Below are 40692 nucleotides of genomic sequence, written 5' to 3'. Positions count from 1 at the left end.
CCCTGGCGATGCCCCCGCGGCCCCCCCCCCCCCCCCCGCCCCCGCGGGGGGGGGGGGGGCGCCGGCCCGCGCCCCCCCCCCCCGGGGCCCCCCGGGGGGGGGGGGGGGGGGGGCCCCACGGCTCTTTCACGCGACCGCCCGCGCCGGCCGTCCGCGCCGGGTTTCCGCGCGGGCCTTCCGCGCGTCGGTCAGGCGACCTCGAAGGTCGACTTCGCCAGCTCGTACGCGGCGACCACGGCGTCCTCCTCGGCGTCGAGGCCGCCGAGCTCCACGATGACGACCGTGCCCTTCGCGGTCTCCACCGCGAAGGACCGTCCGTCCCGCCACTCCTCCTCCAGGGCGCTGTACGCGGAGTAGCGGGCCTCCACGGCGGCCGTGCCGCCCAGCTTCACGTCCTTCAGGACGAGCGCCTTGGTCCTGTCGTCCTTCACGAAGGCCGACAGGGCGGCCCCGGCCGGGCCCTTCGGCGCGGTCCACACCCGCAGGAAGCCGATGTGCGGGGTCCCCTCCGACGTGGCCTCGCACACGATCGTGGCCGGGCCCTGCTCCACCAGCGCGGCGAAGTCGGGGTCCTCGGGCTTCTCGACCGTCTCCGGTTCCCAGCCCTCCGCGAGGGAGAAGGAGACGGGCAGCGCGCAGGCGGTGCCGGGGCCGCCGACGGACGCCGCCGCCTTCGGGGCGGCGGACGCGGTGGGCGCCGGGGACGGCGACGTCGGGGACGGCTTCGCCGCCGCTCCGGACGCCGGGGCGCCCGGCTCCGGGGTCGTACCGCAGGCGGTCAGCAGGGCCGCCGCGAGCAGGGCGGTACGGAGGAAGGGGGCTCTGACGGGCATGGCCCCATCATTCCCGACGGCGTGCGTCCCCCGGACGGCGGTCGCACAATGTGAGGACGGCCCGAAGGGGGAGGACACCCACCCCGCCAGGGAGGCAGTCCATGATCCGGAGCACCAGCCTCAGGAGGCTCGGCGCGCTCGGCGCCGCGACGGCCGCCGCCGTCGCCCTCACCACCACCGCCGCGCCGGCGGCCCCCGCCGCACCCGCGGCCGACGGCTTCGAGTTCACCCTCTACGCCAAGGAGGTCCCGGCGGACGGGGGCGGGGAGAGCGGCTCGGCGCCCGAGGTGGGCGACTCCTTCGCCTTCGCCGACGACCTCTCCCGCACCAAGGGCGGCGAGAAGGTCGGCAGGGACGGAGTCGTCTGCACCGTGGCGCGCGCCGGCAACCCGGCCGACCTCATGTGCGTCGGCACCTTCGTCCTGAACGGCGGCCCGGGCGGCGCGATCGCCGGGCAGACGCTGCTCTCCGCGGACCCCACTGACGACTCCCCGGCCGCGTTCGACATCGCGGTCACCGGCGGCACCGGCGACTTCAAGGACGTCCGCGGCTGGATCCGCTCGACCCCCGACGGCGACTACTCGAAGCTGGAGTTCCACCTCACCCGCTAGCCGGGCGGGCGGGTCACGACAGCTTGCCGTAGTCCGGCAGCTTGAAGGCGCGCTCGGCGTGACCGCCGACGACGTCGGTCGTGTTGTTCCCGATGTTCGCGATGATCGTGTAGCCCTTGGCCTCGATCTCGGCGCGCTTCTCCGTCTTGTACGCGCTCACCTCGGCGAACAGGTCGGGCAGCGAGCGCACGTACAGCCCGTCGACCGGGTAGCCGACCTTCTTGAGGTTCCACTCGGTGAGGGAGTGGACGATCCCCGGGCGCGCGGTCACGAAGAAGACCTTCACCCCGCGCGCGTGGGCGTCCCTCACCAGGGCGTGGACCTCGGGGATCGCCGGCGTCGGCAGCTCCCAGAACGGGTGGAAGTCCGTCTCCAGGGAGCTGTTGTCGATGTCGAGGACGATCGCCTGCCGCTCGGTGCCGGCGTCCTCGGCGCGCGCCTCGACATAGGGGCGGGCCTCGGCGACCACGGCGGCGACGTCGCGGCGCCAGGTCGCGTAGTCCACGCCCTCGACCGCGGCCGCCGAGGCGAGGTGGGTGTCGGGGTCGGCGGCGGAGGCGGCGGGCGCGGGCCCGACGACGAGGAGGGCGGTGAGGCCGAGGAGGCCGGTGGCGGTGGCTGCGGACTTGGCGGAGGGCATGGGGGCTCCCGAGTGGTCGACCGTCTCAGTGGTTGACATGCTCGCGACCCATACTGGCCAGTAGATGTCCTGCTGACTACCGGTCGGTAGCGACTTTCCGTGCGGAAGGTGCCGACCGGGAACGACACCGCCCCCCGGTCCGCGGGGACCGGGGGGCGGTGGTGGTGCTACCGCGGGTTACGAGAGCTGGGAGCCCTGGCGCACCGGGATGTGCGTGAACGTCGGCTCGGGCGCCGGGTTCTGGAAGAAGTCGTTGCCCTTGTCGTCGACGACGACGAAGGCCGGGAAGTCCTCGACCTCGATCTTCCAGACGGCCTCCATGCCGTCCTCCTCGTTGTCCAGGACCTCGATCTTCTTGATGCAGTCCTGGGCGAGGCGGGCGGCCGGGCCGCCGATGGAGCCGAGGTAGAAGCCGCCGTGCGTGCCGCACGCGTCGGTGACCTGCTGCGAGCGGTTGCCCTTGGCGAGCATCACCATCGAGCCGCCCGCCGCCTGGAACTGCTCCACGTAGCTGTCCATCCGGCCGGCCGTGGTCGGACCGAAGGAGCCGGAGGCGTACCCCTCGGGGGTCTTCGCCGGGCCCGCGTAGTAGACCGGGTGGTCCTTCATGTACTGCGGCATCTCCTCGCCGGCGTCGAGCCGCGCCTTGATCTTGGCGTGCGCGATGTCGCGGGCCACGACCAGCGGGCCGGTGAGGGAGAGGCGGGTCTTGACCGGGTACTTGGTCAGCTCGGCCAGGACCTGCTCCATCGGCTGGTTCAGGTCGATCTTCACGACGTCGCCGTCGGCGTCGAGGTGCTCGTCGGTGGTCTCCGGCAGGAAGCGCGCCGGGTCGGTCTCCAGCTGCTCCAGGAAGACGCCCTCGGCGGTGATCTTCGCGACGGCCTGGCGGTCGGCCGAGCAGGAGACGGCGATCGCGACGGGCAGCGAGGCGCCGTGCCGGGGGAGGCGGACCACGCGCACGTCGTGGCAGAAGTACTTGCCGCCGAACTGCGCGCCGATGCCGATCCTCTGCGTCAGCTCGAAGACCTTCTCCTCCAGCTCCTTGTCCCGGAAGCCGTGGCCGGTGGCGGCGTCGCCCTCGGTCGGCAGCTCGTCCAGGTAGTGCGCGGAGGCGTACTTCGCGGTCTTGAGCGCGAACTCGGCGGAGGTGCCGCCGACGACGATCGCCAGGTGGTACGGCGGGCAGGCGGCCGTGCCGAGCGAGCGGATCTTCTCCTCCAGGAACTTCATCATGGACGCCTCGTTGAGGACGGCCTTCGTCTCCTGGTAGAGGAAGGACTTGTTGGCGGAGCCGCCGCCCTTGGCCATGAAGAGGAACTTGTAGGCGCCGCCGTCGGTCGCGTACAGCTCGATCTGCGCGGGCAGGTTCGAGCCGGTGTTCTTCTCCTCCCACATGGTCACCGGGGCCATCTGCGAGTAGCGCAGGTTCAGCTTGGTGTACGCGTCGTAGACGCCCTTCGACAGGGCCTCCTCGTCGCGGCCGGAGGTCAGCACGTTCTGCCCGCGCTTGCCCATGACGATCGCGGTGCCGGTGTCCTGGCACATCGGGAGCACGCCGGCGGCGGCGATGTTGGCGTTCTTCAGCAGGTCGAGCGCGACGAACTTGTCGTTGCCCGACGCCTCCGGGTCGTCGATGATCTTCCGCAGCTGGGCCAGGTGGGCCGGGCGCAGGTAGTGCTGGATGTCGTGGATCGCCTCGGCGGCCAGCTTGCGCAGCGCCTCCGGCTCGACCTTGAGGAACGTACGGCCGTCGGCCTCGAAGGTGGAGACGCCCTCGGCGGTCACCAGCCGGTAGGGCGTGGTGTCCTCTCCCAGGGGCAGCAGATCGGAGTACGCAAACTCGGGCATGACGGCGGCCATTCCTCACTCGGCAGACAGCGGCGCGCCGCCTCCGTTGGCGGGCGCGCCCTCCAGCGTAGAACGCCGGCGCGGCCCCGATCCTGTGAGGTAAGGCTCACCGGGGACCGGGACCGCGCCGAAGTGGAGTGTTCCGGTCGGTCCGCCGTCCGGCGTTCCGCCCGGTGGGCCGCTAGGAGACGGTCGCCGTCAGCGCGTACGGGTTCGCCCACAGCGGGGACGTGCGGCGGGCCTCCACGACCAGCTCCCACACGCCGGCGGCGGGAGCCGCGTAGGTCCGGGTCCGGGGGTCGCAGCCGTAGCCGTCGAGGTAGTTGTTGTAGCAGTAGATCGTTCCGGCGGCGGAGGCCTCGCCGGAGACGCCGGTCGGCCGGAAGGCCCACCAGCGGGTCTGGCTGCCCTCGTCCAGACCGTCCATCGACACGGTCAGCGCCTTCGCCCCGGCGGGCACGGCCACCGTGTAGTGGACGGTGCCGTTGCGGTGCGCGACGCCGGTGACGGTCAGCGGGGCGCCGCCGGCGGTCAGCGGCACGGCGGCCTCGACGGCCAGCATCGCGTGCTGCTCGACGGCCCGGGTGGCCGGGTCGTCCAGGGTGAGGACGGCGGAGTGGACGCCCTGGGCGCCCGGCTTCGCGGTGACCGCCAGGGTGGTCGGGACGCCCTTGGCGAGGACCACGGAGGACGGCACGGAGAAGGTCCCGCCGCCGCCCTTCAGCCCGGTCTCGTACGCCACGGGCGCGTCCGGGCCGGTGGTGCGGGTCACCGTCAGCTCGTACGTCCGCTCCTCGCCGACCGCCTGGCCGCCGGCGCCGGGGGCGCAGCTGTTGAAGAGGCCGCTGCCCCGGTGCGGGGTGACGAGCCTGCCGGAGAGCGGGGTGCAGACGGGCGCGGAGACGGTGACGGCGTCGGCCGTGTCCGCCTTCCCCTTCCCGAGGACGGACCACGCCTTCGGCACGTCGAACTGGCCCCGGCCCTGTGCGACGGCGTCGGCCGTGCCGTTCCAGCGGGCCGTCGAGTAGATCGCGGCGCGCAGCTCGGCCGGGGTGGCGGACACCCCGGTCTGCTTCGCCGCCGAGAGCAGCAGCGCGCCGGCGCCGGCGGCCTGCGGGGACGCCATCGAGGTGCCGTTCATCATCGAGTAGCCGGGCGGCAGCGCGTAGCCGGTCTCCGGCACCGAGGCGGGCGCGATCCAGTCCGGGGTGGTGGAGACGGCCGAGCCGGGGGCGGTGACGTCCGGCTTGAAGCCGCCGTCCTCACGCGGCCCGCGCGAGGAGAACGGGAACACGGCCCGCGCGTCCTTCGTCACCGAGCCGTAGTTCGCCCACCACGTGGCGGAGGAGACCGCGGCACCGACGCTGACCGCCTTGTCGGCCCCGGTCGGGTCGCCGACGGTGTTCGTCCCGGCGCCGGAGTTGCCCGCCGAGATGAAGAGCTGGACCCCGGTGGAGTCGATCAGCCGGTTGTAGACGAGCGCGCGGGCGCTCTGGCCGTCGTTGAACTCGGGGCTGGAGCCGATCGACATGTTGATCACGTCCACGCCGTACTTCGTGGCGAGGTCGATCATGCCGTCGGTCAGCGCGGCCGAGGAGCAGCCGAGGGAGTGGCACGCCTTCATCGAGACCAGCTTCGCGCCGGGCGCCTGCCCGTCCATGGCGCCGCCGTACATGCCGTGGGCGGCGGTGATGCCGGCGACGTGGGTGCCGTGCGCCTCGGTGATCACGTTGACGTTCACGCCCGTCGTGGTGGCGTTGATCCTCTTCGCCTCCACGGTGAAGGGAACGCGCTCGTTGAGCGGCGTCGCCGGGTCGTCGGCGCCGAGGTACCCGACCTGGCGGGCCTCGCCGAACCGGCGCATCGCCTCCTCGTCGGTGAAGTCGAAGTCGCCGTCCGTGTCGACCCGGATCGATCCGTCCGAGTCCCGGAAGAGGACGCCGATCTTCCGCTGCCCGCCGCCGGGCATCGCCAGCGCCCGGTTCTGCACCCGCAGGTCGGAGCCGGGCGGCGCGGTCCACGCCTGGCCGTCGGGGGTGTGGACCGTCGGGCCGGACTGCTGCCGGCCCATCAGGAACCAGCTGGAGTCGAAGAGCAGGTCGACGAAGTTGTTCGGGTCGGTGCCGGTGACCGTCTCGACCAGCTTGTGCTCACCGGTCGTCGTCCTCGCCAGCGCCGGATGGGTCGGGTCGATGCCCGTGTCCATGACGCCGATGGTGACCCCGCGCCCGTCGAAGGTTGGGTGGTCCGCCTTGAAGTCCGTCGACCCGGTCTCGCGGGTCGGCATGTACGGGTTGGCGTCCGGGGTCGCGGCGGACGGCGCGGCCGGCGCCCCGGCGCCGGGCTTCGGGCCTCCGGCGGCCCCGGCCCCGCCGTCCGCCCGGGTGTCCTCGACCTCCAGCAGTTCGTCGAGGTCGACGGCGACCACGGGGTCGAGGGCGGCGACCGTCTCGACCAGGTCGAACGGCACGTTGGCCTTCAGGTACCCGACGGAGGCGTCGGTACGGAGCGCCTCGACGCCCAGCGCGGCGAGCGCCGCCTCGGCCTCGGCGGTCCGCCCCTCGCCGACGGCGACGAGCAGCGTCGCGAAGCCGGGAGCGGCCTGCCGCCGCTGCTCGTGCTGTCGCTCGTACTGCGCGAGCAGGGCCCGGTCGTGCGAGCCCAGCCGGTCGGCCGGGACGGGGTCGGCACCGGCCGCGGCGGGGCCCGCGGTGAGGGCGAGCGAGGCGGCGGCGAGGGCGAGGGCGGTGGCGGTGGCGGTGGGTATCGCGGTGGATCTGCGACGGGACATGGATGTCCTTCCGGCGGCGTCCTGGTGTGCGAACGCCGGACACGTTGCCACGCGCCCGGCCCCCCGGCAGTCCCCCGCCCCTGTCGGCTTGCCGCCCTGACGTAAACCCGACAACTCCGCATCCCACCACCCCTGTTACCGCTCCTGTCACCGCTTCCCGCCGGACCGGTGCGGGCAGTCGTTCCGCTGGGACGACGGCCCACAGGGCCGGCGGACCCAGCCCGCACAAGGGGGCGCGGGCGCGGGCCGCCGGAGGGGCGGGGGCGCGGGCCGCACTGGGACGGGCGGGCGCGGGCCGCGCGGGGACGGGGCGGGCGCGGGCCGCGGAGGGGCGCGGGTGCAGCGCGTACCGGCGGCGCGGGCGCGGGTCGTGTGGGGCGCGGGGGTCAGAGCCAGTGGTGGCGGGCGGCGTGCCAGCCGAGCTGGAGCCGACTGCGCACCCCCGCCAGCGCCAGCAACCTCCGCACCCGCCGCTGCACCGTCCGCTCCGACACCCCCACCTGCGCCCCGATCGCCTGGTCCGTGTACCCGTTCAGCAGCAGCGACAGCAGTCGCCGGTCCTCCGCGGTCAGCGGCCCGTCGACCGCCGCCGCGATCGCCACCGGCACCGGCAGCGCACTGTCCCAGACCCGGTCGAAGATCCAGCCGAGCGCGTCGAGCAGCGGGCGCGACCGCAGGACGGTGGCGCGCGGCTCCCCGTCGGGCCCCGCGCCGTCCGGCCCCGTGCCGTCCGCGAGGGGGACGACGAGGGCCCGCGCGCGGTCCACCAGCACCAGCTTCAGCGGCAGTCCGAACGCGACCCGCATCTCCTCGCCGAGCGACGCCCAGTGTTCGAGCAGCGGCGGCGTGTCGGAGTCCGTGAGGGCGAGTGCGTCCCGGTCGTAGACGACCCGGTAGCGCACGCCGGCCCGCATCGCCTCGCGCTGCCCGGAGTTGTCGGCGGCGGGAACGGCGACGACGGGTCCGGCGGAGAGGGCGAGGATCTCGCGGCGGGCGGAGCGCTGGAGCGCCGCGTAGCGTTCGGCGATGGTCCGCGCCCCGACGACGACCTCCACGTCGGGCGGCACCACGGCGGCCGCGTCCGCCGCCGGCACGGACCCGCACCCGGTGTCGGGAGCGGACCCGGATTCGCACCCGGACCCGGACCCGGACCCGAAACCGGAATCGGACCCGGGCCCGGTGACCCGCAGTGCCCGGCGGATCTCGTCGAGCCGTCTCAGGACGAGCCCTTCGAAGGCGTCGGGATCCTGCCGGTGGCCGTTCTGAACGTCCGTCATCTCCCGCACCCTCCCGCCCGCCCGTCCTCCCTGTCCCCTCGTCCTCATCCTGGCGGAGCCGACGGCGGCGGAGGCGCCCGGAACCCGGCGGTTTCCCGCCGCGACGCAACCCGCCACCTCGTCCCCTAGGGGAGAGATGGGGGATCCGCTCCCTGGTCGCGATCTATCGCGTGTGCCAGGGTGGAGACGTGGACCTCGAAAAGCAGCCCGACCCCGCGCAGCCGCCCGCACCCCCGACCGCGCCCACCCCTCCGTCCCCTCCCGCGGTCCCGTCCCCTCCCGCGCCCCCGGTTGCCCCCGCGCCCCCGGCCCCTCCCGCGTACGCCGATCCCCAGGGCGCGCTGCGCGCCTCCGACGCCGACCGGGACCGGGTCGCGGAGATCCTGGCGGAGGCGCTGGCCCAGGGGCGGCTCGACGCGGAGGAGCACGCGGAGCGGGTCGAGGCCGTCTACCGGGCGAAGACGGTGGGCGAGCTGGAGCCGATCGTGCGGGACCTGCCGGCCGCCGACGGCGGACCGGCCACCGCGCGCCCGGCCCCCACACCGGCCCCGGCCGCCTACGGACCCGAGGACGCGGAGGGGAACGCGGACCAGTTGGTCGCGGTGTTCTCCAGCACCACCCGCAAGGGCCGCTGGCGGGTCGCCCGCCGCACCAACGCCTTCGCGATCTTCGGGAACGTGGAGATCGACCTGACGGAGGCGATCTTCGCCCAGCCGCTCACCACCATCAACGCCACCTCGATCTTCGGGAACGTCGAGGTCCGCGTCCCGGAGAACATCAGCCTGCGCGGCTCCGGCACCGGCATCCTCGGGAACTTCGAGGTCACGAACCTGGAGGGGGTCGACCCCCAGGCCCCGCTGGTGGTCGTCAACGGCTACGCGGTGCTGGGGAACGTGGAGGCGAGACCCAAGCGCGGCAAGTGGGTCACGGACCTCCAGAAGAGGGTCCGCAAGCACCTGGGCCATTGATCGCCCCGCCGGTGCCTTCGACTCCCACCCGCCGGTCCCTCCGGATCACCCACCGGGTATCGGCCAGGAGATGACCGGAATGCGTCGCCGGGGCTCCGGAGTCCGGATGGGGAGGACACGCGGTGCATAGGCGCGCGCACAGCGGGTAGGGCTGGTGCATCGCTGCTCGCTCGCGAAGCCGTCGTCAGGAGTAGACCGTGCTGCAACTGCCGCATCAGCCCCTCCAGGTAGCCCCCGTGCCGCCCCAGCGTGCTCCCGCGCGGCAGGACGAGGACGGCCCCTGGCACGCGGAGGCGGTGTGCCGCCGGGACGAGGCAGGACTCTTCTTCGCCCCCTCCAAGGAGCCGACCGCCGCCCGGCTGTCCCGCGAGGAGGCGGCCAAGCGGGTCTGCGCCCGCTGTCCCGTCATGGTCGACTGCCGCGAGCACGCGCTGCTCCAGCCCGAGCCGTACGGCGTGTGGGGCGGTCTCACCGCCGCCGAGCGCCGCGTGGTGCTGGCCCGCCGCCGGCGCCGCGAGGTCGAGCTGCGCAAGGCGGCCGCGACCGAGCGCGTCGCCCAGGCCGGCTGACGGACCGCGCGCCCGGGCCCCGTACCGGCGGGCCCGTACTCACTCGTCCCGTACCGGCGGGCCCGTACTCACTCGTCCCGCACTCATCGTCCCGTACGGGGAGGGGCGCCCCCACCGCACATGGGGGCGCCCCTCTTCGCTGCCGTCGTCGGACCGGTTCCGGTGTCAGTTGGCCCGGTCGAAGTCGATCTGACTGTAGGCGCGCAGCTTCGCGAGCCGGTGCGTGGAGTCGATCTGGCGGATCGTGCCGGACTTCGAGCGCATGACCAGCGACTGGGTCGTCGCGGTCTCGGAGCGGTAGCGCACCCCGCGCAGCAGCTCGCCGTCGGTGATGCCGGTGGCGACGAAGAAGACGTTCTCGCCGCTCACCAGGTCGGTCGTGGTGAGGACCCGGTCCAGGTCGTGGCCCGCGTCGAGGGCCTTCTGGCGCTCGGCCTCGTCCTTCGGCCACAGCTTGCCCTGGATGACGCCGCCCAGGCACTTGATGGCACAGGCCGAGATGATGCCCTCGGGGGTGCCGCCGATGCCCATGAGCAGGTCGACGCCGGTGCCCTCGCGGGCGGCCATGATCGAGCCGGCCACGTCGCCGTCGGAGATGAACTTGATCCGGGCGCCGGTCTCGCGGATCTCCTTGACCATGGCCTCGTGGCGCGGGCGGTCGAGGATGACCACGGTGACGTCCTCGGCGTTCATGCCCTTGGCCTTGGCGACCCGGCGGATGTTGACCGAGACGGGGGCGTTGATGTCGACGAAGTCCGCGGCCTCGGGGCCGGTGACCAGCTTGTCCATGTAGAAGACCGCGGACGGGTCGAACATCGAGCCGCGGTCGGCGGCGGCGAGCACCGCGATGGCGTTCGGCATGCCCTTGGCGTTCAGGGTGGTGCCGTCGATCGGGTCCACGGCGATGTCGACCTCGGCGCCGGTGCCGTCGCCGACCCGCTCGCCGTTGAAGAGCATCGGCGCTTCGTCCTTCTCGCCCTCGCCGATGACGACGACGCCGTTCATCGAGACGGTCGAGATCAGGGTCCGCATCGCGTTGACCGCGGCGCCGTCCGCGCCGATCTTGTCACCGCGGCCGACCCAGCGGCCGGCGGCCATGGCGGCGGCCTCGGTCACCCGGACCAGTTCGAGGGCGAGGTTGCGGTCGGGGGCCTCGGGAGAGACCTCAAGCTCGGGAGGGAGGTGGTGCTCGGTCATCGGAGCGCACCTTTCTGTACGACGACGGCCGGAAAAAGGAGGGTGCCTGTGACTCTATCGCCAGGTCGACAAATTGAGCAGAGGGGCCCACGTATGAGCGCGGGACCGTGATGCGACCATATGGGGCGTGGCAGCTAAGCGAGGCAGGCAGACGGTACGCGGGATGTTCCAGTCCCTCGGGGTGATCATGGTCGCCGCGGGGGTCATGTATCTCTTCATCCCGCACGACGAGGACGCGGAGCCGGTGAAGGCCAAGGACTACCGGGTCGAGCTGATCACGGCCCAGCGCGCGGCACCCTATCCGGTGCTCGCGCCCGAGGGCCTGGGCGACGGCTGGAAGGCGACGGTGGTCTCGTACAAGCGCGAGCAGGCCGACGCCTGGCAGCTCGGCTTCCTCTCCCCGGACACCCAGTACGTCTCGGTGAACCAGTCGACGGCGGAGCCGAAGAAGTTCGTGCCCAAGGTCACCCACGCGGCCAAGAACACCGGGAAGACGCAGACGGTGGGCGGCCGGGAGTGGCAGCGCTGGGAGGGCCCCAAGTACGACGCGCTGGTGCGGACCGAGGCCGGTGCGACCACGGTCGTCGCCGGCACGGCGTCCTTCGAGACCCTCGCCGAGATGGCGGGCGCGCTCACGTCGAAGCCGGCCTGACCTCCCGGGCCCCTCGGTCCCGGACCCCCGTCCCCGGAAGGCCGGGGGGCCGAAGGGCCCGTGAGGCGGCCCCGGAGCACGACGAAGCCCCCGGTGTGCGGACACCGGGGGCTTCGTCGTGCGCGGATCGGGCTCAGACGGTCGTGATGACGTCGTCGTAGGCCAGGCGCGGGGAGCGCGGGAACCAGGCGTCCTCGCCCGGCTTGCCGATGTTGACGACCATCAGCGGGGTGTGGTCGTCGTCCAGGAACTCCTTCTGGACGCCGGCGAAGTCCAGGCCGGTCATCGGGCCGGCGGCCAGGCCGGCGGCGCGGACGCCCACGATGAAGTACGCGGCCTGCAGGGCGGCGTTCAGCAGAGCGGAGCCCTCGCGGACCGGGCGCTCGGCGAAGAACATGTCCTTGGCCTGCGGGAAGTGCGGGAGCAGGGCCGGGAGCTCCTCGTGGAACTCGTTGTCGGCGGAGAGGATCGCGACGAGCGGCGCGGTGCGGGTCTTGGCCTGGTTGCCCTCGGCCATGTGGCCGACGAGGCGCTCGCGGGCCTCCTCGGAGCGGACCAGGGTGATGCGCAGCGGGGACTGGTTGAAGGCGGTGGGGCCGTACTTCACCAGGTCGTAGATCGCCTGGACCTGCTCGTCGGTCACCGGCTCGTCGGTGAACGTGTTGGCGGTGCGGGCCTCGCGGAAGAGGAGGTCCTGGGCGGCGGGGTCGAGAACGAGGGACATGCTGCGTACCTTCCGGACTGCAAGGGGACCGCCCGGCGGGGAATCCCGGGCGACGTCTCGACAGTACGCCCAGGATTGGTGAAAATTCAACTATCCGATCCGGATAGTGATCCGCTTCACTCGTGCCAGTCTAGCGGGACCGCCGCCGGCCCCCGTCCCGTCCCGCTTCCCTCGGCCCTCTCCTCCCGGCCTTCCCCCGCCCTACTCCTCCCCGTCCTCCCCGTCCGCCTCGTCCTCCTCGCGCTCGGCCGCCAGCGAGGCGTCGAGCCGGGCGCGGGCGCCCTCCAGCCAGTGCCGGCAGACCTTCGCCAGCTCCTCCCCGCGCTCCCAGAGCGCCAGCGACTCCTCCAGGGTGGTCCCGCCCGCCTCCAGGCGCCGGACGACCTCGATCAGCTCGTCGCGCGCCTGCTCGTAACCGGGCGCCGCCGCCGTCTTGGTACCGCTTGCCATCTCTTCTCCGTCCTCCGCGACTCTCGTCGACCCTCGTGGTCCCGCCCCGGCCTCCTCAGGCCCGGCGCACCGTGAACTCGCCCTCGGCCACCCGGGCCCGCAGCTCCTCGCCCTCCGCGACCTCCGCCTCCGCGCGGACCACCGCGCCGTCCGCCCGCTGGAGCACCGCGTACCCGCGCTCCAGGGTGGCCGCGGGGGAGAGCGCGCGGACCCGCGCCCGCGTGTGCGCCAGCTCCGAGTCCGCCCGGTCGAGGAGGTGCCCGAACACCCGCCGGCCGCGCGCCAGGAGCGCGTCCAGCTCGTCCTCCCTGACCTCCACCATCCGCTGCGGGTGCTCCATCACCGGCCGGGCCAGCGCGTGCGCGAGCCCCCGCTCCTCGCGCTCCAGGAGCCCCCGGACCGTGCGCAGCGCCCGGTCGCGCAGCCCCCGCACCCGCTCCAGCTCCTCGCCGACGTCCGGGACGACCTTCTTCGCGGCGTCGGTCGGCGTGGAGGCGCGCAGGTCCGCCACCAGGTCGAGCAGCGGGGAGTCCGGTTCGTGCCCGATCGCGGACACCACCGGCGTCCGGCACGCGGCGACCGCCCGGACCAGCTGCTCGTCCGAGAAGGGCAGCAGGTCCTCGACGCTGCCGCCGCCGCGCGCCACCACGATCACGTCCACGTCCTCGTGCGCGTCCAGCTCCCGGACCGCCTGGATCACCTCCGGCACCGCCTTCACGCCCTGCACCGGGACGTTCCGCACCTCGAAGCGGACGGCGGGCCATCTGCGCCGGGCGTTCTCCAGCACGTCCCGCTCGGCCGCCGAGGCCCGGCCGCAGACCAGGCCGATCAGCTGCGGCAGGAACGGCAGCGGCTTCTTCCGGTCGAGCGCGAACAGCCCCTCGGCCGCGAGCCCCCGCTTCAGCTGCTCCAGCCGGGCCAGCAGCTCGCCGATCCCGACCGGCTTGATCTCCGCCGCCCGCAGCGACAGCTGCCCGCGCGGCGCGTACCACTCCGGCTTGGCGCGCACGACGACCCGCGCGCCCTCCGAGACGACGTCGGCCACCGCGTCGAAGACCTGGCGGTAGCAGGTCACCCCGATCGAGACGTCGTGCGAGGGGTCCCGCAGCGTCAGGAAGACGACCCCGGCCCCGGGCCGCCGCGAGAGCTGCGTGATCTGCCCCTCGACCCAGATCGCCCCCAGCCGGTCGATCCACCCCCCGATCATCCGGGAGACCTCACCGACGGGAAGCGGCGCTTCGGCGGACGTAGTCATACCCATGAACCGAGCGTAACGGCGCCCCCCGACAACGTCACCGCCACACGACCCCCGTCCGACCCGCCGCACCCCCGCCCCGGCCCCCGGAAACGCCCGCCCCGACCCGTAACCTCGCCCCCCTCGTACGGCCCCCGCACGGCTCGCCGCCCCCGCCGGTCTCCGTCCCTCACACTCCCGCCGCCCCCGCCCCTCACACCCCCGCCGGCCCTCGCCCCGCCCCCTGGACGGCGAGTACGACCAGGCCCACGCCCAGCCAGATCACGCCCACCACCTGGGCCGCAGCCGAGGCCTCCACGATCACCGCGACCAGGATCGCCGCGCCCACCACCGGCAGGACCACGTGCTTCAGCCAGTGCGGCGGGCCCTCCGCGCGCCGGACCGCGAACCAGCCGACGACGCTCGCGTGGAGCAGGACGAAGGCCGTCAGGGCGCCGACGTCGACCACCGACACCAGGTGGTCCAGGCCGTCGTCGCGCCCGGCCGCCCACAGCGCCGCGACCGTCGTCACCGTCGCCGACACCAGCAGCGCCACCCGGGGCACGCCCGAGTCGGTCCGCGCCAGCGCGTGCGGCAGCCGCCCCTCGCGGCCCATCGCGAAGAGCAGCCGCCCGCCCGCCGCCTGCCCGGCCAGCGCGGCGAAGGCCGCGCCGATCGCCTTGGACACGGCCACCAGGTCGTGCAGCCAGCCGCCGACCGAGCTGTCCACGGCGTCGTAGAAGGCGGAGCCCTGCTTCGCCGGATCGGCCGCCAGCTCCGCGGAGGAGACCGGTTCGAGCAGCGCCACCAGCCAGGTCTGGGCGATGAAGAGGACGCCCGCGAGCACCAGGCAGAACAGGAGCGCCCGCGCCACCTTCGCCGAGCCGCCGGTGACCTCCTCCGCGAAGGACGCGATCGCGTCGAAACCGAGGTACGACAGGACCGCCACCGACACCGCGCCGACCACCGCCGCGAACGAGAAGGTCCCGTCGCCGGCGAGCGGCGACCACCAGTCGCGCTGCGCCCCGTCGCGCACGAGCACCACCACCGCCGACACCACGAAGACCAGCAGCACCACGATCTCCATCGCGAGCACCGCGAAGCCGACCCGGGCCGCGGCCCGCACCCCCCACAGGTTGAGCAGGGTGGTCACCACCACCGCGATCCCCGTCCACACCCACCGGTGCACCTCGGGCACCAGCGCCTCCATCGCGATGCCCGCGAAGAGGTAGGCGACGGCCGGGATCAGCAGGTAGTCGAGCATCGCCATCCAGCCGGCGACGAAGCCGGGCCCCTCGCCGAGCCCCTTGCGGGCGTACGCGAAGACCGAGCCGGCCTGCGGGGCGACCCGGACCATCTGCGCGTAGCTGAGGGCCGTGAACGCCATGGCCACCGTCGCCACGGCGTACACCAGTGCGACGGCGCCGTGGGACTTCGCGTCGAGCGTCCCGAAGACGCCGACCGGCGCCATCGGCGCGATGAACAGCAGTCCGTACACGACGAGGTCGCGGAACCCGAGCGTCCGCCGGAGCCCCGAGTGGTCCGACGGCCCCGCCGTCTCCCCGTCCACCTGCGCGTTCTCAGCCATGGCGCCAGTTTCGGACACGGTCGCGCTCCAAGCGCTCACCGACGCGGCCTTACGATGGGACGCATGACTGCAACGCCCGCGCCGACGCCCGAGCCCGCCCCCGCGGACCGGACCGCGACCGACCGCCCGAAGCGTGTCCTGCTCGCCGCTCCCCGCGGTTACTGCGCGGGCGTGGACCGTGCCGTGATCGCCGTGGAGAAGGCCCTGGAGCAGTACGGGGCCCCCGTCTACGTCCGCCACGAGATCGTGCACAACAAGTACGTGGTCCAGACGCTGGAGCGGAAGGGCGCGATCTTCGTCGACCAGGCCACCGAGGTCCCGCCGGGCAACATCGTGATGTTCTCCGCGCACGGCGTCGCCCCGACCGTCCACGAGGAGGCCCGCCGGGGCCGGCTCGCGACGATCGACGCGACCTGCCCGCTGGTCACCAAGGTCCACAAGGAGGCCGTCCGCTACGCCAACGAGGACTTCGACATCCTCCTCATCGGCCACGAGGGCCACGAGGAGGTCATCGGCACCTCCGGCGAGGCCCCCGACCACATCCAGCTCGTCGACGGCCCCGAGGACGTCGCCAAGATCGAGGTCCGCGACCCCTCCAAGGTCGTCTGGCTCTCCCAGACCACGCTCTCGGTCGACGAGACCATGGAGACGGTCGACGCGCTCAAGGACAAGTTCCCGCAGCTGCTCTCCCCGCCGTCGGACGACATCTGCTACGCCACGCAGAACCGCCAGACCGCGATCAAGGAGCTGGCCGGCCAGGCCGAGCTCGTCATCGTCGTCGGCTCCAAGAACTCCTCGAACTCGATCCGCATGGTCGAGGTCGCCAAGCAGGCCGGCGTCCCCGCCGCGTACCTGGTCGACTTCGCGAGCGAGATCGACGAGGCCTGGCTGGAGGGCGTGACCTCGGTCGGCCTCTCCTCCGGCGCCTCCGTGCCCGACGTGCTGGTCCAGGAGGTCCTGGAGTGGCTCGCGCAGCGCGGCTACGCCGACGTGGAGCTGGTCAAGACCGCCGACGAGCACCTCACCTTCTCGCTCCCCAAGGAACTCCGCCGCGACCTGCGCGCCGAGGCCGCCGAGCTCGTCAAGGAGTAGGACCCGCCCCTGCCGGTTAGCTTGATTCCATGAACGTCTTCGGAGTGGACATCGGCGGATCGGGCATCAAGGGCGCCCCCGTGGACCTGGAACGGGGCGCCCTCACAGAGGAGCGGTACAAGGTCCTCACCCCGCAGCCCGCGACGCCCCAGGACGTCGCGGGCCGCGTCGCGGAGGTCGTGGGGCACTTCGGCTGGACCGGCCCGGTCGGCGTCACCTTCCCCGGCGTGGTCACCGGCAGCACGGTCCGCACCGCCGCCAACGTGGACCCGTCCTGGATCGACACCGACGCGGGCGCCCTCATCAGCGGAGCCGTCGGCGGCCTCCCCGTCACCGTCCTCAACGACGCCGACGCGGCCGGCGTCGCCGAGATGACCTTCGGCGCGGGCCGGGGCCGCACCGGCACGGTGATCCTGCTGACCCTCGGCACCGGCATCGGCTCCGCCGTCTTCACCGGCGGCCGCCTGGTCCCCAACACGGAGCTGGGCCACCTGGAGCTCAAGGGCCACGACGCCGAGAAGCGCGCCTCCTCCAAGGCCCGCGAGGACGAGGAGCTGACCTGGGAGCACTGGGCCACCAAGCGGCTGAGGAAGTACCTCGCCCACGTGGAGATGCTCTTCTCCCCGGAGCTGTTCATCATCGGCGGCGGGGTCAGCCGCAAGGCCGACAAGTTCCTGCCCTACCTCGACGGCATCCGCGCCGAGATCGTCCCCGCCGAACTGCGCAACGACGCGGGCATCGTCGGCGCGGCGATGGCCGCGCGCGGCGCGACGTAGCGGCGGCCGGACGGACCACGTGCGGCCCCGCGCGGACCACGGACGGACCACGGGCGGATCACGGACGGACCACGGACGGCCCCGGGCGGCTCAGGGGTCCGGCCAGGTGGCCGACGAGCCGGCCGACGAGGGGCTACGGAACGGGGCGGGGGGTCACGGGGCCGGGCGGCGGTCGCGGGGCGCGGCCGGATTCCGGCGGGCAGGAGCGGCGGTGGGCTTCGGACCGCCAGGGCCCGCGGGCTTCGGACCGGCCGGGCCCGCGGGCCGGCGACGGCGCCGCCCCATCTCCCGCACCTTCCGGACGCTCGCGATGATCCCGGCGATCAGCGTCCCGCCGTACAGCCAGCCCGCGTGCACCGCGAGGGCGGTGACCACGGCCATGGCCTGGCCGCCGAAGCCGCCGGAGCCGCCCGCGATCGGCACGACGCCGACGGCGAAGGCGATCGGGACGGCGATCGGCGCGGTGACCAGGTCGGCGGTACGCACCCAGAGCGCGGTGAGCGCGCTCACGGGCAGGAACAGCAGGCCGAACGCCAGCGGCGAACCGTCCAGGACCAGCCAGTCGAGGAAGCCGACGACGAGCATCGCGGCCGCCGCGAAGAGCCCCGCGCCGAGCCCGGTCAGCCGGGGCGAGGGCAGCCGCCGCAGGGCCTGCACCACGGGCGGCGCGGGCCGCCGCGCGGCGGCCGGGGCGCCGACCCGGTAGACGGTGGCCGCCCCCGCTCCGGCCCCCTCCACCTCCACGAGCGCGCCGGGCGGTGTGAGGGGGGTCTGCGGCCGTCGGCGGCCTTGCGGCTGACTTGTCCTGTGCTGCTCCACCTCACCAACGTAGGTCGGGACGCGCCGGGAGGGGCCCGGGACACGCCCTTTGGGCGACCTTGGCGACGCAGTTCGACCGAAGACGACCGAAGTCGGCCGGAGCCCGTCCCCGACGGCCGGTGAGGCCCGCCCCGGACCCCCCGTAAACTGGGGGATCGACCCATCATCCGTATCTAGGGAAGTCGCCACCGTGTCGCTCACGATCGGAATCGTCGGCCTGCCGAATGTCGGCAAGTCGACCCTGTTCAACGCCCTGACCAAGAACGACGTGCTGGCGGCCAACTACCCGTTCGCCACGATCGAGCCGAACGTCGGCGTCGTCGGCGTCCCCGACGCCCGCCTGACCAAGCTCGCCGAGATCTTCGGCTCGCAGCGCGTCCTCCCGGCCACCGTCGACTTCGTCGACATCGCCGGCATCGTGCGCGGCGCCAGCGAGGGCGAGGGCCTGGGCAACAAGTTCCTCGCCAACATCCGCGAGTCCGACGCGATCTGCCAGGTCATCCGCGCCTTCAAGGACGAGAACGTCGTGCACGTCGACGGCAAGGTCTCGCCGAAGGACGACATCGAGACGATCAACACCGAGCTGATCCTCGCCGACCTCCAGACCATCGAGAAGGTCCTCCCGCGCCTCCAGAAGGAGATGCGGATCAAGAAGGACACGGCGCCCAAGGTCGCCGCCGTCGAGGCCGCCCAGGCGATCCTGGAGAAGGGCGACACCCTCTTCTCCCAGGGCATCGTCCAGGGCTCGGAGAAGGCGGAGCTCCTCCACGACCTCCACCTGCTCACCACCAAGCCCTTCCTCTACGTCTTCAACGTCGACGAGGACGAGCTGACCGACGACGCCTTCAAGGCCGAGCAGAGTGCCCTCGTCGCCCCGGCCGAGGCGATCTTCCTCAACGCCAAGCTGGAGCAGGACCTCGCCGAGCTCGACGAGGAGGACGCCATGGAGCTCCTCCAGTCCGTCGGCGCCGAGGAGCCCGGCCTCGCCACCCTCGCCCGCGTCGGCTTCGACACCCTCGGCCTCCAGACCTACCTCACGGCCGGTCCGAAGGAGTCCCGCGCCTGGACGATCAAGAAGGGCGCCACGGCCCCCGAGGCGGCCGGCGTCATCCACACCGACTTCCAGAAGGGCTTCATCAAGGCCGAGGTCATCTCCTTCGCCGACCTCGTCGCCACCGGCTCCGTCGCCGACGCCCGAGCCGCCGGCAAGGCCCGCATGGAAGGCAAGGAATACGTCATGCAGGACGGCGACGTGGTGGAGTTCCGCTTCAACGTGTAGTCGTGCGCTTGCTGCGTGTTAGACGTTGAGTCAAACGCGCAGTTCAGAAGGGGTCGGACTCTATCGAGTCCGACCCCTTCGTCGTCACCGTGCTGGATGGGCGCTGGATATTCTGACGCGGGGTCAGTGGTAATCAGGTGTCGTAAACGGTGGACCGGTGCCCCACGTGGACGACCCAGACCACCAGTTCCCCGTTGTCGATCGTGTAGACGACGCGGTAGTCGCCGACACGCAGCCGGCGGCGGTCCGGCTGGGACACGAGTGCGGTGGTGTTGAATCCGAGCGGGTCGGTCTCCAGTTCGGTCAGCTTGGCCAGGATGCGCAGCGCCATGTCGCGAGGGATCTTCCGAAGTTCGGCTTGCGCCTCAGGGCGGAAGACGGTTCGGTACTCACTCACTGCGCGCCAGCGTCTCCCTCATGATGTCCTCGATCGGGATGCCGGGCGCCGGATTGGCCATGCGCTCGTCGATGATCCGGTTGATCTCGCGCTCTTCCCACTCCTGGTACTTGCGCAGTACGTCGATGGAGACGACGGCGGCTACTTCCTTGCCTCGGCGCGTGATCACCGTGGGTACGTCGTCGCGGTCGGCGCGCTCCACGACCTCCGCCAAGTGTGCACGCACGTCGCGGATGGACTCTATGGGCAGTGGCTGCGTCATGCGCTCAAGCGTACCGAGTGTCCCATGTGTACACAACGCCACGATGGATGGCCACCTCGCTGCGGTCGCGTGTGCTGGATCTGCTGGATGAACATGCACCGTGCTGGATGAGGGCTCCGAGAACCGCGTTTTCGCAGGTGGGAGCGCTGCGCTGAACGTTCCGCCTCAACGTCTGACCCGACCGGTGGAAGGCCGTCCGACTCGCGGTGGAGCGGGGCGGGCGGCTTTTTGCGGTGTGCCGTGGGGTCGTGGGTGGGCCGGGCCGCTGGTTTCGGCCTAATCGGGGGGTGGGGGCGGGATCGGTGCAGGTGGGGGGTGGGGCGGCGCGTATTGTCTGGTGGCGGGGGCAGCGGGGGAGAATGACGCGGAGGTACGGGTGGAGTTCCGGCTGCTCGGGTCCGTCGCGGTCGTGACGGAGGGCGGCGACATCGCCGCGGGGCCGGCCAAGCGGACCAGTCTGCTGGCCGCGCTGCTGCTGCGCCCCAACACGGCCGTGAACGTGACGGGGCTGATGGACGCGCTGTGGGAGGACGAGCCCCCCACGCACGCGAAGACGGTGCTCCAGGGGCACGTGTCGCGGCTGCGGGCGCTGCTCGCCGCGCACGGGGCCGAGGCGTACGGGGTGGAGCTCACGACGCAGGGCTCGGCGTACCTGCTGCGGATGCCCGAATCGCTGGTGGACGCGCACCGGTTCGAGGAGCTGGTGGGGCTCGCCGGTGCGCAGCGGCACGCGGCCGACAGCGTGCGGATGCTGCGCGAGGCGCTGTCGTACTGGCAGGGGCCCGCGCTCACCGGCACCGTGCCGAGCGGGCCGCTGGAGGCCGCCGCCACCGCCCTGGAGGAGCTGCGGCTCACCTCGGTGGAGGCGCTGGCGGAGGCGTACGGGAAGCTCGGCGAGCACGGCAGGGCCGCCGCCGTGCTGCGGACCGAGGCCGTCGCGCACCCGCTGCGCGAGTCGCTGGCCGCCGCGCTCATGACCGCGCTGGCCCGGGCGGGCCGCAGGTCGGACGCGCTCGACTGGTACCACCGCACCCGCCGGCTGCTCGCCGAGGAGCTGGGCGTCGATCCGGGCGCGGCGCTGAGCGAGACGTACGCGGGGCTGCTGCGGGACGCGGGCGCGGTGCTCGTCCCCGCGCCGGCGCCGGCGCCCGCGTCCGTGCCCGCGTCCGCCGGGGAGGCGGTCGAGGTGGCCGTGCCCGAGCTGCTGCCGCGGGCGCCGCGCGGCTTCACCGGACGGGACGCCGAGGCGGCGGTGCTGGACCGGGCGGCCGGCGGCGGGGACGGGGCCGTGTGCCTGGTGACCGGGGCCGCCGGGGTCGGCAAGACGGCGTTCGCCGTGCACTGGGCGCACCGGCGGCGGGCCCGCTTCCCCGACGGGCGGCTCTTCGCCGACCTGCGCGGCTTCAGCGACACTCCTGCGCCCGAGACGGGGGTCGTGCTGCGGGAGTTCCTGCTCGCGCTCGGCGTGCCGCAGCAGCGGGTGCCGGAGACCGCCGTGGGGCGCGGGGCGCTCTTCCGCAGCCTCACCGCGGGCCGCCGGATCCTCGTCGTCCTCGACAACGCCCGCTCCTCCGAGCAGGTCCGGCCGCTGCTGCCCGGCGGCGAGCACTGCGTGACCGTGGTGACCAGCCGGGACCGGCTCGGCGGGCTGATCGCCTCCGACGCCGCCCGTCCGGTGCCGCTCGGCCAGCTGCCGCAGGACGACGCGACGGCGCTCCTCGCGACCGTGCTGGGGGAGGAGCGGGTCGCCGCCGAGCCGGACGCCGCGGCCCGGCTCGCCGGACTCTGCGACGGGCTGCCGCTGGCCCTGCGGGTGACGGCCGCCCGGCTCGCCGAGCGCCCGGGCCGCCCGCTCGGCGCGATGGTCGGCGAACTCGCCTGCGAGCAGGGCAGGCTGGCCCTCCTCGACGTCGAGGACGTCGGCGTCTCCGCCGCGCTGCGGCTCACCGTGCAGCAGCTCCCCGAGTCCGCCGCCCGCACCTTCCGGGCCCTCGGCCTGCACACCGGCTCCGACCTGGACCACTTCGCCGCCGCCGCGCTCGCCGGCACCACCCCCGCGCGGGCCGCGGCCGACCTGGAGCGGCTGGCCGCCGCCCACCTCCTCACGGAGGCGGTGCCCGGCCGCTGGACCCCGCACGACCTCGTCCGGCTCTACGCGCGCGGACTCGCGGCGCAGGCCGACCCGGAGGGGCTGCGCCGGCTCCTCGACCACTACCTGTACACGGGCCTCGCGGCCGACGCGGCGGCCGAGCCCGGCTCGCAGCCCTGCTACGCGCTGCCCGCCGACGCGCGCAGGCCCGCCGCGATCCCCGAGTTCGAGGGCCGGGCCGCCGCCCTCGACTGGTACGCGGCCGAACGCCCCGCCCTGGAGGGGGCCGTGGCCGCCGCCAGGGCGCTCGGTCTGCACGACCGGGCCTGGCGGCTGGCCCTGATGGCCTGGCCGCTGATGCTGATGCGGCTCCAGGACGGCTGGACGCCGCTGCTGGAGGCGGGGCTCGCCTCGGCCGACGCGGTCGGCGACCCCGACGCGCAGTCCCGGACGCGGGCGCTGCTCGGCTGGATCCTGCACGAGGAGGGGCGGCACGAGGAGGCGCTCGTCCACCTGGAGCGGGCGCCCGCGCTCGCCGCGCTGGCGGGCGACCCGGTCAGCGAGGCCATCGCCGTCGTCAACCACGCGGCCGTCCTCGACGCCACCGGTGAGTGCGGCCGGGCCCGCGCGCTGATGGTGGAGGCGGTCGCGCTCGCCGACCGGACCGGGCACCCGTCCACGCAGGTGCTGACCCTCCAGCACCTGGCCGGGCACTGCCTGCGGGCGGGGGAGTACGAGGAGGCGCTGGCGCACGTCCTTCGCGCCGGGGAACTCGTCGCGCCCGACGCCGTCGTCGTCCAGGCCCAGCTGCGGATCGTGCGGGGCGAGGCGCTGGCCGGCATCGGCCGGCTGGAGGAGGCCGCCCACCAGCTGGAACGCGCCGCCGCCGACGCGGAGGCGGCCGGTTTCACCGAGGGTTCGGCGCGGGCGGCGGAGCAGCTCGCGCGGCTGGCGGCGGGGCGTTAGCGATACGCAAGCGGTACGGCAGTGCCGGGGCGGAGGCTGTACTCGGCAACAACCGACCGCTTCACGCTCCACGCTTCACGGGGGAACACCGACATGCGTACGTCACACCTCAGGACCGCCAGGACCGCCCTGCTCGCCGCCGCCGTCGCCGCCGCCTCGCTCGGCCTGACCGCCTGCGGCGGGGACGACGCCGCCAAGGACGCCGGCAGCGCCACGACCTCGTCCGGCGCCCCGGCGGCCTCGGCCACCACGGGCACCACCGGCTCCACGGGCACCACCGGTTCCACGGGCACCACGGGCTCCACCGGTTCCACGGGCGCGTCGGGGGACGCGACCGCCTCCGCCGCCCCGGCCGCCGCGAAGGGCTCGACCGGGGGGACCACGGGGGAGACGGCCTCCGGCGGCGGTACGGAGTCCGGCCAGGGCGCCTCCGACGCCGCGGCGCCGGTCTGCGCCCACGGCGACGTCAAGATCACCGCGGCGAAGGCCGACGAGGTGCCGACCGAGCACATCGTCCTGACCGCCACCAACACCTCGGGCCGCGCCTGCCGCCTGCTCGGTCACCCGCTCATCGCCTTCGGCGAGATCCAGACGGCCAAGGACGTCCCGCCGGTCGCCAAGAGCAAGCCGGCCGCTCCCGTCGTCCTGAACCCGGGCGCGCCCGCGTACGCCAACGTGCGGGTCTCCAACGGCGGTGTCCACGAGGACAACAAGGTGGTGAAGGAGTTCAACGTGAACCTCTTCGCCGCCGACGGCCCGGCCGAGGGCAGCGTCGTGGTGACCGCTCCGGCGGGCGGCATCGCGGTCGACGAGGCGGTCGCGAAGACGGGGTACTGGACTCCCGAACTCCGCAACGGCGCCGACGAGTTCTGAGTCGACCGCATCGCGCCATGACGACGGGCCCGTCTCCCGGGGGATCGGGGACGGGCCCGTTTCGCGTGTGACGCCGCTGTGAATTCCCGCTCCCGGAAAGGGAGTCGGTACCGGTGCCGCGGGTGCGGACCTTCGCAGGTGAGGGGTGCCGGGATCGCCCTCCCGTAACTGACTGTCGGTCATGTCTGCTTCGTTGCGGGCGAGTTGCCGGGGCGCAGGTCCTCTTGCGGGATTCCTATGGATCCGTCAATCTTTCGGCGAAGACAGGGCGGACGGGAGCCGCGGGACCGCTCCGGACCGTTCATATTCTTGTCATGTCCCTGTCGTGAGTGAAGGTCACTCGGGCTCCACCCCCACGGGAGCACCCCCACCAGGAGGACACCTCACATGGCATCGATGCGCGCATCGCGCCGCCGGATATCCACCGCCGCGGCCGTGGCCGTCACGGCGCTCGCCCTCGGCTCGCTCTCCGCCCTCCCCGCCACCGCCGCCCCGTCGGCCGCGGAGGGCGTCATCGAGAACGCCGGCGCCGAAGGCACCATCCCGGGCAGCTACATCGTCACCCTCGACGAGTCCGCCCCGGCGGAGACCGCCAGGGGCCGGGCGGTCCCCGGCAAGTTCGGCGCCACGATCAAGCGGACGTACACCTCGGCGGTGAACGGCTACGCGATCGAGCTCTCCGAGGCGCAGGCCAGAAAGCTCGCCGCCGACCCCGCCGTGAAGTCCGTGGTCCAGAACCGGGTCTTCACCGTCGACGGCACCCAGCCCTCCCCGCCGTCCTGGGGCCTCGACCGGATCGACCAGAAGGCCCTCCCGCTGAACCAGAGCTACACCTACCCGGACAGCGCGGGCCAGGGCGTGACGGCGTACATCATCGACACCGGCGTCCGCATCAGCCACAGCGACTTCGGCGGCCGCGCCTCCAACGGCTACGACGCCATCGACAACGACAACACCGCCCAGGACGGCCACGGCCACGGCACCCACGTCGCCGGCACGGTCGCGGGCTCCTCCTACGGCGTCGCCAAGAAGGCGAAGATCGTCGGCGTCCGGGTCCTCGACAACAGCGGCTCCGGCACCACCGACCAGGTCGTCGCCGGCATCGACTGGGTGACGCGGAACGCCGTCAAGCCGGCCGTCGCCAACATGAGCCTCGGCGGCGGCGTCGACACCGTCCTCGACCAGGCCGTCCGCAACTCCATCGCGGCCGGCATCACCTACGCGGTCGCGGCCGGCAACGACAGCTCCAACGCCTCCAACTACTCGCCCGCGCGGGTCACCGAGGCCATCACCGTCGGCTCCACCACGAGCACCGACGCCCGCTCCAGCTTCTCCAACTACGGCACCGTCCTGGACATCTTCGCCCCCGGCTCCTCCATCACCTCGTCCTGGAACTCCAGCGACACCGCCACCAACACCATCTCCGGCACCTCGATGGCCACCCCCCACGTGGCCGGCGCCGCCGCCGTCTGGCTCGGGGCCAACCCGACCGCCACCCCGGCCCAGGTCTCCACCGCCCTCACCACCGCCGCCACGCCGAACGTCGTCACCAACCCCGGCACCGGCTCCCCGAACAAGCTCCTCCTCGTCGGGGGCGGCACCACCACCCCGCCGCCCACCGGGCCGAAGTTCGAGAACACCGCCGACTACGCCATCGCCGACAACGCGACCGTCGAGTCCCCGGTCACCGTCAGCGGCGTCACCGGCAACGCCCCCTCGGCCCTCCAGGTGCCGGTGAACATCGCCCACACCTACATCGGCGACCTCCAGGTCCAGCTGATCGCCCCCGACGGCACCGCCTACACGCTGAAGGCCTTCGGCACCGGCGGCAGCGCGGACAACATCAACACCACCTACACCGTGAACGCCTCCGCCGAGGCCGCCAACGGCACGTGGAAGCTCCGCGTGACGGACAACGCCAGCTACGACACCGGCAAGATCGACTCCTGGGCCCTCCAGTTCTGACCCGCTGAGACCCACCCGGCCCGCCGGGACGCGAGGGGCGGCCACCATCCGGTGGCCGCCCCTCCGTCGTGCCCCGCGTGGCCGGCCCCTCCGCCGGACCACGTACGATGCGCGCGCCCGACCGTCTGTTCGTCCCCGCCCCAACAGGAGCACGCACCCGTGGAGCCGACCCCGCAGCCCCAGCCGCCCGAGCCGGGGACGCCCCCCGTGCCGGACGCGCCCGCCACCCCCGCCGGGCCCGCTCCCGCCGCGTACCCGGCCCCCGGGCCCCACCCGGCGCCGGGCCCGTACGCGACCCCCGGGCCGTACGCCGCCCCCGGGCCGTACACCTCGCCGGGCATGCCCTACGCGGGCGTCCCGGGGCCCTACGGCCCCTACGGGCGGCCGGCGACGACCACCAACGGGCTCGCCATCGGCTCGCTCGTCAGCGGGATCGTCTGCTGCCTGCCGCCGCTCGGACTCGTCCTCGGGATCTTCGCCCTGCGGCAGATCAAGCGGCGGGGACAGGGCGGCAAGGGGCTGGCGATCGCCGGCACCGTGCTCTCCTCGATCAGCACCCTGCTCGTCCTCCTCGGCCTGATCACCGGTCAGATACAGGATGCCGTAAGGGGGTTCAACGAAGGCGTGCGGGAGGCGGCCTCCTCCCGGATGCCGATGGAACTGCGCACCGGGGAGTGCTTCCTCGACGACGCCGGGCAGGGCGAGTACACCCTGGGCGTCCGGGTCGTGGACTGCGCCGAGCCCCACGACGGCGAGATCACCGGACGGTTCGAGGTCACCGGCTTCGACGGCTGGCCCGGCGACCGGAAGCTGGAGGCGCTCGGCGAGGAGCGCTGCGACGCCATGGCCGGCACCTACGTGCGCGACACCTGGGCGCTGACCGCCGACACCCTGAGCCTCTACTACTACCCGGACCGGCAGGCGTGGCGCCAGGGCGAGCGCCGGATCGCCTGCGGCATCGGCGGCGAGGAGCGGACCACGGGCTCGCTGCGCTCCGACGCGACCACGCTCGCCCCCGGCCAGCTGGCCTTCCTCACCCACGTGAACCCCATCGAGGACGCCGCCTACGAGGAGCCCGAGGCCGACCCGGAGGACGACATCGAGGCCAACCGCGCCTGGGCCGCCGACGTGCGCGCGGCGATCGACTCGGCGCGCGCCGGACTGCGCGGCCGCACCTGGGAGCCGTCCGCGCGCGCCTCCATGGACGCGTACCTGACGGACCTGGACTCCGCCTCGAAGCAGTGGGCGAAGCTCGTCCGGGCCGAGGACGCGGACGACTTCTGGGACGCCTACGACCGCGCCTTCGAGCTGCTGTCGGGCGACGCCGAGGCCGACGTCCGCGAGGCCCTCGGCCTCACCCACACGCCCCCGGAGGGCCCGGAGGACCGCGGCTCCGTCTGACGCGCGCGGACGGGGCCGGGTCCGCGCGCGGCGGACCCGGCCCCGTCGTGTGCGGACCGGCACCGGTGCCGGGAGGCGGCCCGGGGGCGGGGACGGCGGCCCGTGACCAGCCGCCGTCCCGCGCCCCGGGCCCGCCGTCGCCGGCGGTCCGGTCCGTGTCCCTCGGGAGCCGCCGGCGGGGCGGCCCCGGGGGAGCGGGGGGGTGCGGCGAGGGCTCAGCGGCGGGTGAGGCCGCGGTCGATGGCGCCGATCAGCTCGCCGTCGGCGGTGTCGCCGTCCAGCGACCAGACCATCGCGCCGGCGAGCCCGTGGGTGCGGACCCAGTTCGCCTTGGTGCGCAGCACGGCCGGGTCGTCGTAGGTCCACAGGGTGGTGCCGTCGAAGAGCCAGGCGTGGCCGTTCCGGTGGCCCCGGTGGAGCTGGTACGTCCCCGACTCCGCGAGCTTCTTGAGGTTCTCGTAGTCCTCGGAGCCGGGCGCCCAGGTCGCCGGGGCGGGGCCCGCGGCGGGCTGCCCGAGGCCGTCGCCGCCGCCGGTCACGCCGGTCCAGCCCTGGCCGTAGAACGGCATGCCGACCACCAGCTTGTGGGCCGGCGCGCCGCGCCGCAGCCAGGACTTCACGGTCCCCTCGACGCTCCAGTCGTCCTTGGCGAAGAGCGCGGACTGCTGGGCGGTGGTCTGCTCTCCGGAGACGTGGAAGTCGTAGCCCTGGAGGTTCACGAAGTCGAAGTCCCGCATGATCTTGGCGACTTCGAAGCCCGCGTCGATCTTGGCGGGGGCGGTGGGCACGTAGGCGCTCAGCTCGTAGTGCCTGCGCTGCGGCAGCGAACGCCCGTACGCGTCCAGCTGGTTGCGGAACTCCCGTACGAGGGCGGTGAAGTTGACCTTGTCCTCGGGACGGATGACGTTGCCCGCGTTGCCCTCGGATCCGGGCCACTCCCAGTCGAGGTCGATGCCGTCGAAGAGGCCGGCGGCCGCTCCGGCGCCGCCCCGGGCGCCGTCCCGCGGGAGGTTGCCCTTGATGTAGAGGTCGATGCAGGAGGAGACCAGGGCGCGGCGGGACTCGGGGGTGCGCACGGCGTCGGAGAAGTACGCCGAACCGCTCCAACCGCCCAGCGAGATCATGACCTTGAGGTTCGGGTGCGCGGCCTTCAGCTCGCGCAGCTGGTTGAAGTTGCCGGCCAGCGGCTGCTCCGTGGTGTCGGCCGTGCCGTCCACGGAGGAGGCGGCGTCGACGGGGCGGACGTAGTCGGCCCAGGGGTCGGAGCCCGGGACGGGGCCGATGACGCACTTGCCGGCCTTGTCGACGATGCCGAAGGCGTAGTTGATGTGGCTGAGCTTGCCGGCGGTGCCGCTCGTCTCCAGGTCCTTGACCTGGAAGTTCCGCCCGTAGATGCCCCATTGGGTGAAGTAGCCGACCCGCTTGAGGGCGTGCTCGGCGGCGGGCGGCCGGTGGGCGGGGCGGGGGTGGGCGTCGGCGGCGGGGGCCAGCGTGGCGAGGAGGCCGAGGGCCGCGGCGGCGGCCGTGCCGAGGGTCAGCTTGGTCAGGGCTCTGGGACGCATGGGCTCGTTCCTGTGCGAGGCGGGATGGAGCGTGCGAGGCGTGCGCAGCAGGAAGTTATTGGTCCAGACCAATAGGGGTCAAGAGGGCGGACGGGGTCGATCGTCCTTCATCACTTCGGGTGAAACTCTGGCCCATGCTTGCGGATGGCCACATTCGGTTGCCAGTCTGTAGCTGTCCGTCAACCTGAGGGGAGTGTCCAGTGACGTTCGGTGAGCAGCCCGCCTATTTGCGCGTGGCGAGCGATCTGCGGGAGAAGATCGCGAACGGCTCGCTCCCGCCGCATACCCGCCTTCCCTCGCAGGCACGCATCCGCGAGGAGTACGGGGTGTCGGACACCGTCGCGCTGGAGGCCCGCAAGGTGCTCATGGCCGAGGGGCTCGTCGAGGGCCGCTCCGGCTCGGGGACGTACGTGCGGGAGCGGCCGGTGCCCCGCCGCGTCGCCCGCTCCGGCTACCGGCCCGCCGGCGGGGCCACCCCCTTCCGGCAGGAGCAGGCCGCCGAGGGCGCGCGCGGCACCTGGGACGCGAGCAGCGAGCAGGAGGCGGCGGGCCGGGAGGTCGCCGCGCGGCTGGGCATCGAGCCCGGCGACCGCGTGATGCGCACGCGGTACGTCTACCGGGACGGCGGCGAGGCCATGATGGTCGCCACCTCCTGGGAGCCGCTGGCCGTCACCGGCCGCACCCCCGTGATGCTCCCCGAGGAGGGGCCGCTGGGCGGCTGCGGCGTGGTCGAGCGGATGGCGGCGATCGACGTCGTCGTGGACAACGTGGTGGAGGAGGTCGGCGCCCGCCCCGGCCTCGCCGAGGAGCTGCTCGTCCTCGGCGGCGTCCCCGGCCACGTGGTCATGGTCGTCGAGCGCACCTTCTACGCCTCCGGCCTCCCGGTGGAGACCGCCGACGTGGTGGTCCCCGCCGACCGCTACCGCCTCTCCTACCACCTCCCGGTCCGCTGACCCGGGGGCCCGGCCCCGGCCTTGGCCCCGTCTGATGGTCCGGCCGTCCGGCCGTCCGGCCGTCCGGCCGTCCGGCCGTCCGGCCGTCCGGCCGCCCGCGGCTCCGGCCCCCCGGCCGCCGAACGCCCGGTGTTCCTCCCCCCGCCCCCGCCCCGGTACCGCTGGCCGGGGTTCGGTGTCCGGGGGGCGTGACGTGGAGTTAACGGTGCGTCAGGCGGTGTTACCGGTCGGCAATGCCGGGCGGTGAGGGCTCGACACACGCGGCTCCTAGCTTCCTGCCCCGTACCCGCGACCCGGCCGGACGACAGGAGCCCCCATGGCGGAGACCGTCACCACGCCCACCTCGGAACCGGAGCCGGCGGCCCCGGCGCCGGCGGAGGCACCGCCCGCCCCCGCCGCCCCCGTTCCCGCTCCGGCCCCCCGCCGCAGCTACGCGAAGCTCGCCGCCGACGAGAGCCGCGAGGACTACTCGCTGCGCTACGCCCCGCACTCCTTCCGGCGCTGGTCGCCCGGGACCGTCGCCGGCACCGCGCTCGGCGGCATCGCCTACCTCGCCGACTTCGCCATCGGCGCCTCGATCGTCTTCGCGTACGGCTTCACCAGCGGATTCGCCTCGATCCTCACCGCCGCCGCGATCATCTTCCTCACCGGCATCCCCATCGCCCGCGCCTGCGCGAAGTACGGCCTGGACATGGACCTCATCACCCGGGGCGCCGGCTTCGGCTACTTCGGCTCCACCCTCACCTCGCTCATCTACGCCTCCTTCACCTTCATCTTCTTCGCGCTCGAAGGTTCGATCATGGCCCAGGCCATGCACCAGGCCGTCGGGCTCCCGGTCGAGATCGGTTACCTCGTCACCACCCTCATCGTCATCCCGATCGTCTTCCGCGGGATGGGGGCGCTCGCCAAGGTGCAGGCGTGGACCCAGCCCGTCTGGATCGTCGGCATGGTCCTGCCGTTCCTGGTCCTCGCCTTCGAGGCCCCGGACGCCTGGGGCGCCTTCGCCTCCTTCGGCGGCACCGAGGGCGCCGGCTCCGGCTTCGACTGGATCGGCTTCGGGCTCGGCACCGGCGTGGCGCTCTCCCTCATCGCCCAGATCGGCGAGCAGGCCGACTACCTGCGCTTCATGCCGGCGAAGACCGAGGCCAACCGGCGCCGCTGGAACCTCGCCGTGCTCGCCGCCGGCCCCGGCTGGGTGATCATCGGCGCGGCCAAGCAGCTCGGCGGCGCCTTCCTCGCCTTCGTCGCCCTGGAGGCGGTCGGCAAGACCCACGCCCTGGAGCCGATCGCCCCGCAGATCGAGGCGCTGAAGCCCTGGCTCGGCGGCCTCGCGCTGCCCGCCGCCGCGCTCTTCGTGATCGTCTCCCAGATCAAGATCAACGTCACCAACGCCTACAGCGGCTCGCTGTCCTGGTCGAACTTCTTCTCCCGCATGACCCACCGGCACCCCGGCCGGGTCTGGTACATCTTCCTCAACCTCGCCATCGCGCTGACGCTGATGGAGATGAACATGTTCGCCGCGCTGGGCAAGCTGCTCGGCTTCTACTCCAACGTCGGCATCGCCTGGATCACCGCCGTCGCCGCCGACCTCGTCATCAACAAGCGGGCCGGCTGGTCCCCGCCGTACATCGAGTTCAAGCGGGCCTACCTGTACGCGGTGAACCCGGCCGGCTTCGGCGCCATGGTCGTCGCCTCCGTCGTGTCGATCCTCGCCTTCTTCGGCCTCTTCGGCACCTACGCCGAGGCCTTCTCCACCTTCATCGCCGCCGGTCTCGCCCTCGTCCTCTGCCCGCTCATCGCCTGGGCGACGAAGGGCCGCTACTACCTCGCCCGCCCCAACCCGGTGAACGGCCCCGGCGCCGCCCCCGCCGACGAGCGGGCCACCCACACCTGCGCCGAGTGCGAGACCGCGTACGAACTGCCCGACATCGCCGACTGCCCGGTCCGCTCCGGCCCGGTCTGCTCGCTCTGCTGCTCGCTCGACGCCGACTGCGGCGACGCCTGCCGCAAGGCGCCGGCCCTCGGTGCGGGACCCGTCCTCATGCCGGTGCCGACGGTCCCCGGGAAGGTGCCCGGCATGTGACCTTCGGCCTCCTGCCGTCGGTTCCCGGCCGATCCGTGTCTCTTGGTGAAAACCCATATCCGCTGCGTGAAGGTCAGGCGTAAGCTCGGGCATATGCGGATTGCGGTTTCCCGGAGATCCTTGGTGACGCCTGGCACGGCGGAGGGAGAAGCCTGATGACCGACAGCGGCCCCGTCCATCCGTGGCTCGTGATACGGCAGGACGACAACGGCAACCGCTACCGGGTGGGCCGGTACGCGACCCGGGACGAAGCCCAGAAGATCGCGGACACCCTCGACTCCCGCGGCCACAAGCAGCTCTACTGGGTGGAGCACGTCGCCCCCACCCCCTGACGCCCCGGCTACCCTCGCGGGCATGACCGAAAGCACCCCGCACCACGGCACCGGACCCGGCCACGGGACCGGTGCCGTGGTCGTCGTCGCGGCCGCCCTCCTCGACGGCGGCCGTCTGCTCGCCGCCCGCCGCAGCGCCCCCGCCGATCTCGCCGGCCGCTGGGAACTGCCCGGCGGGAAGGTCGAGCCCGGCGAGCGCCCCGAGGACGCCCTCGTCCGCGAACTGCGCGAGGAGCTCGGCGTCGAGACCGAGACCGGCGAGCGGATCCCCGGCGAATGGCCCCTCAAACCCGGCTACGTCCTGCGGGTGTGGACCGCCCGGCTGCTCTCCGGCACGCCCCGCCCGCTGGAGGATCACGACGCGCTGCGCTGGCTCGCCCGCCACGAACTGGACACCGTGGACTGGCTCGACCAGGACCGCCCGGCGGTCGCGGAGGCGGCGCGCAGGCTTCCGGCCGCGCGCCCCTGACCCCGGCGCGGGCCCGGCTCCCTACGCCGTTCGTGCCACCGTGCGCCCATGGCCGCCCCCTGGGGGTATTTCGCGTCGAATTACGGGTATGTCCCCATTGGTCCCTCGGGAGAGGGTGATCCTCTTCCTGCTGCACCACGCCTGGGGAAGTGATCGCGTGTGATCGACACCGACGGCGCCCGCGCCGAGTGGAACTTCCCGGCGGAGGCGGGAGCGGTGCGCACCGCACGCCACGCCGTGCGCGAGACGCTCCGCTCCTGGGCGATCGACCCGGCCGTCGGGGACGTCGCCGTCCTGCTGGTCAGCGAGCTGGTCACCAACTCCCTGCGGTACGCCTCCGGGCCGATCGGCGTGCGCATCCTGCGGGCCGAGGGCGCCGCCACGAACCCGCCCCGGCACTCCGCCCTCCTCGTGGAGGTCTCGGATCCGCTTCCGGATCCCCCCACCGAGCGGCCCGCGGGACCCGACGACGAAGGGGGCCGCGGGCTCAGCCTCGTGGCCTGTTCCGCACGCCGCTGGGGGACCCGCCAGGGCGTCACCGGGAAAACCGTATGGTTCGAGCTGGCTCTCCCTGGTGAGTAAAGAGAGAGGGACGACGATCACCTGAGCGGGTCACGAGCCGACCGAGACCACCCTGTGATCGTGGACGTCGTGCCGCCGGTGCCCGCCGTGCTGAATACTGCGGGTATGGCCGGTCCGGTGCGGTGAGCTGGAGGGGACGGTCGCGTGAGCGAGATATCCGAGACGACGGGCGGCGTCGTGTGGCAGAGCAGCCCGCCCGGTTCGATCTACGACTACATCCGGGTCGCCTCCTTCTCCCTCGGGCCCGACGGGCGCGTCGACCAGTGGAGCCGCCGGGCGGAGGACCTCTTCGGAGTCGACGCCCGGGAGGCCAGGGGCAAGGACCCCGTCGAGGCGTTCATGCCCGCCGAGCTGCGCGATCGTGGCCACCGGAGGGTCAAGGAGGTCCTCGACGGACGCGAATGGACCGGCCTCGTCCCCTTCCGCATCCCCGGCCAGGCCGGGCCCCCGGGACAGGAACGGCCGCACGGCATCGCCGAGATGTACGTGATGCCGAGCGAGACCGAGACCGGCGAGCGGGCCGCGCTGTGCATCGTGGTCGACGTCCGGGCGCTGCGCCGGATCGAGACCGACCTCGCCGCCTCCCAGGCGATTTTCGGCCAATCGCCCTTCGGATTCCTCCTCTTCGGCACCGACCTCACGGTCAAGCGCGCCAACCGGCGCTTCGCGTCCGTCTTCGGCGGCGACGCCGACGACCACCGCGGCCGGAGCGTCCACGACTACCTCGCCAAGCCCGAGGCCGACCGGATGACCGCCGCCCTGCGCCGGGTGCTGGAGACCGGCGAGTCGGTCAACGACCTCCGGATCACCGGCGCCGCCCCCGGGGCCCGGATCCGCCGCCACTGGTCCGTCAACCTCTACCGGGTGCACAGCGGCTCCGGCCGCCCGGTCGGCGTCGCCGGCCTCGGCATCGACGTCACCCGCCGGGAGAACGCCGCCCGCGAGGCGGCCAGCGCCCGCCGCAACCTCGCCCTCCTCAACGAGGCCGGAGCCCGCATAGGGAACTCCCTCGACCTGGAGGCCACCGCCCGCGAACTCCTCGCCGTCGCCGTCCCCGGCTTCTGCGACCTCGCCTCCGTCGACCTCTACCAGGGCCTCCTCACCGGCGACGAGGCCCCGCCCGGTCGCTGGGGCAGCTCCCACGACGTCGGCTACGGCGCGGGCAGCGCCGAACTGCGCCGGGTCGCCTTCGCCTCCGCCGTCTCCGACACCCCCCTCAGGACCGACGGGGGCCACGGCCCGGCCGGCGACGGCGGCGGAGCCGCCCCCATCGAGGTCGGAGCCGTCCACCGCTACCCCTTCAACTCGCCCACCGCGGGCGCCCTGCGCACCGGCCGCCTCCGCATGACGCCCGGCGGCGAGGGCGACCTCGTCCACTCCACCCTCGCCGTCCCGATGGTCGCCCACGACACCGTCGTCGGCCTCGTGCAGTTCTCCCGCACCAAGGGCAGCGAACCCTTCGGCGACCGCGACCGGGCCCTCGCCGTGGAGCTCGCCGCCCGCGCCGCCGTCTGCATCGACAACGCCCGCCTCTACCGGCGCGAGCACGAGCGGGCCCTCATCCTCCAGCGCAGCCTGCTCCCGCCCGGCGACCCCGAGGCCGCCGGACTCGACATCGCGTGCCGCTACCTCCCGGGCACCGACGCCACCGAGGTCGGCGGCGACTGGTTCGACGTCATCGAACTCCCCGGTCACCGCACCGCCCTCGTCATCGGCGACGTCATGGGCCGCGGCCTGCGCGCCGCCGTCGCCATGGGCGAGCTGCGCACCGCCGTCCGCACCCTCGCCCAGCTCGACCTCGAACCCGCCGAGGTCCTCTCCCACCTCGACGAGATCGCCCGCGGCCTCGGCGCCCCCATCGGCGCCCAGCAGTCCCGCGCGCACAAGAACCGCGGCCCCGAACTCTCCGAGGTCTACCTCGCCACCTGCGTCTACGCCGTCTACGACCCGGTCACCAGACGCTGTACGTTCGCCAACGCCGGCCACCTCCCGCCCGTCCTCGTCGAACCCGGCGAGGAGGCCCTGCTCCTCGACGTGCCTCCGGGGATGCCGCTGGGCGTCGGCGGCGAACCCTTCGAGGAGGTCGAGGTCGAACTCCCCGAGGGCTCCCTCCTCGCCCTCTACACCGACGGCCTCGTCGAATCCCGCGACCACCCCCTCGACGAGGGACTCGGCGCCTTCAAGCGGGCCCTCGCCGACCGGGCCCGACCCCTGGAGGACGTCTGCGACCGGGTGCTCAACACCCTCGACACCGGACACGGCGAGGACGACATCGCCCTCCTGATGGCCCGTATCCGGGGACTGCCCGCCGAGGCCGTGGGGGACTGGCGGCTGCCCCGCGAGCCCCGCTCCGTCGGCCGGGCCCGCGAGCTGGCCCGTACCCAGCTCACCGCCTGGGGCCTCGACGCCCTCGTCGACACCGTCGAACTCCTCGTCAGCGAACTCGTCACCAACGCGCTGCGGTACGGCGAGGGCGAGATACGGCTCCGGCTGCTGCGCGACCGCACCCTCGTCTGCGAGGTCTGGGACGCCGGCCTGGTCCAGCCGCGCCGGCGCCGCGCCAAGGACACCGACGAGGGCGGCCGCGGCCTCCAGCTCGTCGGACTGCTCTCCGCGTCCTGGGGCTCGCGGCGCACCCCGCGCGGCAAGACCGTCTGGTTCGAACTGGCCCTTCCCGACGGCGGACCCGCGGCGGAACCCACCGTGGACCAGCTGCTCAGCATGTTCTGAACGGCGGCCCGGGCCCGGACCGCCGACGCGCGCGCGGCGCCGGGCCCGTCAGGCCGCCTTGAGGGCGGCCAGCCGGGCCGCGATCTCCGCCTCGTCGCCGAGCGCGTCCAGCTGCTCGAACTGGGCGTCGAGCGAGGACGCGGCCAGCTCCTGCTTGCCCAGCGCCCGCGCCTCCTCCCGGCGCACCTTGTCCTCGAAGCGGTTCAGCTCGCTCGTGGGGTCCAGCACGTCGATGTTCTTCACCGCGTCCATCATCGTGTTCTGCGCCTGCGCCGACTTCGCGCGGGCGACCAGCTCGTCCCGCTTGGCCCGGAGCTCGACCAGCTTGGCCTTCATCCGGTCGAGCCCCGAGGTCAGCTTCGCCACGACCTCGGTCTGCGCGGCGATGGCCGGCTCGGCCGTCCGCGCCTCCTTCTCCGACTGGAGCTGACGGCCGAGCGCCACCTTGGCGAGGTTGTCGAAGCGGTCCGCCTCCGCCGTCCGCCCGCCGCCCCGCAGCTCGTCCGCCTTCCGGCTGGCCGCCAGCGCCTTGCCGCCCCACTCGGCCGCCGCCGCCACGTCCTCCGCGTGGTCCTGCTCCATCAGCCGCAGGTTGCCGATGGTCGCCGCCACCGCCTCCTCGGCCTCCGAGATGTTCCCCGAGTAGTCCCGGATCAGCTGGTCCAGCATCTTCTGCGGGTCCTCCGCCTGGTCCAGCAGGGCGTTGATGTTCGCCTTCGCCAGCTGGGTGACCCGGCCGAGGACGGTCTGCTTGCTCATGCACTGCTCCCTGGGGGGTGTCGTGGACGTGGAACTCAGAAGCGGCCGCCGCCGCCCCGCCGGCCGCGGGTGCCGCTGCCGCCGAAGCTGCCCGGCCCGCCGCCGAAACCTCCGCCCCCGAACCCGCCCCCGCCCCCGAACCCGCCCCTTCCCCTGCCGGAGCCCCCGCCGAACAGCCCGCCGAGGACGATGCCGCCGAGCACGGCCCCGCCGAGCCCGCCGCCCCCGCTCCCTCCCGCCACCCCGCCCGGCCCGTTCGGGTTCCCGTACCGCCGCACGTCCTGCTCGGCGGACTCCTGCGCCTGCCGCGCGAGCCCGTCCGCCCGCTGGGCCTCCGCCAGCGCCGCCTGCGGCTCGTCCGCCGCCAGCGCCCGCGCCTTCTCCAGCCGCCGCTGCGCCTCCGCCAGCCGGGTCCTGGCCTCGCTGCCCACCGCGCCCCGGTGCGTCTGGACGTAGTCCGAGGCCGCCCCCAGCTCCGCACCGGCCGTCAGCAGCGCCTCGTCGAGCAGCGCCCGGGCCCGGGCGTCACCGGACTCGCGCTCCCGCGCGCCGGCCAGCGCCGCGTCGAGCGCCGCGTCCGCCTCCTCGATCCGGCGCAGCGCGTCCAGGGGGTCGTACCGCCCCGCCTCCACCGTCCGCCGGACCTCCGCCGCCACCGACTCCGCGCGGGCGATCCGGCCGCGCAGGTCGCCCGTCGAGGCGCCCCGCGCGCTCCCCTCCAGCAGGCCGCGGGCCTCGGCCAGGTCGGCGTCCGTCTCGGCGAGCGCGCCGGGCAGCCGGCCGTCCGCCTCGGCCAGCTCCCGCGCCCGCCGGTCCACCGCCTCGATCAGCCGGGCCGCCTGGTCGACCGCGCCCTCGGCGGCCCGCACGTGCACCGCCGCGGAGCCGGTGTCGCCGGCGTCGACGGACTGGCGGGCCCGGTTGACGTGGGTGGTGGCGAAGACCAGCCGGTCCTTGGCCTGCTCGACGCCCGCGGCGACCGGGGCGGCCGCGGACTCCGGGTACCGCTCGCGCATCGCCGCCAGCGCCGCCTCGGCGCCGGAGATCCGGCCGGTCTGCGTCCGGAAGGCCGTCTCGACCGCGGCGAGCGCCTCGGGCGCGGTCCGCTCCAGAGCCCGCAGCCGGTCGAAGTCCTCGGTCACCGCGTCCAGCCGGGCGTCGGCCTCGGCGCAGCCGCGCAGGATCTCGTCGAGCATCGCGCGCCGGGTGGCCTCGTCCTCGGGGAAGGAGTCGTCGAGCTTCTGCCGCAGCCGGAAGGAGGCGGTCAGCCGCTCCTTGGCGAAGGCCACCGCCTCCTCGAAGGGCCGGGTGGCCTCCTCGCCGAACTGCGCGGTGGCGAAGCCCAGTTCCTCCTGGCTGGTGCGGACGGCGTCGTCGGTCTCGACCAGCGTCCGCCGGGCCCGGCCGTCCAGCTCCTCCAGGGAGGGCTGCGCGGGCCGCCCCCAGCCCCCGCCGCCGCCGGGCGTGGTGCGGGTCGCGGTCCGCCGCCTGCGGCGGGTGTACGCGTACACCGCCACCGCGCCGGCGCCGCCGACGAGCGCGACCGGGAGGATCAGGTCGGTCCCGGAGACCGTGCCGCCGGAGCCGCCCGGGTCGGCGGGGCCGGGGGTGAGCTCGGGGACGGGGACGGGCAGGCCGGCGAGGACGGCGCCGTAGCCGTCCGCCGCGCCGATCGCCGCGCCCGCCCAGTCGTTCGCCCGCAGCGCGGGCTCGATGGCGGTCCTGGCCACGTCGTCCAGCTGGGCCTGGGTGAGGCGGGAGCCGGGGTCGACGGAGTAGCCGTACCGCCGCTCGTGGGTGGCGACGGCGAGCAGCACGTCGTCGAGGCCCAGGCCGTTGCGCTCGGCGGTCGCGTCCGCCCAGTCCTGGCCGGAGCGGCCGGAGAAGTCCCGGACGTAGACCACGAAGAGCTGGAGGCGCCGGTCGTCGTAGAGCCGGTCGAGGGCCTCGACGACCTCGGGGCGCCGGTCGCGCAGGGCGCCCACCCGGTCGAGGACCTGCCCGTCGGAGGGGAGGACGACGGGGTCGTCGGCGCGGGCGCCGGAGGCGGCGGGCGCGACGAGCCACCACGCCGCCACGAGCATCGCGAGCAGGACTCGGGTGGCTGTTCGGGTCACAAAGGGGAGGTTATGTACTGCTCTGCGGCCCCGCGACCGGACGCCCCCGCCCCGGAAACCGGCCGCCGGTGCGGGGCTGCCGCCCGAAGAACCGGTCACCGGTGCGGCGCCGCCGTTCCGCGCACCGGCCGCCGCCGCCGGCCCGCCGCCCCGGGAACCGCCCGCCGGTGCGGGGGCGCCGCCCGGGGAACCGGCCGCCGCTGCCGGGCCCCGCTCCCGCAACCGGCCGCCCGCCGCCGGGCGTCCCTGTCGGAGCCGGTCTTCACGGCGGTCTCTCCGGCGGGCGGGGAGGCCCGCGACGCTCTCCGGGGGGCACGGATGGACGGACGACTGAGGCGGATGTGGCGCAAGGGGCGCTGGTGGGTGCTGGTGCCGGTGCTGCTCCTCGTGGTGCCGCCGCTCTTCGGGGCGCTCGCCCTGCGGGTGAGCTACGCGGGCGACCTGCGCGACGACGCCCGCACGCGCGGGAAGGACGCGTACTGGATCGGGCACGCGTGGGTGGACGGCAGGAAGAAGGACGCCGACCTCGCGGCCCTCGCCGAGCGGCTGGAGGGCACCGGCGTCAGGGACCTGTACGTGCACGCCGGACCGCTCGAACACGACGGCACCCTGCCGGCCGCCCGGCACCCGCGCGCGAAGTGGCTGACCGACGGCGTCCACCGCGTGCTGCCCGGGATACGGGTCCAGGCCTGGCTCGGCGACGTCCTCGCCAACGAGGGGCCGACCGGCCTGCGGCTCTCCGACGCCGCCTCCCGCAAGGCCGTCACGGCCTCCGCCCGCCAGGTCCTGGACGCGGGCTTCGACGGCGTCCACTTCGACCTGGAGCCGCTCCAGTCCGGTGACCCCCACTACCTGACGCTCCTGGACGACCTGGGGCGGCTGACCCGGTCCCGGAACGCCCCGCTCTCCGTCGCCGCCCACCAGATCGACCCGCTGCCGGGCGCCCACTCCGTGCTCCGCCTCTTCTCGGACCAGGGCAAGTGGTGGTCGCAGGAGTACTTCGGCGAGGTGGCCCGCCGGGTCGACCAGATCGCCGTCATGTCCTACGACACCTGGATGCCGCTGGAGAGTTCGTACGGCGGCTACGTCGCCCAGCAGACCGCGCTCGCCCTGGAGGCGACCCCGGACTCCACCGACCTGCTCATGGGGCTGCCCTTCTTCCACGAGGACGACCTGGGGCACCACGAGAGCGCCGAGACCGTCGGGGCGGCCGTCCGGGGCGTGCGCCTCGGGCTCGGCCGCACCGACCCGGGCCGCGAGCGCTTCGGCGTCGCGCTCTACGTGGACTTCGCCGAGGAGCCCGGCGACTGGGCGGCCTACCGCGCGGGCTGGTCCCCCACGGGCCGGGCGCCCGAGGAGGGCGGCTGAGGAGGCGGCCGCGCGGGGGAGGCGGCCGGGGCTGTTGGGCCGCACGAGTGGGGTTTGCCGGGCCCGCCGCCGTGTCGGCGGGGCCGCGTCCGCAGGGTGCCGTTCAGTGGGATGACCAAGAGATCTGATCATCTCCAAATGGCATAAAACGGACGAAGGGGTAAAAGTCATGTCCCAGGTCGGCGCCCCCCAGGGGAGGACATGGGCCGGTTCGTCCAGGAGCCCCCGCTCCCGAACACTCCGTTCCGTCGCCACCCTCACCAGCGCGGTCCTCGCCGTCACCGTCCTCGCCGGATGCAGCTCCGACGACGACGCCGGCGCCGCCCCGGCCGCGGCCCAGGACAACGCGCCCACCGCGCGCGCCCTGGTCGAGGACGGCGGCACCCTGCGGTGGGCGGTGGACGCCCTGCCCGCCACCTTCAACGCCTTCCAG

General features: G+C 73.9%; 35 protein-coding genes (1 of these 35 only partly in view). 19 read left to right on the top strand and 16 right to left on the bottom strand.

The features are described 5' to 3' along the window. Window positions 1-188: 188 nt before the first annotated feature. Window positions 189-833, bottom strand: coding sequence for a lipoprotein (locus ACFW6A_RS24260; protein ID WP_386642674.1), 645 nt, complete (start codon window positions 831-833; stop codon window positions 189-191). A gap of 101 nt (window positions 834-934) precedes the next feature. On the opposite strand from ACFW6A_RS24260, the gene ACFW6A_RS24255 reads away from it, so the two are divergent. Beyond that, the gene (locus tag ACFW6A_RS24255; protein ID WP_386642671.1) at window positions 935-1444 is read left to right on the top strand and encodes a hypothetical protein; all 510 of its coding nucleotides are present in this window, start codon (window positions 935-937) and stop codon (window positions 1442-1444) included. Between the two features lie 13 nt (window positions 1445-1457). Here the strand turns inward: ACFW6A_RS24255 and ACFW6A_RS24250 are convergent, their stop codons facing one another. The 4 genes from ACFW6A_RS24250 to ACFW6A_RS24235 all read right to left on the bottom strand — a co-directional run bounded on the left by ACFW6A_RS24250 (window position 1458) and on the right by ACFW6A_RS24235 (window position 8003). Then, window positions 1458-2123 carry an HAD family acid phosphatase gene (locus ACFW6A_RS24250; protein WP_351854371.1) on the bottom strand — a complete coding sequence of 222 codons (666 nt, stop codon included), beginning with the start codon at window positions 2121-2123 and terminating at the stop codon, window positions 1458-1460. 138 nt (window positions 2124-2261) lie between these two features. Then, on the bottom strand, window positions 2262-3935 hold the full coding sequence (locus tag ACFW6A_RS24245; RefSeq protein ID WP_351854374.1) for a fumarate hydratase: 1674 nt from the start codon (window positions 3933-3935) through the stop codon (window positions 2262-2264). A gap of 181 nt (window positions 3936-4116) precedes the next feature. Beyond that, a complete protein-coding gene (locus ACFW6A_RS24240) occupies window positions 4117-6726 on the bottom strand; it encodes a S8 family serine peptidase (RefSeq protein ID WP_386642667.1) in 2610 nt (869 codons plus the stop codon). Window positions 6727-7112: 386 nt separating this feature from the next. Continuing rightward, window positions 7113-8003 (bottom strand): LuxR family transcriptional regulator, encoded by an 891-nt coding sequence (locus ACFW6A_RS24235; RefSeq protein ID WP_386642664.1) that lies wholly within the window; start codon window positions 8001-8003, stop codon window positions 7113-7115. Between the two features lie 188 nt (window positions 8004-8191). On the opposite strand from ACFW6A_RS24235, the gene ACFW6A_RS24230 reads away from it, so the two are divergent. Together ACFW6A_RS24230 and ACFW6A_RS24225 are read left to right on the top strand one after the other, a co-directional pair. After that, window positions 8192-8971, top strand: a complete 780-nt coding sequence (locus ACFW6A_RS24230) for a DUF1707 domain-containing protein (RefSeq protein WP_351854382.1) — start codon at window positions 8192-8194, stop codon at window positions 8969-8971. A 197-nt stretch (window positions 8972-9168) separates the two neighbouring features. Continuing rightward, complete coding sequence (locus tag ACFW6A_RS24225) at window positions 9169-9540, top strand: WhiB family transcriptional regulator (RefSeq protein WP_351854384.1); 372 nt, start codon at window positions 9169-9171, stop codon at window positions 9538-9540. Window positions 9541-9705: 165 nt separating this feature from the next. Here the strand turns inward: ACFW6A_RS24225 and glpX are convergent, their stop codons facing one another. Further along, window positions 9706-10737 (bottom strand): class II fructose-bisphosphatase, encoded by a 1032-nt coding sequence (gene glpX / locus ACFW6A_RS24220; RefSeq protein WP_351854387.1) that lies wholly within the window; start codon window positions 10735-10737, stop codon window positions 9706-9708. Window positions 10738-10864: 127 nt separating this feature from the next. Between glpX and ACFW6A_RS24215 the strand changes: the two genes are divergently transcribed. Then, window positions 10865-11389, top strand: coding sequence for a DUF4245 domain-containing protein (locus tag ACFW6A_RS24215; protein ID WP_351854389.1), 525 nt, complete (start codon window positions 10865-10867; stop codon window positions 11387-11389). 133 nt (window positions 11390-11522) lie between these two features. Here ACFW6A_RS24215 and ACFW6A_RS24210 read toward each other — a convergent pair whose 3' ends face one another. The 4 genes from ACFW6A_RS24210 to ACFW6A_RS24195 all read right to left on the bottom strand — a co-directional run bounded on the left by ACFW6A_RS24210 (window position 11523) and on the right by ACFW6A_RS24195 (window position 15385). Then, a complete protein-coding gene (locus tag ACFW6A_RS24210; protein WP_351854392.1) occupies window positions 11523-12113 on the bottom strand; it encodes a malonic semialdehyde reductase in 591 nt (196 codons plus the stop codon). A gap of 201 nt (window positions 12114-12314) precedes the next feature. Beyond that, entirely contained in the window at window positions 12315-12563 is a 249-nt protein-coding gene (locus tag ACFW6A_RS24205; protein ID WP_386642660.1) for an exodeoxyribonuclease VII small subunit, read from the bottom strand. A gap of 55 nt (window positions 12564-12618) precedes the next feature. Beyond that, window positions 12619-13824 carry an exodeoxyribonuclease VII large subunit gene (gene xseA, locus ACFW6A_RS24200; protein ID WP_351854397.1) on the bottom strand — a complete coding sequence of 402 codons (1206 nt, stop codon included), beginning with the start codon at window positions 13822-13824 and terminating at the stop codon, window positions 12619-12621. A gap of 187 nt (window positions 13825-14011) precedes the next feature. Then, window positions 14012-15385, bottom strand: a complete 1374-nt coding sequence (locus tag ACFW6A_RS24195; protein WP_386642657.1) for an APC family permease — start codon at window positions 15383-15385, stop codon at window positions 14012-14014. Between the two features lie 54 nt (window positions 15386-15439). On the opposite strand from ACFW6A_RS24195, the gene ACFW6A_RS24190 reads away from it, so the two are divergent. Together ACFW6A_RS24190 and ppgK are read left to right on the top strand one after the other, a co-directional pair. Then, the gene (locus tag ACFW6A_RS24190; RefSeq protein WP_386484874.1) at window positions 15440-16477 is read left to right on the top strand and encodes a 4-hydroxy-3-methylbut-2-enyl diphosphate reductase; all 1038 of its coding nucleotides are present in this window, start codon (window positions 15440-15442) and stop codon (window positions 16475-16477) included. A gap of 29 nt (window positions 16478-16506) precedes the next feature. After that, complete coding sequence (gene ppgK / locus ACFW6A_RS24185) at window positions 16507-17253, top strand: polyphosphate--glucose phosphotransferase (protein WP_386484876.1); 747 nt, start codon at window positions 16507-16509, stop codon at window positions 17251-17253. Between the two features lie 153 nt (window positions 17254-17406). Here ppgK and ACFW6A_RS24180 read toward each other — a convergent pair whose 3' ends face one another. Next, complete coding sequence (locus ACFW6A_RS24180; RefSeq protein ID WP_386484878.1) at window positions 17407-18072, bottom strand: DUF6542 domain-containing protein; 666 nt, start codon at window positions 18070-18072, stop codon at window positions 17407-17409. Between the two features lie 190 nt (window positions 18073-18262). Between ACFW6A_RS24180 and ychF the strand changes: the two genes are divergently transcribed. Further along, window positions 18263-19351, top strand: coding sequence for a redox-regulated ATPase YchF (gene ychF, locus ACFW6A_RS24175; RefSeq protein ID WP_200427744.1), 1089 nt, complete (start codon window positions 18263-18265; stop codon window positions 19349-19351). Window positions 19352-19484: 133 nt separating this feature from the next. On the opposite strand, the gene ACFW6A_RS24170 is transcribed toward ychF, so the two are convergent. After that, window positions 19485-19748, bottom strand: coding sequence for a type II toxin-antitoxin system RelE/ParE family toxin (locus ACFW6A_RS24170; protein WP_033218430.1), 264 nt, complete (start codon window positions 19746-19748; stop codon window positions 19485-19487). After that, the gene (locus ACFW6A_RS24165) at window positions 19741-20010 is read right to left on the bottom strand and encodes a type II toxin-antitoxin system Phd/YefM family antitoxin (protein ID WP_039633133.1); all 270 of its coding nucleotides are present in this window, start codon (window positions 20008-20010) and stop codon (window positions 19741-19743) included. The genes ACFW6A_RS24170 and ACFW6A_RS24165 overlap by 8 nt, the downstream gene beginning before the upstream one ends. 376 nt (window positions 20011-20386) lie before the next feature. Here ACFW6A_RS24165 and ACFW6A_RS24160 point away from each other — a divergent pair, with 376 nt between their 5' ends. The 4 genes from ACFW6A_RS24160 (at window position 20387) to ACFW6A_RS24145 (ending at window position 27304) form a co-directional block, all read left to right on the top strand. Continuing rightward, the gene (locus ACFW6A_RS24160) at window positions 20387-23065 is read left to right on the top strand and encodes a BTAD domain-containing putative transcriptional regulator (RefSeq protein ID WP_386642652.1); all 2679 of its coding nucleotides are present in this window, start codon (window positions 20387-20389) and stop codon (window positions 23063-23065) included. 93 nt (window positions 23066-23158) lie between these two features. Continuing rightward, entirely contained in the window at window positions 23159-23938 is a 780-nt protein-coding gene (locus ACFW6A_RS24155; protein WP_351854415.1) for a DUF4232 domain-containing protein, read from the top strand. 387 nt (window positions 23939-24325) lie between these two features. After that, window positions 24326-25903 carry a S8 family peptidase gene (locus ACFW6A_RS24150; protein WP_351854418.1) on the top strand — a complete coding sequence of 526 codons (1578 nt, stop codon included), beginning with the start codon at window positions 24326-24328 and terminating at the stop codon, window positions 25901-25903. A gap of 159 nt (window positions 25904-26062) precedes the next feature. Beyond that, complete coding sequence (locus ACFW6A_RS24145) at window positions 26063-27304, top strand: DUF4190 domain-containing protein (protein ID WP_351854421.1); 1242 nt, start codon at window positions 26063-26065, stop codon at window positions 27302-27304. 215 nt (window positions 27305-27519) lie between these two features. Here ACFW6A_RS24145 and ACFW6A_RS24140 read toward each other — a convergent pair whose 3' ends face one another. Continuing rightward, window positions 27520-28866, bottom strand: coding sequence for a glycoside hydrolase family 18 protein (locus ACFW6A_RS24140; RefSeq protein ID WP_386642647.1), 1347 nt, complete (start codon window positions 28864-28866; stop codon window positions 27520-27522). Between the two features lie 200 nt (window positions 28867-29066). Here ACFW6A_RS24140 and ACFW6A_RS24135 point away from each other — a divergent pair, with 200 nt between their 5' ends. The 6 genes from ACFW6A_RS24135 (at window position 29067) to ACFW6A_RS24110 (ending at window position 36015) form a co-directional block, all read left to right on the top strand. Next, window positions 29067-29819 carry a GntR family transcriptional regulator gene (locus tag ACFW6A_RS24135; RefSeq protein ID WP_351856464.1) on the top strand — a complete coding sequence of 251 codons (753 nt, stop codon included), beginning with the start codon at window positions 29067-29069 and terminating at the stop codon, window positions 29817-29819. Between the two features lie 316 nt (window positions 29820-30135). Next, window positions 30136-31902, top strand: coding sequence for a purine-cytosine permease family protein (locus ACFW6A_RS24130; RefSeq protein WP_386642644.1), 1767 nt, complete (start codon window positions 30136-30138; stop codon window positions 31900-31902). Between the two features lie 155 nt (window positions 31903-32057). After that, window positions 32058-32234: an SPOR domain-containing protein gene (locus ACFW6A_RS24125; protein ID WP_351856468.1), complete on the top strand. Its 177-nt coding sequence runs from the start codon at window positions 32058-32060 to the stop codon at window positions 32232-32234. A 22-nt stretch (window positions 32235-32256) separates the two neighbouring features. After that, window positions 32257-32703 carry a (deoxy)nucleoside triphosphate pyrophosphohydrolase gene (locus ACFW6A_RS24120; protein WP_386642641.1) on the top strand — a complete coding sequence of 149 codons (447 nt, stop codon included), beginning with the start codon at window positions 32257-32259 and terminating at the stop codon, window positions 32701-32703. 159 nt (window positions 32704-32862) lie between these two features. After that, a complete protein-coding gene (locus ACFW6A_RS24115; protein ID WP_351856473.1) occupies window positions 32863-33285 on the top strand; it encodes an ATP-binding protein in 423 nt (140 codons plus the stop codon). A gap of 144 nt (window positions 33286-33429) precedes the next feature. Next, entirely contained in the window at window positions 33430-36015 is a 2586-nt protein-coding gene (locus tag ACFW6A_RS24110) for a SpoIIE family protein phosphatase (RefSeq protein WP_351856475.1), read from the top strand. Window positions 36016-36063: 48 nt separating this feature from the next. Here ACFW6A_RS24110 and ACFW6A_RS24105 read toward each other — a convergent pair whose 3' ends face one another. Both ACFW6A_RS24105 and ACFW6A_RS24100 read right to left on the bottom strand, forming a co-directional pair. Further along, complete coding sequence (locus tag ACFW6A_RS24105; RefSeq protein WP_351856477.1) at window positions 36064-36774, bottom strand: PspA/IM30 family protein; 711 nt, start codon at window positions 36772-36774, stop codon at window positions 36064-36066. Window positions 36775-36809: 35 nt separating this feature from the next. After that, window positions 36810-38858: a TPM domain-containing protein gene (locus ACFW6A_RS24100; protein WP_351856485.1), complete on the bottom strand. Its 2049-nt coding sequence runs from the start codon at window positions 38856-38858 to the stop codon at window positions 36810-36812. 351 nt (window positions 38859-39209) lie between these two features. Here ACFW6A_RS24100 and ACFW6A_RS24095 point away from each other — a divergent pair, with 351 nt between their 5' ends. Both ACFW6A_RS24095 and ACFW6A_RS24090 read left to right on the top strand, forming a co-directional pair. Next, complete coding sequence (locus tag ACFW6A_RS24095) at window positions 39210-40259, top strand: glycoside hydrolase family 18 protein (RefSeq protein WP_386642638.1); 1050 nt, start codon at window positions 39210-39212, stop codon at window positions 40257-40259. Window positions 40260-40428: 169 nt separating this feature from the next. Next, a protein-coding gene (locus tag ACFW6A_RS24090; protein ID WP_386642635.1) for an ABC transporter family substrate-binding protein crosses the window boundary here: on the top strand, window positions 40429-40692 show its 5' end (the start). Its footprint extends 2127 nt past the window's final position; only the first 264 of its 2391 coding nucleotides appear in the window; it begins with the start codon at window positions 40429-40431; the stop codon falls past the right edge of the window.

Source organism: Streptomyces sp. NPDC058758 (genome assembly GCF_042746075.1).
Taxonomy (GTDB): Bacteria; Actinomycetota; Actinomycetes; order Streptomycetales; family Streptomycetaceae; genus Streptomyces.
Note: the sequence above shows the minus strand (reverse complement) of the source record. Positions and strands in the feature narration are given on the sequence as shown.

Coding starts and splice junctions, on each gene's coding strand:
- ACFW6A_RS24260 (WP_386642674.1), bottom strand. CDS start 833: ATGCCCGTCAGAGCCCCCTTCCTCCGTACCGCCCTGCTCGCGGCGGCC.
- ACFW6A_RS24255 (WP_386642671.1), top strand. CDS start 935: ATGATCCGGAGCACCAGCCTCAGGAGGCTCGGCGCGCTCGGCGCCGCG.
- ACFW6A_RS24250 (WP_351854371.1), bottom strand. CDS start 2,123: ATGTCAACCACTGAGACGGTCGACCACTCGGGAGCCCCCATGCCCTCC.
- ACFW6A_RS24245 (WP_351854374.1), bottom strand. CDS start 3,935: ATGCCCGAGTTTGCGTACTCCGATCTGCTGCCCCTGGGAGAGGACACC.
- ACFW6A_RS24240 (WP_386642667.1), bottom strand. CDS start 6,726: ATGTCCCGTCGCAGATCCACCGCGATACCCACCGCCACCGCCACCGCC.
- ACFW6A_RS24235 (WP_386642664.1), bottom strand. CDS start 8,003: ATGACGGACGTTCAGAACGGCCACCGGCAGGATCCCGACGCCTTCGAA.
- glpX (WP_351854387.1), bottom strand. CDS start 10,737: ATGACCGAGCACCACCTCCCTCCCGAGCTTGAGGTCTCTCCCGAGGCC.
- ACFW6A_RS24210 (WP_351854392.1), bottom strand. CDS start 12,113: ATGTCCCTCGTTCTCGACCCCGCCGCCCAGGACCTCCTCTTCCGCGAG.
- ACFW6A_RS24205 (WP_386642660.1), bottom strand. CDS start 12,563: ATGGCAAGCGGTACCAAGACGGCGGCGGCGCCCGGTTACGAGCAGGCG.
- xseA (WP_351854397.1), bottom strand. CDS start 13,824: ATGGGTATGACTACGTCCGCCGAAGCGCCGCTTCCCGTCGGTGAGGTC.
- ACFW6A_RS24195 (WP_386642657.1), bottom strand. CDS start 15,385: ATGGCTGAGAACGCGCAGGTGGACGGGGAGACGGCGGGGCCGTCGGAC.
- ACFW6A_RS24190 (WP_386484874.1), top strand. CDS start 15,440: ATGGGACGCATGACTGCAACGCCCGCGCCGACGCCCGAGCCCGCCCCC.
- ppgK (WP_386484876.1), top strand. CDS start 16,507: ATGAACGTCTTCGGAGTGGACATCGGCGGATCGGGCATCAAGGGCGCC.
- ACFW6A_RS24165 (WP_039633133.1), bottom strand. CDS start 20,010: ATGACGCAGCCACTGCCCATAGAGTCCATCCGCGACGTGCGTGCACAC.
- ACFW6A_RS24155 (WP_351854415.1), top strand. CDS start 23,159: ATGCGTACGTCACACCTCAGGACCGCCAGGACCGCCCTGCTCGCCGCC.
- ACFW6A_RS24150 (WP_351854418.1), top strand. CDS start 24,326: ATGGCATCGATGCGCGCATCGCGCCGCCGGATATCCACCGCCGCGGCC.
- ACFW6A_RS24140 (WP_386642647.1), bottom strand. CDS start 28,866: ATGCGTCCCAGAGCCCTGACCAAGCTGACCCTCGGCACGGCCGCCGCC.
- ACFW6A_RS24130 (WP_386642644.1), top strand. CDS start 30,136: ATGGCGGAGACCGTCACCACGCCCACCTCGGAACCGGAGCCGGCGGCC.
- ACFW6A_RS24125 (WP_351856468.1), top strand. CDS start 32,058: ATGACCGACAGCGGCCCCGTCCATCCGTGGCTCGTGATACGGCAGGAC.
- ACFW6A_RS24120 (WP_386642641.1), top strand. CDS start 32,257: ATGACCGAAAGCACCCCGCACCACGGCACCGGACCCGGCCACGGGACC.
- ACFW6A_RS24105 (WP_351856477.1), bottom strand. CDS start 36,774: ATGAGCAAGCAGACCGTCCTCGGCCGGGTCACCCAGCTGGCGAAGGCG.
- ACFW6A_RS24100 (WP_351856485.1), bottom strand. CDS start 38,858: ATGCTCGTGGCGGCGTGGTGGCTCGTCGCGCCCGCCGCCTCCGGCGCC.
- ACFW6A_RS24095 (WP_386642638.1), top strand. CDS start 39,210: ATGGACGGACGACTGAGGCGGATGTGGCGCAAGGGGCGCTGGTGGGTG.